This is a genomic window from Pseudomonas sp. GW821-FHT09C08 (assembly GCF_059418125.1).
Map to the genome: position 1 here is coordinate 1 of NZ_JBWKPG010000003.1, position 56398 is coordinate 56398.

Consider the following 56398-nt stretch of genomic DNA (forward strand, 5'->3'; position numbering starts at 1 on the left):
CAGCAGCCTCATTTGCTGTCAAGTGATTATTTTCAGAAGTTTTCGAAGATTTCTTCAACAACTTCAACCACTTGCGCTTCCGATCTCTCGTTAGCGGGAGGCGAATTCTACAGCGTTACACGCTGCTGTCAACACCTCTTTTTCTCCGCTTTCGACCGAGAAGATCGAAACGTTAATAGAGCCAAACAACACTGCTCTACCAACTCCTTCTGGGCTTCGATGAACTGAAGCAAGTCGCTGTCGAATCTCGCGTAACTCTTTGTTTACCAAGGAGTTTTCCGTTTCGACTGCGCCGGAAGTGGGGCGAATTATAGACTTCCAGAATCTGCCGTCAACCCTTAATTTTGCTTTTCTATCAATTAGTTATGATTGGTTAAAAAACCATCAATAAAGCAACACTCGGCCTCTATATAGAAGGGACGCCCCCTAGATAACGCCTGCCTCCTTCAACGCCGCGATATTCACCACCCCCAATCCCAATACATCCCTCAACACCTGCGCCGTATGCTCTCCTAATAGAGGAGGCGCGCTTCGGTACTCGACAGGCGTCTTGGATAACCGGATTGGGCTGGCAACCTGAGGCACCATCCCCGCCAAGGCATGGGGCAGGGCAATCGCCAATCCACGCGCCTGGACCTGAGGGTCGGCAAACACCTGGGCCAAATCATTGATAGGCCCACACGGCACACCTACCTGCTCTAACAATGACACCCACTCGGCCGTGGTCTTGAAGACCGTAACCTGGCGAATCAATGGAATCAGCTCTGCGCGATTAGCCACTCGCATCGTGTTAGTCGCGAAACGCGGATCGTCCGCCCACTGCGGCTGCCCCGCCACGTCCGCAAACTTACGAAACTGGCCGTCATTACCTACCGTCAGGATGAAGTCCCCATCAGCCGTAGGGAAATCCTGGTAAGGCACGATATTCGGATGAGCATTGCCAAGGCGCTTGGGCGACACACCCGTCGTCAGGTAATTCATGGCCTGGTTAGCCAGGCAAGCCACCTGCACATCCAGCAACGCCATATCGATATGCTGGCCGCCGCCGTCATGATCCCGGTGAGCCAGCGCTGCGAGGATCGCCACCGTGGAGTAGAGCCCCGTGAGAATGTCGGTCAACGCCACACCCACCTTTACCGGTCCAGCGCCTTCATCACCATCACGCCGACCCGTCAGGCTCATCAGCCCACCCAGGCCCTGGATCATGAAGTCATAACCGGCGCGAGACGCATAGGGGCCCGTCTGGCCAAAGCCCGTAATCGAGCAATAGATCAGCTCCGGATTGATCTCCTTGAGCGACGCATAGTCCAGCCCGTACGCCGCCAGCCCGCCGACCTTGAAATTCTCGATCAGGATGTCGGACTTGGCAGCCAGGTCACGCACCAGCTTCTGCCCATCCGGCTGCGTGAAGTCGATGGTCACCGACTCCTTGTTGCGATTGGCAGCCAGGTAGTACGCCGCCTCACTGGTGTTTTGACCATAGGCATCCTTAAGGAAGGGCGGCCCCCATGCGCGCGTATCGTCCCCATTACCCGGCCGCTCGACCTTGATCACCTCGGCCCCAAGGTCCGCAAGGATCTGCCCGGCCCAGGGGCCTGCCAGTACTCGTGATAAATCCAGTACCCGCAAATGCGAAAGCGCGCCCATGCCCATGCTCCTATTAATAGAAAGCCTGGAGACCGGTTTGCGCGCGCCCCAGAATCAAGGCGTGCACATCATGGGTACCTTCGTAGGTGTTCACCACCTCCAGGTTGACCAGGTGCCGCGCCACACCAAATTCATCGGAGATGCCGTTACCGCCCAACATGTCCCGCGCCATGCGGGCGATGTCCAGGGACTTGCCGCACGAATTGCGCTTCATGATCGAAGTGATCTCAACCGCCGCAGTGCCTTCATCCTTCATCCGCCCCAGCCGCAGGCACCCTTGCAGGGCCAGCGTGATTTCGGTCTGCATGTCGGCCAGCTTCTTCTGGATCAATTGCGTGGCCGCCAACGGACGGCCGAACTGCTGACGATCCAGGGTGTATTGGCGCGCGGTATGCCAGCAGAATTCGGCAGCCCCCAGCGCGCCCCACGAGATGCCATAGCGTGCAGAATTCAGGCACGTGAAAGGCCCCTTCAACCCGCGCACATCCGGGAAGATGTTCTCTTCCGGCACAAACACGTTGTCCATGACGATCTCGCCGGTGATGGATGCCCGCAGCCCGACCTTGCCGTGAATCGCAGGAGCGCTGAGACCTTTCCAGCCCTTTTCCAGGACGAACCCACGAATATCGCCGGCGTCGTCCTTGCCCCACACCACAAACACATCGGCGATCGGGCTATTGGTGATCCACATCTTGGCGCCGGTCAGGCTGTAGCCGCCGTCCACCTTGCGTGCACGGGTAATCATCGCGCCTGGGTCAGAACCGTGGTTAGGCTCTGTCAGACCAAAGCAGCCGATCCATTCGCCGGAGGCCAGCTTCGGCAGATACTTCTGTTTTTGTGCCTCGGTACCGAACTCATTGATCGGCACCATGACCAGTGAGGATTGCACACTCATCATCGAGCGATACCCGGAGTCGACCCGCTCGACTTCGCGAGCAATCAACCCGTAGCTGACGTAGTTCAAGCCACTGCCACCGTACTGCTCGGGAATCATCGCGCCCAACAGGCCGGTTTCGCCCATCTCGCGGAAGATCGCAGGGTCGGTCTTTTCATGGCGGAAGGCTTCGAGTACGCGGGGCGCCAACTTGTCCTGGGCGAATTGCTCAGCACTGTCACGCACCATGCGCTCTTCTTCGGTGAGCTGTTGATCCAGCAGCAGTGGATCGATCCAGTTGAAGCTTGCCTTACCAGCCATGAATGAGTCCTCGCAGGGAAAATCAGAAGTCGTGCATGGAGCCTAGGCCGAGCGAACGCTTAGGGCAAACGAGGTTTCTGCATAGGGTTGTGCTAATTTCTCACTCCGAAGCAGCCGAGAGGGGCGCAGACGCGCTTTATAAGTGAGGACTAGGTACATGCGCAGAAAAATACCCAGCACCACCGCACTGGTCAGCTTTGAGGCCGCAGCCCGCCACGAGAGCTTCACCAAGGCAGCGCACGAACTTTCCATTACCCAAGGCGCCATCTGCCGACAGATCGCCAGCCTTGAGGAGTTTTTAAGTGTCGAGCTGTTTCGACGCTCTCGACGCGGGGTCAAACTGACGGAGGCAGGGCTTTCGTACAGCCGCCGCGTCGCCACGCAGCTGGATGCCGTGGAACGCGACACCTTGTCCGTGATGGGCCAGCAGGGCGCCAATGTCATTGAGCTGGCCGTGGTGCCCACCTTTGGCACTCAGTGGCTGATACCGCGCCTCAAGGATTTCCAACGCCAACACCCGGAAGTCACTGTTAACCTGACCAACCGCACGCGCCCCTTTCTGTTTGCCGACACCGAATTCGACGCTGCGATCTACTTTGGAGATGCTGACTGGTCAGGTACCGAATCCCACAGACTGATGGGAGAAAACCCTGTCCCCGTGTGCAGCCCGCGCCTGATGGGCCATCGCACACATTTCAGCCCCCAGGAGATCGCAGAACTGCCATTGCTGCAGCAGACCACTAGACCCTATGCCTGGCGGCAGTGGTTCAACGCGCAACAACTGAACATACCCCGCGACATGACAGGACCGCGTTACGAGCTATTCTCGATGTTGTCGCAGGCAGCTATGCATGACATGGGTATCGCGCTGATCCCGCCTTTCCTTATCCAGCGCGAGCTGAAAGAGCAGCATCTAGTGATTGCGAGCCCTGAGGCCCTGAGTAGCTCGAAGGCTTATTACTTGATGATTCCGGAGAGAAAAGTCGAATCCGCATCGTTGCATGCATTCAGGGACTGGTTAGTCGATCAGTCACAACGCTACAGCCCAAGCCTTTAAAGGCCTAAAGCCCTTAGCTGACTTTGTAGTCAATTAATTTAAAGACCTACAGATATACGTATATGTCGCTTTTAAGCAGACTGTACGGTTCTGCCAAAAACAAGGCTCAAAGCCATGATTTTCATGGCTTGTGGCGGCTATCGCGGGCTCATACCTGACTATTCACACCGGCCATCGAAAAAGTCCCAACAAATACCTACAAGCCTTTAAACACCTGTATTTAAAGAGGTTATTCAGGCGCATTGCGACAATCAGTCACAGGGTGACTTGTAGTTAATTTTTCGTCACCCGTCATAATCCCTTGAAGGCCGTAAAGTTCGCCTGCAAAATGCCGCGCCCCGCTGTCATTTCAGCGGGATCGTGCTGATCGGCCGCCCCAGCTGCGCCACTCACGGTGCACTGGCCTTTTTACAAAAAGATCAAAAGCAAAAAGATCATGCAGGAGATTTGACGTGCACATTGGTGTTCCTCTCGAAACCCAGACCGGTGAAACGCGGGTGGCTGCCACCCCGGAAACCATCAAGAAGCTGATCGGCCAGGGCCATAAGGTCACTGTTCAAAGCGGTGCAGGCCTCAACGCCAGCATCGTCGACAGTGCCTATGAAACGGCAGGCGCAACCATTGGCAGCGCCGGCGATGCGTTTGGCGCCGAGCTGATTCTCAAGGTGGTGGCTCCCAGCGATAGCGAACTGGCGCTGATCAAAAGCGGCACCGTGTTGGTGGGCATGCTCAATCCGTTCAGCAACGAAACCATCGCCAAGCTGGCCGGGCAGGGCATCACAGCCTTTGCACTGGAAGCCGCGCCGCGTACCTCGCGGGCTCAGAGCCTCGACGTGCTGTCGTCCCAGGCCAACATTGCCGGTTACAAGGCCGTCTTGCTCGCCGCCCATCACTACCCGCGCTTCATGCCGATGCTGATGACGGCCGCCGGTACGGTAAAAGCCGCACGCGTGTTGATCCTCGGCGCTGGTGTCGCAGGCCTGCAGGCCATTGCCACGGCGAAACGCCTGGGTGCGGTGATCGAAGCATCCGACGTACGCCCGGCGGTGAAAGAGCAGATCGAATCCCTCGGTGCCAAGTTCGTCGACGTGCCTTACGAAACCGATGAAGAACGCGAATGCGCCGTCGGCGTCGGCGGTTACGCTCGCCCCATGCCCACCAGCTGGATGCAGCGCCAAGCCTTGGCCGTGCACGAGCGCGCCAAGCAGGCCGACATCGTCATTACCACCGCGCTGATCCCCGGCCGCAAAGCGCCGACCTTGCTCAGCGCCGAAACCGTCGCGCAGATGAAACCCGGCTCAGTGGTCATCGACCTCGCGGCGGCACAGGGCGGCAACTGCCCGCTGACGGTCGCCGATCAGGTCGTGGTCGAAAACGGCGTGATCATCTGTGGCCCGACCAACCTCGCCGGTGCCGTCGCCGCCGACGCGTCTGCCTTGTACGCACGCAACCTGCTGGACTTCCTGAAGCTGGTCTTCACTAAGGAAGGGCAGTTTGAAATCAACCTCGAAGACGACATCGTCGCCGCGTGCCTGATGTGCCGCGACGGCCAAGTCATCCGCAAAAACGCCTAACAGGGATTCAGACGATGGAAGAGCTTATCTCCCCCGGTATCTACAACCTGATCATCTTTGTGCTGGCGATTTATGTCGGTTACCACGTGGTCTGGAACGTCACCCCGGCCTTGCATACCCCGCTGATGGCCGTGACCAACGCGATTTCGGCGATCGTGATCGTCGGCGCCATGCTTGCTGCCGCGCTGACCGTAACCCCGCTGGGCAAGACCATGGGCACGTTGGCCGTGGCCTTGGCAGCCGTTAACGTGTTCGGCGGTTTCCTCGTGACGCGCAGGATGCTGGAGATGTTCAAGAAGAAAGCCCCGAAAGTAAAAGAAGAGGCGCCGAAGTAATGAGCATGAATCTGGTCACGACGCTCTACCTGATCGCGTCGATCTGCTTTATCCAGGCCCTCAAGGGCTTGTCACACCCAACCACCTCTCGGCGGGGCAACCTGTTCGGCATGCTCGGCATGGCGCTGGCGGTACTCACCACCGTGGGCCTCATCTATAAGCTCGGTGCCGAGCTGGCCACTGCCGGTATCGGCTACGTGATCGTTGGCCTGCTGGTCGGCGGCACCGCTGGCTCGATCATGGCCAAGCGCGTGGAAATGACCAAGATGCCGGAGCTGGTGGCGTTCATGCACAGCATGATCGGCCTGGCCGCGGTGTTTATCGCGATTGCTGCCGTGGTCGAACCGCAATCCCTGGGCATCGTCAAACACCTGGGCGACTCGATCCCGGCGGGTAACCGTCTGGAGCTGTTCCTCGGCGCAGCCATCGGTGCCATTACCTTCTCCGGTTCGGTGATTGCGTTCGGTAAGCTCTCGGGCAAGTACAAGTTCCGCCTGTTCCAGGGCGCACCGGTACAGTTTGGTGGCCAGCACAAGCTGAACCTGGTGCTCGGCCTGCTGACCCTCGGCCTGGGCCTGACGTTCATGTTCACCGGCAACCTCACGGCCTTCGCGTTGATGCTGGCCCTGGCCTTTGTGCTCGGCGTGCTGATCATCATCCCGATCGGCGGCGCGGACATGCCGGTCGTGGTGTCGATGCTCAACAGCTATTCCGGCTGGGCAGCGGCGGGGATCGGCTTCTCGCTGAACAACTCGATGCTGATCATCGCCGGCTCGCTGGTAGGTTCGTCCGGCGCGATCCTGTCGTACATCATGTGCAAGGCGATGAACCGCTCCTTCTTTAATGTACTGCTCGGTGGTTTCGGCAATGCGCCGGATGCCGGTGCTGCAGCCGGTATTAAAGAAGCGCGCCCAGTGAAATCCGGCTCGGCCGATGACGCGACTTTCCTGCTGACCAACGCCGACACGGTGATCATCGTTCCAGGCTACGGCCTGGCGGTGGCCCGGGCACAACACGCGCTCAAGGAGCTGACTGAGAAGCTCACCCACCATGGCGTGACCGTGAAGTACGCGATCCACCCGGTGGCAGGCCGCATGCCTGGCCACATGAACGTACTGCTCGCCGAGGCCGAAGTGCCTTACGACCAGGTGTTCGAAATGGAAGACATCAACTCCGAGTTCGGCCAGGCCGACGTGGTGCTGGTGCTCGGCGCGAACGACGTGGTCAACCCGGCCGCCAAGAACGATCCGAACTCGCCGATTGCTGGCATGCCGATCCTGGAAGCGTTCAAGGCCAAGACCATCATCGTCAACAAGCGCTCGATGGCCAGTGGTTACGCCGGCCTGGACAACGAGTTGTTCTATCTGGACAAGACCATGATGGTCTTTGGTGATGCCAAGAAGGTCATCGAAGACATGGTCAAAGCCGTCGAATAACACTGCGCCAGCGCAATACCCGAAACCCTGGCCTCCCGTAGGCTGGGGTTTTTTCGTTCCAATGCCCTGCGTGGGAATGCAGTCAGGGATGCTCTGCGTCCCGCTTTGCGCACTCACATGAAACCCGACCAAAGGCTCTAAATCGCCGCCTGGCATTCGACCATGGTAGCGGGCCGAAATTTTTTGAAATCACTACACTGCCCACCTTGCTTCCGTAGCCTGAGATAACAATTCATGTACCGTGATCGTATCCGCTTGCCTTCGTTGTTGAACAAGGTCATGAGCGCGGCAGACGCCGCCGCACTGATCGAGGACGGCATGACCGTCGGCATGAGCGGCTTCACCCGCGCCGGTGAAGCCAAGGCCGTCCCCCACGCCCTGGCCGAACGCGCCAAGACTTCGCCGCTGAAAATCACCCTGATGACCGGCGCCAGCCTGGGCAATGACCTGGACAAGCAACTGACCGAGGCCGGCGTGCTGTCGCGACGCATGCCGTTCCAGGTCGACAGCACCCTGCGCAAGGCGATCAACGCCGGCCAGGTGATGTTTATCGACCAGCATCTGTCAGAAACCGTCGAGCAACTGCGCAACAACCAGCTCAAGCTGCCGGACATCGCCGTGATCGAAGCCGTCGCGATCACCGAACAAGGGCATATCGTGCCCACCACGTCGGTCGGCAACTCGGCCAGCTTCGCGATTTTCGCCAAGCAAGTAATTGTCGAGATCAACCTGGCACACAACCCGAACCTGGAAGGGTTGCACGACATTTATATCCCGACGTACCGGCCTACCCGCACCCCGATTCCATTGGTCAAGGTCGACGACCGCATCGGTAGCACGGCGATCCCGATCCCGCCGGAAAAGATCGTCGCGATTGTGATCACCAACCAGGCCGACTCCGCCTCAACGGTAACGCCGCCTGATGCGGACACCCAGGGTATCGCCAATCACCTGATCAACTTCCTGAAGCAGGAAGTGGACGCCGGTCGCATGACCAACAAGCTTGGCCCGCTGCAGGCCGGGATCGGCAACATCGCCAACGCGGTGATGTGCGGCCTGATCGAGTCGCCATTCGAAGACCTGACCATGTATTCGGAAGTGTTGCAGGACTCGACGTTCGACCTGATCGACGCCGGCAAGCTGAGTTTTGCCTCGGGCAGTTCGATCACGCTGTCGGAGCGGCGCAATGCCGATGTGTTCGGCAACCTGGAACACTACAAGGACAAACTGGTGCTGCGCCCGCAGGAAATCTCCAACCACCCGGAAGTGGTACGGCGCCTGGGCATCATCGGCATCAACACGGCGCTGGAGTTCGATATCTACGGCAACGTCAACTCCACCCACGTCTGCGGCACGCGGATGATGAACGGCATTGGCGGCTCCGGGGATTTCGCGCGCAACGCGCACCTGGCGATTTTCGTCACCAAGTCGATTGCCAAGGGCGGCGCGATTTCCAGCGTGGTGCCGATGGTCAGTCACGTGGACCACACCGAGCACGACGTCGATATCCTGGTAACCGAGGTCGGGCTCGCCGACCTGCGCGGCCTCGCGCCCCGCGAGCGCGCGCGGGTGATCATCGACAATTGCGTGCACCCGGCCTATCGCGATGCGCTGAACAGTTACTTCGAATCCGCGTGCGCCATCGGTGGCCACACTCCGCACATCCTGCGCGAAGCACTGAGTTGGCACATCAACCTCGAAGAAACCGGACATATGCTCAAGGCTTGATTGATACAGATTCGAGCTGATGCAAACACAGTTTCATCAGCTCGATGAACCGACCGACCTTTTTTGAAAAAACTGTACTGCTGTACCGGTCATTTCCTACCGAAATCTCCTACGATTATCGACGAAACTGTCAATTTCGCACTATTTCAGTGCGGACAGGTACAGTTGCCCCATTTCCGTACAGTACAGCACCCTTAAACAGTTAACTGGCCCCTCACAATACAGGTGAACTGTATCTAGAGAGTCTTGCGCCGGAGGAGGATCATTGGCATCAGTTAAACCACTACCTAATCCCGCCACAAGCGGAAGGATGTCATCATGGAACGTACACTCAGTTCCGAACTGTTCTTCGAAGAAAAAGCTGTAAACACCCAGGCCTCCCTGCCTTTGCGCGTTCTCGCCAACCTGATGTTGTGGCAGCGCCGCATCTCCAGCCGCCACCAACTGGCTCGTCTGGATTCGCGTCTGCTGGCTGACGCCGGTATCAGCGAAGCTCAACGCTACGAAGAGCTGAGCAAGCCGTTCTGGCGCTGATTGGCGCCCGCTGGCCCTGACCCGACGGGTCCACTGCCAGCACTCTGATTTGTCAAAACAAAGCCCGCCCCGGGTCACCGGAGGTGGGCTTTGTTGTTTCCGGGATTCACGTTTGCGGCGCTAAAAACAGAATGCATCCGCAGTGACAGGTACAGTTTAATAATTATAACAATTAAACAGTACAATTTAGCCTGGGTGTATCTGTATCGGTCACAGCCTCTCGCCCAACATGGTGTTCCAGGACCTCATCAAAGGCACCCAATGGCTACGCGCACCTCTCTTTGTAAGCATCTATTACGCCGTACCGCCTGCGTACTGACCAAGTGGGCGCGTCACACATACGAAAGACGCCAACTGGCCCAACTCGATCCTCGTGAACTGTCCGACTCAGGCATCAGCCATGGAGACCGAATGGCCGAGCTCTCCAAGCCGTTCTGGCGTGACTAGGCAGTCAAGACGCTACCCGAACGGATAAACGGCGGCTTAATATCCGCTCACCACGTGGCGAACCCTTTAGGACGGGCGTCTGATCCCAACAGCTGTCCTGCGCCACTTTATTCGTTCATCTACAGGAGTCACCCCATGTCCCGTCTTCGCCTGCTGAGTGCTGCTGCCCTGTTGGCCCTGGCTGCCAACGCCAACGCGACCAGCTTTATCGTGACCACCGACTCCATCGTCGGTGCACTGAAAGCCACCTCGGATGCCAGCTCCGATGCCACTTCGTCCCTGCGCGACAACAAGGTCGTGCGCGCCGCCCGCGACGACGCCGCCAGCTTTGTTGCCAGTGAAGGCGCCATCCGTGGCGTGAAGCTGGAGAGCGCCCTGGCCCAGATCCGCCAACAGGCCCCGCAATTGAATTCCGCGACTGACGCACAACTGGCCCAGGCCATCCTGGCTATCTGATTAAGCTGACACAGGGAGCGCCCGCCGCTCCTTGGTGCCGCCGTACTGGCTCTCGCCCGGGCATTGCGCTAGCCTTGGCGCTCGTTTTCAGTTGTCGAGTCCCATGGCTTTTTCATACCGCCTGTTAATAGTCCCTGTGTTGTTTTCCATCGGTTGGTCGCCAATGGCCTCGGCCTTTGACCTGACCACCCAGAGCACCGTCGCGAGCGCCTACGCCACCAGCAAGGTGACCTCTGCGCCCTTCGACAGAAAAGTAGTCATGGCCGCCCAGGATGATGCAGCCGCTTTCATCGCCACTGACGGCCAATGGCGGGGGGCACGCCTGGAATCAGCGCTGAATTATCTGCGCCGCGCCCAGCCAAAACTTAACGCCAGCGACCTTGAACTGGCGCAAGCAATTCTCGTCCAATAATCATCTTTGTATTTCGGAGTCATTCCATGCGTAGCCCGCTGATCGCCGCCACCCTTGGCCTGCTGTTGTTGGCCGACGTTGCCCAGGCGCATACCTTGGTGGCCACCAGTAACATCATTGTTCGCGCCTCTGGCCGCACCATTGATTTCACGTCGGACACCACCACCTCCATCCGCGACTCCAAAGTCGTGCGTGAAGCCCACGATGACGCAGCAAGTTTCGTCGCCACCAACGGCGAGATTCGCGGCGCGCAGCTGGAAGCGGCGTTCGACACCCTGCGAACCCGCGTGCCGGAAGCCCGCGATGCCAGTGACCAGACCCTCGCCGAAGCTATCCTCGCACTGTGAGGCGACTCGCCGCCTGGCTCCTGGCCGGGGCTGTGCTGCTGTGTGCCAGCGCAGCCCAGGCCAGCCTGCAACTGCAGCTCAAGACCGATGGCTTGAGCCCAGCCGAACAGCAGGCCAGCCAGGCATTGCTCGATGAAGCGATGCGCTCCTTGCCGCCACGTTTTATCGAGCAGCTGGACCGGCGCATCGATGTCGGCTGGACCGACAAGATGCCCGAAAACGCCTACGGCCAGGCCTCCCTGGTGTCCGAGCTGGACCTCAACCGCAACCTGCTCGCCAGCCTGACCGACGGCAGCGCCGCCACCCAGAAAACCAACCGCCCCCACGGCACTGTGCGCCGGGAAATGCTCGCCACCGTGCTGCATGAACTCACCCACATCTATGACCGTGCGCGCCTGTGGTCCAAGGACGAGCGCGCGCTGATCCAGCGTTGCAGCCGCCAGAACAACATCACCGGCCTGATCGGCCTGCCGGATCAATGCCGGGGCCAGAATGACCGGCGCTTCACCCTCAGCGATGACCCGCGCCTGCTGGATCTCGCCGGCTGGCCGCAATACGTCGGCCGTCGCGGCGAACGCGAACAGCACAACCGCCAGGTCGCGCGCAGCCCGGACATCTACGAAACCACCAGCCCGCTGGAATTCGTCGCGGTCAACATGGAGTACTTCCTCCTCGACCCAAGCTACGCCTGCCGGCGCCCCGCGCTGTTCCGCTATTACAAGGAACACTTCGGCTGGGCGCCACCCGAACAGGACACCTGCGCCAAGACCTACGCATTCCTCAACGCCGGCAACGATTTTGCCAAGACCCCACTGGGCCAGGTTGATCCGGAACGGGTCTACGAAATCGACTACCTGCTGGCCGAAGCCAACCAGAACCTGGTGAGCCGTTGGGGGCACAGCATGCTGCGCCTGGTGATCTGCGCGCCCGGCCGCCCGCGTGGCCCGGATTGCCGGCTCGACCTGGACCAGCATTTGGTGCTGTCCTACCGGGCCTTCGTGGGTGACGTACAGCTGTCGAGCTGGGACGGCCTGGTGGGCAAGTATCCGTCTCGCCTGTTTGTGTTGCCGCTGGCCCAGGTGATTGACGAATACACCAAGACCGAGCTGCGTGGCCTGGCCTCCGTGCCGTTGAAACTCAGCCGCCAAGAGATCAACGACACCGTCGAGCATGCCGCTGAAATGCACTGGAGTTATGACGGCAACTACTATTTCCTGTCCAACAACTGCGCGGTCGAAAGCCTGAAACTGTTGCGCAGCGGAAGTGCCAACCCGCAGCTGACGGGACTGGACAACATCACGCCCAACGGCCTGCTGGAAGTGCTGCAGGCGCGTGGCCTGGCCGATACCAGCGTGTTGAAAGACAAACGCGAGGCCATGCGCCTTGGGTATCACTTCGACTCCTTCCGCGAACGTTACCAGGCGATGTTCGACGTGCTGCGCAAGCACCTGCCGATCAAGCAGACCCAGGTCGAAGACTGGTTGTCCCTGAGTGCCGAGGAGCGCCGCCAGTGGTTTGCCCAGGCTGACCTGCGTACCAGCGCCGCCCTGTTGCTGCTGGAGCAAGCGAGCTTTCGCAAACAATTGATGCTGGCCCAGGACGAAGTCAAACAACGTTATCTCGGCGCCCGCGAACTCAAGAATGGCGGCATGGAGAAAGCCAACGCCACGCTGCAACAGATTCTCGCCAACAGTGGCTTCCTCAGCCGCCCGGCAGAACTGCTCGGCAGCGGCGGCTACGGCCTGCCGCAACCGTCGGAGTCCAAGCGCCTGGAGTCGGAAAGCGCCGAGCGCCAGAAACAGCTGCAATCACTCACCGGCGAACTGGATAAAGAGGTGAGGGCGCTGCTGGAGCCTTCCCGAGCAGCTGAAATTGCCGCCTGTGAAGCCAACCTCAAGCAGGTCGGCGAACATTTGCGAGCGCTGCACAAAGCAGCGGGCGGCCTGGAACTGCCCTGACAGCTTCACGGCAAACACCCTTCAAATGTGGGAGCTGGCTTGCCAGCTCCCACATTGGCGCTGTGTAAATCTGACGACCGTGTATCTACCCTCCATCAACTGTTTGCCCAGCGAAAGCTGGCTGAAAGCTTCCCCGTCTAGGATCGCCCCCACTGCCGGCAACAGACCGGCTGTTAACAACAACAATGGTGATTCCCGATGTCCGCTCGTACCCGCCTGTTCGCCCCGACTCCACCCGTAAGCCACGTGCCTTTCGTTCTGCGCTGACCCCACCCGGTTCGCCATTCCCTAGCCGCGTTACGCCTGGAGTATTCCTATGCTGACTTTCCTTGGCTTTGCCATGGTCATCACGTTCATGTTCCTGATCATGACCAAGCGCCTGTCCGCGCTGATCGCCTTGATCATCGTGCCTATCCTGTTCGCGCTGTTCGGCGGCTTTGCGCCGGAGATCGGCCCGATGATGCTTGCGGGCATCACCAAACTCGCGCCGACCGGCGTGATGCTGATGTTCGCCATCCTCTACTTTGCCCTGATGATCGACTCCGGCCTGTTCGACCCGGCCGTGCGCAAGATCCTCCAGATGGTCAAGGGCGACCCGCTGAAAGTCTCCGTGGGCACCGCCGTGCTGGCCCTGGTCGTGTCGCTGGACGGTGACGGCGCCACCACTTACATGATCTGCGTGGCCGCCATGCTGCCGCTGTACCAGCGCATCGGCATGAGCCCGCGGATCATGGCCGGCCTGATCATCCTCGCCGGTGGCGTGATGAACATGACGCCCTGGGGTGGCCCGACCGCCCGCGCCGCCAGTGCGCTGCATGTGGACCCTTCGGATATTTTCGTTCCGATGATCCCGGCCATGGCCGCCGGTGTGATCGCGATCCTGGTGATCGCCTATATGTACGGCAAGCGCGAGCGTGCACGCCTGGGCGAACTGCACCTGCAAGGGGACGAGATCGACCACAGCGAAATCAGCGTGTCGCAATACCCTGACGCCCGCCGTCCGAAGCTGATCTGGTTCAACGGCGCGCTGACTTTTGCCCTGATGTGCACCCTGATCGCCGGCCTGCTGCCATTGCCGGTCCTGTTCATGGTGGCGTTCAGTATCGCGATGATCGTCAACTACCCGTGCCTGCAAATGCAGAAAGACCGCGTCGCCGCCCACGCCGGCAGCGTATTGGCAGTGGTCGGGCTGATCTTCGCCGCGGGTATCTTCACCGGCATCCTCTCCGGCACCGGCATGGTCGATGCGATGTCCAAGAGCCTGCTGGCCGTCATCCCCGATGCCATGGGCCCTTACCTGGCGGTGATCACCGCACTGGTGAGCATGCCGTTTACCTTCTTCATGTCCAACGATGCGTTCTACTACGGCGTACTGCCGGTGCTGGCCGAAGCCGCCAGTCATTACGGCATCACCGCCGTGGAGATGGCGCGTGCCTCCATCGTTGGCCAACCCGTGCACTTGCTCAGCCCGCTCGTACCGTCGACCTACCTGTTAGTGGCATTGGCTGGTATCGAATTTGGCGATCACCAGCGCTTCACCCTCAAGTGGGCAGTACTGGTATGCCTGTGCATAATGTTCGCCGCGTTGCTGATGGGGATTTTTCCGCTGTTCAGCACTCTATAATCGTACCGACTCACCGCGCGGCGCTGCAGCTTGCGCGGTTTAACACTTGCTCAAAGGAATACACATGGAATGGCTGACCAATCCGGAAATCTGGATTGCCTTCTTCACCCTGACGGCCCTCGAGATCGTCCTGGGCATCGATAACATCATCATGATTTCGATCCTGGTCAGCCGCATGCCCAAGCATATGCAGGCGCGCACCCGGATTTTCGGCCTGGCCCTGGCCATGGTCACGCGCATCCTGTTGTTGCTGTCGATCACCTGGGTCATGCAACTTACCGCCGACCTGTTCGTGGTATTCGGCCAGGGCATTTCCGGGCGCGACCTGATCCTGTTCTTCGGTGGCCTGTTCCTGCTGTGGAAAAGCTCCCAGGAGATGTACCACGCCCTGGAAGGTGAAGACGAAACCCACGACGAGCCGAAAGGCGCGGGTGGCAAGTTCATCTACACCATCATCCAGATCGCCATCATCGACATCGTGTTCTCCCTGGACTCGGTGATCACCGCCGTGGGCATGGTCTCGCACGTGCCGGTGATGGTGGCGGCGATCGTGGTCGCGGTGCTGGTGATGATGCTGGCGGCCGGCACCATCAGCGAATTCATCGACAAGCACCCGTCGCTGAAAATGCTCGCGCTGTCGTTCCTGCTGGTAGTGGGTACCGTGCTGATCGCCGAATCCTTCGACGTGCACGTGCCAAAAGGCTACGTCTACTTCGCCATGGCGTTCTCGCTGGCGGTGGAAGCGGTGAACATCAAGATGCGCACTGCCATCGCGAAAAAGAAGAAACAGCAGGATCCTGTGAAACTGCGCAAGGACATTCCGGGTCAATAAACCTGACCCGCTGCTGAAAAGGGGCTTTCGAGCCCCTTTTTTCCCTCTGCAAAAAGCTGATTTCATGACAGTTTTATTTCAATCACGACTTTAGCTATGCGATGCTGGCGCACAGCCCATTCGCCAACTACAGCTTAAGTACAAGACGTAGAGCGGCACGCGGCAATTCTCATTTGCTCTTTTTGAGCTAACCCACACGGGGGGCCGAGCATGCTGACCTTGCTCAATCTGCTTTCCGCCGTGACCCTGCTGATCTGGGGCACGCATATCGTCCGTACCGGCATCCTGCGGGTCTACGGCTCTAACTTGCGCCAAGTCATCGGGCAGAACATGTCCAAGCGCTGGCTGGCGTTTGTCGCTGGCATCCTGGTGACCGCCATGGTGCAGAGCAGCAACGCCACCGCGATGCTGGTGACTTCTTTCGTGGGCCAGGGCCTGATGGGCTTGATGCCCGCGCTCGCGACCATGCTCGGCGCCGATGTCGGTACCGCGCTGATGGCGCGGGTGCTGACGTTTGACCTGTCTTGGCTGTCGCCGCTGCTGATCTTTCTCGGGGTGATCTTCTTCCTGTCACGCAAACAGACGCGGGCAGGGCAGTTGGGCCGTGTAGGCATTGGCCTCGGGCTGATCATCCTCGCGCTGCAGCTGATCGTTGAGGCCGCCGGGCCGATTACACACGCCCAGGGTGTGAAGGTGCTGTTCGCCTCGCTGACCGGCGACATCCTGCTCGATGCCCTGGTCGGCGCTTTGTTCGCGATGATTTCCTACTCCAGCCTCGCGGCCGTGTTGCTGACCGCGACCCTCGCCGGCGCCGGCGTGATCGGCCTGCACGTGGCCATCGGCCTGGTGATCGGCGCCAACATCGGCAGTGGTGTGCTGGCCTTCCTCAGTACCAGCATGCAGAACGCCGCCGGTCGCCAGGTGGCGCTGGGCAGCCTGTTGTACAAATTGATCGGCCTGCTGCTGATCATCCCGGTACTCGACCCGCTCGTACTGTGGATGGACGGCCTGGACTACAGCGCCCAGGGCATGGTCATCACCTTCCACCTGCTCTACAACGTCAGCCGCTGCCTGATCCTGCTGCCGAGCATCGGCCCGATGTCGCGCTTGTGCGCCTGGCTGCTGCCGGAGCGCGAGGAGGTCAATGGCACGGCCAAGCCGCGTCACCTCGACCTCGCCGCGCTCACCACCCCCAGCCTGGCACTGGCCAACGCCGCACGGGAAACCCTGCGCCTGGGCGACCTGATCGACAACATGCTCACCGCCATGCAGGAAGTGCTGCGCGGCAAGCAGACCGCCATTACCCAGGAGATGCGCAGCCACAGCGACGACGTCGAGTCACTCTACAGCGCGATCAAGCTCTACCTGGCGCAAATGCCGCGCGAGGACCTCAGTGAGCAGGACAGCCGCCGCTGGGCCGAGATCATCGAGCTGTCGATCAACCTGAAGCTGGCCGGCGACCTGATCGAACGCATGCTGCGCAAAGTCCAGCAGCAGAAAACCTCGCAACGCCGGCAGTTTTCGGAGGTCGGCCTGGAAGAACTCAGCGGCCTGCACAGCCAGTTGATCGCCAACCTGCGCCTGGGCCTGTCGGTGTTCCTCAGCGCCGACCCGGAAAGCGCCCGCCAACTGCTGCGCGAAAAGCGCCGTTTCCGCGCCCAGGAACGGCGCCTGGCCCACGCCCATGTCAGCCGCCTGCAACGCAAAGTCGTACAAAGCCTGGAGACCAGTTCCCTGCACCTGGAGCTGATTGCCGACATGAAGCGTCTGAACTCGTTGTTTTGCAGCAGTGCTTATGTAGTGTTGGAAACGTCCGACACCGGCGCGCTCTCCGCCGAAGATATTGCCGACATCACGCATTCACCCTGAACGGATGATGGCGCGTGAAGTCAGTTAAAACTGACCTCACACGCCAGGAAGCTTGTTATGCGTCGCCTGTTATTCGCTTGCCTGCTCATGGGTTCCGCCCATGCCTTTGCCTTTGACCGCCTGCAAGTCGAGGGCTACACCTTGCCCAATGGCCTGCAATTGCTGCTCAAGCCGGGCACCGAGCGCGGGCACGTGGCGATCCGACTGGTGGTCGGTGTAGGCCTGGATGACTTCAGTTGCGAAGAAAAGGAGCTGCCGCACCTGCTCGAACACTTGCTGTTCAGCGGCCTCGACGGCGGCGGCGAAGGCGAACTGGAAGACCGCATGCAGGCCCTGGGTGGCGAGTGGAACGCCTACACCAGCAATGCCGACACCACCTTCGTGATCGAAGCCCCCGCGCAAAACCAGCGCAAGGTACTCGACCTGCTGCTGGCGATCATCACCCGCACCGAACTGACCGACGCCAACATCCAGGCAGCCAAGCAGGTGGTGGAGCGCGAGGACGGTGGTCATTACTCACACCTGCAACGCCTGCTCGACCGCCAGGACCTGGGCCACACCGCCAGCAATCAACTGGCCGTCGAACTGGGGCTCAAATGTGCCGAACGCGCCGAGGTCAATCAGCTGACTCGCGACCAGTTGGAGAACCTGCGCAAAAACTGGTACGCGCCCAACAACATGACGCTGATCATCGTCGGCGACCTCGACAAACTGCTGCCCGCCTACCTGGAGCGCACTTACGGCCAACTTGAGCCGGTGGAGCCCAGCGAGCATTTGGCGCTGCCGGACATCCAGCACGCCGCCGCCAGCCATCGCGAGCTGATCCACGGTTGGGTCGGCGACAGCGCCAAGCTGCACTGGCTGTTCCCCGAGCCGGTGCTGGATGACCAGCATGATGAAACCTACGACCTGCTCAAGGACTACCTCGACTGGGCGCTGTACCGCCAACTACGGCTCAAGCACGCCTTGTCCTACGGCCCATGGAGCGAGCGCGAAGTGCTCGGCGGCGTCGGTTTCCTCAGCCTGAATGCCGACCTCGAGCGAGAAAATCTCCCCGAAGCCGAACACGTGCTGCAAGCGCTCAAGGCGCAACTGCTCAAGGACGGCCTCGACCCCGCCGTGTTCAGTCGCCTCCAGCAGGCCGCCGTCGCCCGCCAGGCCTGGGCCGTGCAGGGCAACAGCGCCTTGGCCGATTATTACTGGAGCGCCTCGGGCGATTACCACAATGGGCACTTCAGCGACCCGGTCAAACGGATCAAGGCCGTGAGCCTGGACCAGACCAACCAGGCCATGCGCGAGGTCTTCAAGCAACCGGGCTACTGGCGCATCGAGAAGCCGCTGCTGAGCTACGACATGCTCAGCTGGATCGGTGCCGGCCTGCTCGGGCTGATCGCCATTGTGTTGATCGGCGTGCGGGTTTATCGCAAACGAGTCGCGTAATGAGGCACCGAACCCAGGGCTAAGACGTTATTCTGTCTGGGATTTTTTCCTACAAAGACTGCGAACTGCCGAATGCCAAACCTGACCCGTCTTATCCAGCGCGTCCTCGAACTGATGAAGCGCTACCCAGGGGTGATTGCACTCGGCGGGTTTATCTCGGGTGTGTGCAGCTTCATCCTGGTGGATCGCCAGCAGGGCATGGCCAGCTGGATCGCAGTGATCATGCTGGTGAGCTGGCTGTGGCTGATGCTCGAAAACAGCTTTACCCAGCTGTTCACCAAAGTCTTCAAGCGCGAAATCCCCGAACCCTTGCTGCGCTACGCGACCCAGATGATCCACCAGGAAAGTCTGTTTTTTGTGCTGCCGTTCTTTTTCGTCACCACCGCCTGGAACAGCGGACAGTCGGTGTTCACTGGCCTGCTCGGCGCTGCAGCGCTGGTGTCGATCACCGACCCGCTCTACTACAAGTGGCTGGCGCCCAAGCGCTCGCTGTTCCTGGCATTGCACACCCTGACCTTGTTCGCCGCGCTGCTCACCGCGCTGCCGATCATCCTGCACCTGACCACCGCCGAAAGTTACAAGCTCGCCCTCGGCGTGGCCATGGCGTTGTCGATTCCAAGCCTGGCGGTAAGCCTGCCGCTGCGTAGCCTCAAGGGCTGGGCGATGCTGCTGGGGGTCACCGCCGCTATCGGCTGCGCCGGTTGGTTCCTGCGCAGTTGGGTGCCGCCGGCCACCCTGTGGATGACCGAAGTGGCCATCAGCACACAATTGCAAGACCGCACGCCGGGTGACGATCTCAAAGAAGTCACCGCCGCCCAGCTGCGCAGCGGCGGGCTGTACGCCTACACGGCGATCAATGCGCCACGTGGGCTGGATGAGCGCATTTACCATGTGTGGAAATTCAATGGCAAAGAAGTCGACCGCATCGCCCTGGATATCCACGGCGGGCGCAAGGAAGGCTATCGCGCCTGGACCCACAAGCAGAATTTCCCGGCCGACGCGGTGGGCCGCTGGCAAGTACAGGTGCTGACCGAGGACGGGCAAGTGATCGGCGTCCTGCGCTTCAAAGTGGCGGACGCAGCACAAACGGACAACCCAAAGTAGGCCGGATCGTGCTATTACGTAGCAATTGTGGATAGCCAGACAAGCTCGGAGCTTATGACCAGCAGCACAACGGCCGGCGCCGCCCATCTCGATACGTCTACCGCCCCTCCGTTACTCAGGATTACGGGGGACTGGACGCTTGCCCACTACGCCAGCCTGAAAAAGCTTTCCGACAAACTCGACGGCCAATACGACGCCGGCGCGCGCATCGACCTCAACGGCCTCGGCGCCCTGGATACTGCCGGTGCCTCGCTGCTGGTGGAGCTGCTGGGGCCCGACCGCATCGAGCAATCCGCCGAACAGACCGACTGCAGCCTCAGCGCTGCCGACCGCGCGCTGCTCAAGACCGTCTACCGCTCCCTCAATGACTTTTGTGTGCCAGACAAAGCCCCGGAAGAAACCGCCGGCATCCAGGTGCTGGCGCGTATCGGGCGCGCGGTGGACACCGTCTGGCAGGACAGCAAGAAACTGCTGGGCTTCATCGGCCTGATCCTCGAAACCTTCGCCCGCGGCATTTTCCGGCCCAAGCGCTGGCGCCTGACGCCGATGGTTGCGCACCTCGAACAGGTCGGCCTCGACGCCGCCCCCATCGTCGCCTTGCTCACCTTTCTGGTCGGCGCCGTGGTGGCGTTCCTTGGGGCCACGGTCCTCAAGAGTTTTGGCGCGACGATTTTCACCGTGGACCTGGTGGCGTTCTCGTTCCTGCGCGAATTCGGCGTGCTGCTCACCGCGATCCTGATTGCCGGCCGCACCGCCAGTGCCTTTACCGCACAAATCGGCTCGATGAAGGCCAACGAGGAAATCGATGCGATCCGCACCCTCGGCCTCGACCCAATGGAGCTGCTGGTGTTGCCACGGGTACTGGCGCTGCTGGTGGCGCTGCCGATGCTGACGTTCCTGGCAATGCTCTCGGGCATCGTCGGCGGCGGCGTGGTGTGCGCGGTGGCCCTGGATATTTCGCCGGCGATGTTCCTCTCGCTGCTGCAATCGGACATTGGCGTGCAGCACTTCCTGGTGGGTATGGTCAAGGCGCCGATCTTCGCCTTCCTGATTGCCGCCATCGGTTGCCTGGAAGGCTTCAAGGTCAGCGGCAGCGCCGAATCGGTCGGCGCCCACACCACCTCCAGCGTGGTGCAATCGATCTTTGTGGTGATCGTGCTGGATGCGGTCGCCGCGCTGTTCTTCATGGAGATGGGCTGGTGAGTCGTCTACACCGTGCGCCCGCCGAGGCGGTGATTGAGGTGCGTGGCCTGTGCAATCGCTTTGGCAAACAGAGCGTGCACGAGAACCTCGACCTGGATTTGTACAAGGGCGAGATCCTCGCGGTGGTCGGCGGCTCCGGCAGCGGCAAGTCGGTGCTCTTGCGCAGCATCGTCGGCCTGCGGCGCCCCAGCGCTGGCGAGGTGCGGGTATTCGGCAAGAACCTGCCGAGCTTGTCGGAACACGAGCGCTCGCAGGTGGAACGGCGCTTCGGTGTGCTGTTCCAGAAGGGCGCGCTGTTTTCCTCGCTGACCGTGACCGAGAACGTCGCGCTGCCGTTGATCGAACACGCCGGCCTCAGCCGCGCCGACGCCGAGCACCTGGCTGCCGTCAAGCTGGCCCTGGCCGGGCTGCCGCTGTCGGCGGCCGACAAATACCCGGCGTCGCTGTCCGGCGGCATGATCAAGCGCGCCGCCCTGGCCCGCGCGCTGGCGCTGGACCCGGACATCCTGTTTCTCGACGAACCCACCGCCGGCCTCGATCCGATCGGCGCGGCGCAATTCGACCAACTGATCCTGACCCTGCGCGATGCGCTGGGCCTGAGCGTGTTCCTGGTCACCCATGACCTCGACACGCTGTACACCATCACCGACCGCGTGGCGGTGCTGGCGCAGAAGAAAGTGCTGGTGGCCGATGCCATCGATGTCGTCTCGGAAACGGACGACGCCTGGATTCACGAATACTTCCACGGCCCCCGGGGCCGCGCGGCATTGGATGCCGCTCAACCGCTCAACGAGGTATGACATGGAAACCCGAGCCCATCATGTGATGATCGGTCTGTTCAGCGTGATCGTGGTGGTCGGCGCGATGCTGTTCGGCCTGTGGCTGGCAAAGTCCAGCGTCGATACGGCCTTCCAGGATTACGAAGTGATCTTCAACGAGGCGGTCAGCGGCCTGTCCCAGGGCAGTTCGGTGCAATACAGCGGGATCAAGGTCGGCGATGTGATCAGCCTGCGCCTGGACCCCAACGACCCGCGCCGGGTGCTGGCGCGCATCCGCCTGGCCGGCCAGACACCGATCAAGGAAGACACACAGGCCAAGCTCGCCCTGACCGGCATCACCGGCACCTCGATCATCCAGCTCAGCGGGGGCACGCCACAAAGTCCGGAACTCAAGGGCAAGGACGGTAACCTGCCGGAGATTATCGCTTCGCCATCGCCGATTGCCCGCCTGCTGAATAACAGCAACGACCTGATGACCAGCATCAACCTGCTGCTGCACAACGCCAACCACATGTTCTCGCGGGAAAACGTCGAACGCCTGAGCAACACCCTGGACAATCTGCAGCAAACCACCGGCGCCATCGCCGACCAGCGCGGCGATATCAAGGTGGTGATGCAGCAACTGATGCAGGTGAGCAAGCAGGCCAGCGCCGCGCTCGAGCAAACCACCACGCTGATGCGCAACGCCAACGGCCTGCTCAACGACCAAGGCAAACAGGCCTTCGGCAGCGCCGAGCAGGCGATGAAATCCCTGGAGCAAAGCACCGCGACCATCAACACCTTGCTGACCAACAACAAGGACTCGGTGAACAGCGGCATGCAGGGCCTCAACGAACTGGCGCCGGCCGTGCGCGAACTGCGTGAGACCCTCGGCTCGCTGCGTGCCATTTCTCGCCGCCTGGAAGCCAACCCCAGCGGCTACCTGCTGGGCAGCGACAAGAACAAGGAGTTCACGCCATGAAGCGTGCTTACCAACTGATCATTCCCGTGGCCCTGGCGCTGGTCAGCGCATGCTCGATATTGCCCAAGGCCGACCCTTCGGACGTGTACCGCCTGGCCTCGAGCCAGACCGCGAGCCAGGGCACCCCGGTGAGCTGGTCGCTGCGCGTGAACAAGCCGCAGACCAGCGAATTCCTCGACAGCCCGCGCATTGCCGTGGTGCCCAATGGTGACCTGATCAGCAGCTACGCCAACTCACGCTGGAGCGATCCGTCGCCGGTGCTGCTGCGCAATCGCTTCATGGATGGTTTCCAGCGTGATGGCCGAGTGACGCTGCTGAGTACCGACGACACCAACTTGCAGTCCGACTATGAGTTGGGCGGGCAATTGCTGGCGTTCCAGAGTGAATATCACGGCAGTGCGGTGGAGGTGGTGATACGCCTCGACGCACGCCTGGTACGCGGCAGTGACCAGCGCATTATTGCCAGCCGCCGCTTTGAGATTCACCAGCCGGTGAGCGACACCAAGGTGTCGGCAGTGGTGGCCGGGTTTGGGCAGGCGGGGGATCAGTTGAACAAGCAGGTGGTGGATTGGGTAGTGCAGCAGGGCAATGCAGCCCCTAAACGCTGAGAGCCTCTTCGCGGGCAAGCCCGCTCCCACATTTGAACGGTGAATACATTCGAAGTGGGAGCCGGCCTGCGATAGCGGTATCAGCCAAAGAACCAGTAGCACACCGCAATCGCCGCCACCACGCCGGCCAACTCCGCCAGCAACGCACACCCCACCGCATGCCGCGCGCGCTGGATGCCGACCGAGCCGAAGTACACCGCCAACACATAGAAGGTGGTCTCGGTACTGCCCTGAATCGTCGCCGCCACCAACGCCGGGAAGCTGTCCACGCCCTGTGTCTGCATGGTCTCGATCAGCATCGCCCGTGCGGCGCTGCCTGAGAACGGCTTGACCATCGCCGTCGGCAACGCGTCGATAAAGCGTGTGTCCATACCGGTCCAGGCGACCAGATGGCGAATGCCTTCCAGGCCGAAATCCAACGCCCCGGAAGCGCGCAGCACGCCCACGGCGCACAGCATCGCCACCAAATACGGCAGCAGGTTCTTGGCGACGTCGAAGCCTTCTTTGGCGCCTTCGACAAACGCCTCGTACACCTTGACCTTGCGCAACGCGCCGATCACCAGGAACAGCATGATCAGGCCGAACAACGTGAGGTTACCGAGGATCGACGACAACCCCGCCAACGCGGTGGCAGACAACGTCGCCAGCAGCGCCATGAAACCGCCCAGCACCAGCGCGCCCGGAATCAGGTACGCCAGCACCACCGGGTCCCACAGCCGCAGCCGCTGCATCACCGCCACCGACAGCAGGCCCACCAGGGTCGACGCGCTGGTCGCCAGCAGGATCGGCAGGAACACCAGCGTCGGGTCCGCGGCGCCTTGCTGGGCGCGGTACATGAAGATCGTCACCGGCAACAGCGTCAGCGAGGACGCGTTGAGCACCAGGAACAGGATCTGCGCGTTGCTCGCGGTGTTGGGGATGGGGTTGAGTTCCTGCAGCGCCTTCATGGCCTTGAGGCCGATGGGCGTCGCAGCGTTGTCCAGGCCCAGGCCATTGGCGGCGAAGTTGAGCGTGATCAGGCCGATGGCAGGGTGACCGGCGGGCACCTCCGGCATCAGGCGACGAAACAGTGGGCCGAGGGCCTTGGCCAGCCAGTCGACGATCCCGGCTTTTTCGGCGATGCGCAGAAAGCCCAGCCACAACGTGAGCGTGCCGAACAGCAGCACCATCACTTCCACCGACAATTTGGCCATGGCGAAAATACTTTCCACCATCGCGGCAAAAATCCCGGCGTTACCGCCGACCAGCCATTGCGCCAGTGCTGACACCATTGCCACGACAAAGAAGCCAAGCCACAGGCCATTGAGCATCAGTTGAATCCCCCGAAAGATGGGGCGAATGATAGCGGGGCTGGCAGAAACGACAAACCCCGGATTTCCCGGGGTTTGTTCAGATCACGCCAGCATCAGCCGCGGCTGGTCTCGCCGGCCGGCAGCGCCTGCTTGCTGCGCCAGTGCGGCAGGGAGTTCCAGTAGCGCTCGCCCTTGGCGTCGTCGTACATGCCTTCCCAACGCGAGATCACCAGCACGGCCAGGGCGTTGCCGATCACGTTGAGCGCGGTGCGCGCCATGTCCATGATGCGGTCGACACCGGCGATGAACGCCAAGCCTTCCAGCGGAATACCCACGCTGCCCAGTGTGGCCAGCAGGACCACGAAGGACACGCCCGGCACGCCGGCGATGCCTTTGGAGGTGACCATCAGGGTCAGCACCAGCATCAATTGCTGGCCGATCGACAGGTCGATGCCATACAGCTGGGCGATAAAGATCGCCGCGATGCTCTGGTACAGGGTCGAGCCATCCAGGTTGAACGAGTAGCCGGTCGGTACTACGAAGCTGCAGATAGCCTTCGGCGCGCCGTAGGCTTCCATCTTCTCGATCACCCGTGGCAGCACGGTTTCGGAACTGGCGGTGGAGTAGGCCAGCACCAGCTCATCCTTGAAGATACGCATCAGCTTGAGGATCGAGAAGCCGAACAGGCGTGCGATCAAGCCCAGCACCGCGAAGGCGAAGAACAGGATGGCCACGTAAACCAGGATCACCAGCTTGGCCAGCGGCAGCAGGGAGGCGAAGCCGAAGTTGGCGACAGTCACCGCGATCAGCGCGAATACACCGATAGGAGCGTATTTCATGATCATGTGGGTGACTTTGAACATGCTCTCGGACACGCCCTGGAACATGGTCACCAGGGGCTCGCGCAGCTCCGGCTTGAGGCTCGACAAACCGAGGCCGAACAGCACGGAGAAGAAGATGATCGGCAGCATTTCGCCACGGGCGACGGCGGCGAAGATGTTCGACGGGATCAGGTTGAGGATGGTCTGGATAAACGCATGCTCATGCTGCACTTCGGCAGCGGTGGCGGTGTACTTGGAGATATCGACGGTGCCCAGGGTACTCATGTCGATACCGGCACCGGGGTGGAACAGGTTGGCCAGCAACAGGCCGACCACGATGGCGATGGTGGTGACCACTTCAAAGTAAAGGATGGTTTTGACACCGATACGCCCGAGCTTTTTCGCGTCACCGACCCCGGCAATGCCGACGATCAGCGAAGAAATCACAATCGGGATCACGATCATCTTGATCAGGCGGATAAAGATATCGCCCGCTGGCTGCAACACATTGCTGATCCACCAGGCCTTTTCAGCACTGAAATGGTTGAGCACTGCACCGATTGCAATCCCCAGCACCAAACCGATGAGGATCTGCCAGGCGAGGCTTAGCTTTGCCTTCTTCATGTCATTACCCTTACTTCAAGTGGACTTAAGGCAAATGCGCCAGCTGGAACGCTCGAGAGCGAAAAAGTGTGTGCATCTGCCTCCATGGAAGGTCACCGCAGCGTGGCCGAAATGGCTTACTGGCAGGCGAAAAAAGGCGCAACTATTCCGATGCAAGGGGGCGACGTCTAATGCCGTAAACGCCTACCCTATGCCGAATCGGCATGGCTTTTTTTCATAATAACTGTCTGATCGGTCAGTTCAAATGCGACATTTTGGCAGGTGAACATGCCGTGAACCGGCCAATTCAGGCTCGCTCAGAGATTCAGGACGACTTTAGGCCATTGGCAAAAATGCCTGGAAATTCATAGGCGTCGTGTCAGAAATGTCCTATAGCGAGGGCAAAACTTTCTCGATAGATGGTCGCTCGTACACACCAAGTAATGGTTAAGTGCAGGCAGAAAGGAAATTCTCGGCTAAGAGCGGTATGAGGAGGGAAGTCAGCAGCGTAAGCCCGCCGCAAGTTCAGCAAGCTTGAGGACTTGTGAACCTGCGTCGCAGCTTTTCGCCTGACCCGGCCCTTGCGCAGGCACTCCCTGTACCCGTAGGTCACGCCGATCTCGATTGATCAGAGCAACCCGGCCCCCTGGTCATGCCTCACCCGTGGCGAGTGAGGCAGACAGAAAGAAGCGAGGGGCTTCTTTCTATGGACGCTGATCCCGCAGACGACAAGCGCGTCAGACGGAACCTAGTACCAATTCGGATCTTTCTTGAGCTGTTCCATCAGCAGCTTCTGCATGCCTTCATCCGGCTTACCGATAAACCGGTAATCGGCGTGCCGAGTCGGCGACTTGTCCGCCGGCAAGCCGGCAGGGACTTCGACCAACATGGCGTAGGCATCATCCTTGTCGAAGCTGAAGGCAACGATCAGGCGCTTGTTCAGGCATGTGTCTGCGGTTTCACAGAGCGGCCCGACCAAGTACTTGTCGCCATCTTCTTCCACGGCATTCATTTGTTCGGCCGTACCTGACAGGTTCATCACCCATTCAGGCAGGCGCTCTTCTTTCTTCACCACGCTTTGCCAGGTCTCACGGTATTGCGGGTCCGCGCTGAGCAGTTCGTTGGCCCGGGATTGACCGTCATTGGCGGCCATCGCCAGGCCGCTGCCGCCCAGGAGCAGGGCGGCAGCCATGGCTTTAAAGGAAGTGGTCATGTTCAGCCTCGGCCGCGACGACCAAAGAAGAACGAAGCGATGAACATCACCAGGAAGACGACAAAGAGAATCTTGGCGATACCCGTGGCGGTGCCCGCGATACCACCGAAGCCCAGGACTGCAGCCACAATGGCGATGATCAGAAATGTGATTGCCCAACTCAACATGGTGATTCTCCTTACGCTTCTTTTAGAGGTAACAGCGGTAGTGCGGTACGGACGCTCAAAACGAGCCCCCGACGTTCTTGCCTAGAACACCCAACGCTCTTGGGTTGGCAGCTCGCCCAGGGTTGAATCCTGGTCGGCTACGCGCAATTGCGGGGCTGTCACATCGGCAGTCACGCTACCGACGGATCGAAAATGCGTCTGGGTCATCACCGGACGTTCGAATTGCGGGGTCTGCTGCTGACTCTGCTGCCAATGCTGAAACTGCTGGCCTGCAATCAGCGTGACCATCAAGGCCAGGCTGGCAAACAGACCTTGTTGCAAGCGCAGTGGCGATACACGCAGTTGGTTGAGGCTTTGGCGAGTCATGCTGCATTTCTCCCGCATTCTGATTATTCGTTGGGATAGCTATTGCAGAGCGCATGCCAGTTTTTTTGCAAAATAAAACTCAATAAAATCAATAGGTTAAATATATGCGTTAGGGCAATCGCCTAGCATCCTGCACGATGCCCCCCTGTACGCCGTGCGAAATGCACGATGGTCAGTGGTCGGGTCGAGGGATAGAAAGCAGAGGGAGTGTTGCCGAAGGGGCAAGACGGCATGAAAACGCCATCAGGCAAGGCTTTGTAGGACACCGCGCAGATAGCTGCACGATGCTGCCTATTATCGATCAGAATAGACCATGCAACTTGCCCGATTATTCCGGGACTAAACACCATCATTCATAGTTAAGGAGCGCGGGACAGATGGAATCAGCCAAGGAACTTCAAGGCCGCATTCTTTTAGTGGATGACGAATCCGCGATCCTCCGCACCTTCCGTTATTGCCTGGAAGATGAAGGCTACACCGTGGCCACCGCCAACAGCGCCGCCCAAGCCGACACCTTGATGCAGCGCCAGGTATTCGACCTGTGCTTCCTCGACCTGCGCCTGGGCGAAGACAACGGCCTGGATGTGCTGGCCCAAATGCGCATACAAGCACCGTGGATGCGCGTGGTCATCGTGACCGCCCATTCGGCAGTGGATACCGCCGTGGACGCGATCCAGGCGGGTGCGGCCGATTACCTGGTCAAGCCCTGCAGCCCCGACCAATTGCGCCTGGCCACCGCCAAGCAACTGGAAGTGCGCCAACTCTCTGCACGCCTGGAAGCATTGGAAGGCGCAGTGCGCCAGCCCAAAGACGGCCTCGATTCCCACAGCCCCTCGATGATGGTGGTACTGGAAACCGCGCGCCAAGTGGCCGGCACAGATGCCAACATTCTGATTCTCGGCGAGTCGGGTACCGGTAAAGGCGAGCTGGCCCGGGCCATTCACGGCTGGAGCAAGCGGTCGAAGAAGTCCTGCGTGACCATCAACTGCCCTTCGCTGACGGCAGAGTTGATGGAGAGCGAGCTGTTCGGCCATAGCCGGGGTGCGTTTACCGGTGCCAGTGAAAGCACCTTGGGCCGCGTCAACCAGGCAGACGGCGGCACGCTGTTTCTCGACGAGATCGGCGATTTCCCCCTCACCTTGCAACCCAAGTTGCTGCGTTTTATCCAGGACAAGGAATACGAGCGCGTGGGCGACCCGGTCACCCGCCGTGCTGACGTGCGGATCCTGGCGGCCACCAACCTGAACCTGGAAGACATGGTGCGCGACGGCCGCTTCCGTGAAGACTTGCTCTACCGCCTCAATGTGATCACCTTGCACCTGCCGCCGCTGCGCGAACGCAGCGAGGACATCCTGACCCTGGCCGACCGGTTCCTGGCCCGCTTCGTCAAGGAATACGCACGGCCGGCGCGCGGTTTCAGCGATGAAGCGCGTGAGGCGCTGTTGAACTATCGCTGGCCAGGCAATATCCGTGAGCTGCGCAACGTGGTCGAGCGCGCCAGCATTATCTGCCCACAGGAAAAAGTCGAAATCAGCCACCTCGGCATGGCCGAGCAGCCGACCAACAATGCGCCGCGTATCGGCGCGGCACTGAGCCTGGACGAGCTGGAGAAGGCCCACATCGGCGCCGTCCTCGCCACCAGCGACACCCTGGACCAGGCCGCGCGCACCCTGGGTATCGACGCCTCGACCCTGTACCGCAAACGCAAACAGTACAACCTGTGAGCACTCTATGAAGCTAGCGATGAAACTGCGCACTCGTTTGTTCCTGAGTATTTCTGCGCTGATTACCGTCGCCCTGCTGGGTTTGATCCTGGGTCTGGTGAGCGTCATGCAAATGGCCAAGACCCAGGAGTCGTTGATTCGCAGCAATTTCATCACCCTGGACCTGGGCCTCAAGCTGCGCCAGAGCCTGGGCGACCAGTTGATCATGATGCTCGAAGAGCCGCCGGACCCGGAGGCCCTGCAAGCCTCCAAACAGCGCTATTTCGACTTGCTGGACCAAGGTATCGCCCATGAACAGCGCGACGGCCACGGGACCGGATTCAGCCAGGCGCGAGGCCAGTACCAGGCATTGCTGGAGGCATTTGACCAATCCCAGCAAGCAGAACCACCGCCGGGTACCAAGGAAAAGCTCACCGAAACCTTCAATGTGCTGCGCAACGGGCTGATCAACGAGCACAAGCAAGCGCTGGAAAACATCAGCAACAGCGAGCACAAGTCTCGCGAGCGGGCGCTATTGATCGCAGGTTTACTGGGGCTGGTGGGGCTTGCGGTATTGATCATCGGATTTGTGACCGCGCATGGCATTGCCCGGCGATTTGGCGGGCCGATCGAAGCGCTGGCCAAGGCGGCGGACAAGATCGGGCAGGGCGATTTCGAAGTGACGCTGCCGATCTCATCGGCGGCAGAGATGAACCAGCTGACCCGTCGCTTCGGCATCATGGCCGAAGCCCTGCGCCAACATCAGGCAACCAACGTCGATGAACTGCTGGCCGGCCAGCAACGCCTGCAAGCCGTGCTCGACAGCATCGACGATGGCCTGCTGATGATCGATCGCCAGGGCCGCCTGGAGCACCTCAACCCCGTCGCCCAGCGCCAATTGGGCTGGGATGAAGAACGCCTCGGCCAAGGCCTGGGTGAAGCACTGGTGCGCCCGGAACTGGATGAACAACTGCAATTGGTGCTGCGCGGCGGCAACCTGGAGCGCGCTCCGGACGACCTGGAAGTGGAAGTCGAAGGCGAGCTGCGCCTGCTGACCTATAGCCTGACGCCCGTCAGCCATACTCAGGGGCATATCCTCGGTGCCGTGATGGTGTTGCATGACGTCACCGAACAACGCGCCTTCGAACGCGTGCGCAGCGAGTTCGTGCTGCGCGCCTCCCATGAGCTGCGCACGCCGGTGACCGGCATGCACATGGCGTTCGGCCTGTTCCGCGAGCGCGCGAAATTTCCGGCGGATTCGCGCGAAGCGGACCTGCTGGATACGGTCAATGAAGAAATGCAGCGCCTGATGCAGCTGATCAACGACTTGCTCAACTTTTCGCGCTACCAGAACGGCCTGCAAAAACTCACACTGGGCGCGTGCGATGTCACCGACTTGCTTGAACATGCGCGTGCGCGCTTCGTCGAACCGGCCAACGCGCAACGCATCGAACTGCTGGTAGAAGCCCAGTCCGACCTGCCGCGCTTGTATGCCGACCAGGCACAACTGGAGCGCGTACTCGACAACCTGCTCGGCAACGCCCTGCGCCACACCGCCGAAGGCGGGCAGATCCGCCTGCAGGCACGTCGCCACGGTGAGCGGGTAATAATCAGTGTCGAGGACAACGGCGAAGGCATCGCCTACGGGCAGCAAGGGCGGATCTTCGAACCGTTCGTACAGGTGGGCCGCAAGAAAGGCGGCGCCGGCCTGGGGTTGGCGCTGTGCAAAGAAATCGTGCAACTGCACGGTGGCCGCATGGGCGTGTACTCGCGACCAGGGCAGGGCACACAGTTCTACATGGCGTTGCCGCTGTAACCTGGCCGGTCACGGCAAAAAAAGTGGGAGCGGGCTTGCCCGCGAAGGCGGTGGATCAGTCCATGCATTTGATGACTGACACACTGCCTTCGCGAACAAGCCCGCTCCCACTTTTTTGAATCGGTTAACACCTTAACTGCGGTTCAAGGCCCGCAGGATCGCAGCACTTTCGGCGTCCGGTGTGCCATCAAACAGCGATGGCCGGAAGTGCATCTGGAATGCCGCGATCACATGCCGCGTGGCGACATCCAGCTCGCCGGTCTGCGGTGTCTGGTAGCCCAGGCGCGCCAGCTCTTCCTGGAACCACGTGATACTTGGTAGATCCGCGGCGTACTGCACCTGGAATCGGGCAACAGCCTGCGCGTCCGGCCAGACCCCCAACCCTTCAGCGGCGAGTCGCTTCCACGGGAACAGCGGACCCGGATCCAGCTTGCGCAGCGGCGCGATGTCGCTGTGGCCAATGATGTTCTTGGGGTCGATGCCATTGCGCTTGCTGATGTCCTTGAGCAACACCACCAGCGATTTCACCTGGGCTTCGGAGTAGGGGTACCACAGGCGACCGGTCGGTGTGTCCTTGTAGCCAGGGTTCACGATTTCAATACCGATTGAACTGGAATTGAGCCAGGTCCGGCCCATCCACTCGCTTTCCCCGGCATGCCAGGCGCGCTGGCTCTCGTCGACCAGCTTGTAGATGGTGGCAGAGGCGTCGTCGCCGATCAGGTAATGGCTGCTGACCTGGCCGTGGGTGAGCAGTGCCAGGGAGCGTTCAAGGTTGGTCGAGGTGTAGTGGACAACCACGAACTGCACGCGGTTATCGTGGTTCACCGAGGGGTGAGTGGTGTCCAGGCGCGGGCCACTGGCGCAGCCCGCGAGTAAAAGGAACAACAAGGCGAAGTACAGGGATTTCATGGCAGAAGGCATTACGCTGAAGACGATAATGCAACAGTGTAACGTACCGTTTGTGGCTCGGCGGTCAAATTACAAAATGGAACATCTTTTACGCCGCCTGCACCTGGTTGCGTCCCGCAGCCTTGGCCCGGTACAACGCCGCATCCGCACGCTTGAGGGCCAGGTCACTGCGCTCGCCCGCCTGGAACTGCGCGACGCCCATGGACACGGTGATCGTCACCGGCTCGCCCTTGAAGTGAAACGGGCACGCCTCAATCGCTGCGCGCAACGCATCGCCTGCCGCCATGGCCTCTGCCAATGAGGAGTCCGGCATCAGCAACACAAACTCTTCTCCGCCAAAGCGTGCGATAAAATCGTTCGGCCGCAGGCGCTTGCGCAGCACGTTGGCGATGATCTTCAGCACCTTGTCGCCGGCCAGATGGCCGTAGCCATCGTTGATGCGCTTGAAGTGATCCAGGTCGAGCATCGCCAACGAAAGGCTATTGCCGCGCTGGTGCCAGAGGTTGACCTCCAGATCGAGGCGCTCGCTCCAGGCTGCGCGGTTAGGCAGGCCGGTGAGTGGATCGATCAAGGCCTTCTGGCGTTGCACCTCCAGGTGCTCGCGATAACCCTGGGCCTCCTGCTCCATATTGGCGACCCGCTCGGCCAGCCCTTTCAAGCGCGCGGCCACTTCCTGCTCCCGCTGGTCACGTTGCTGCTGGTGCTCGTCCATGGTGCCGAGCAAGCCTTCGAGGTGGCTTTCCAGCACGTGCTTGAGGCTGTCGAGGTCGGCGGCGTCCTGCACACTGCTTTGCAAGCCGTCGACCTGTTCGCGAATCTGCGTGTCCAGCTCGCGGGCAGCGGATCGGCTGTCTGCATGCCCGTCGCTGGCGACCTGCAAATGCCCCTGGAAGGCTTCGAGACGCTCGTTGAGCTGCTTGAGGTACGCCTCGAACTCATGCTGGCCGCTGTCGGTGATCGCCAGCATCAGCACGGCCAGATCATCGAGAATCGGTAGCAGTTCGTACCAGTTCAGGCCGTGGGCCAGGCGCTCACGCATGGCTTCGGCCTGGGGCCTGTGGCGCTCGGGCAAGGACAGGTCTTCGAGCAGGCCGAGCAGGGTGTCTTCAATATGTTTGGCGACAGAGCTGTAGGACGGCTCCGGCGAGTCCGGCAGGGAATAGGTGGCATCCGCTTGCAACTCGTCGGGATCAGGCTCGTCGGGCTCCAGCACAGGCGGCAGCGACAGGCTGCCGATAGTGGTTTCGTCCGGCGCCTCGACCTCATCCGATGGCACGTCGATAAAAGCCGCGAGGGCGCTTTCGGGAGCGGGTTCGTCGCTCTGCGACTCGGGCTCCCTGGGTACTGCGGGCACGTCAACGGGCGCCGCAGGCGGGGCCTCGAAGGCAAACGTCTCACTGGGCGCCTCGACAACGCTGGCCGGCGCGACGGGTTCAGGGGGCGGGGTAACCGCCTCTTGCGGCTGTGGCGCAAAGGCCCGCAAGGCCTGGGTGAGTTCCTCGGATTGCTCGGGCTCCTGAGCCACGGCGACCGGCTTGGTTGCAACTGGCGGCGCGGCCGGCTCGCTGGCCACCGCTTCGTTGGCCGTCTCCTTCGCGCCGAACAGACGCTGCAACAACCCGGGACCTGGGCGCGTGGTCTCGCCGTCCGGTTCCAGATTATCCAGCGCCTGCCCTTGCAAGTTGCTCAGCTCGCTGAGCAGCAAGGGGATCTCACGGGCCTGGCTGACACGCCCGTCCAACTGCTTGGCGAAGGTCTTCAGCGGGCGTGCGACCTCACGCGGCAGTGGCAGCTTTTGCAACTGCGCGACCAGGGAAGTCAGCGCAGTGCTCATCTGGTCCACCCGGGTTTCGCGGCGCTGCTCCGAATCCAGCACGGCTTTTTCCAGGCGCGGCAGCAAGGCCGCGAGTGCCGCGTCCATATCATCGCTACGGACAACGTCGCGCATTTCCTTCATGCATTGATCGACCGCACGGTCGGTGCCTTCAGCGGCCAGCGTGCTGCGCACCAGCCCACGGCGCAACAGGTCGAGGCGCGCAGCCCAGCGGCGTTCGAGCTTTTCTTGTTGCTCGATACTCTTCAGGTATTTTTCTTTCCAGCGCTGGGCGTCGTCGCTCATGCAAGGGGTCCGCGAGGGCCGGGGCTCAACGCGGGCAATGCATCAGCCGTGAGCGAACCCGGCAGACGAATCTCTACCGCGACCGGCAGGTGATCGGAGATGGGCTGCGCCAGCACCTTCACGCTTTCCAGCGTGAGGGTCGGGCTGAGCAGGATATGGTCAAGACAGCGTTGCGGGCGCCAGCTGGGGAACGTGGCTTCGGCTTGCGGTGCCAGTAGCCCAAGGTCGCGCAACGGAGAATTCTGCAGCAGGTCGTTGGCATGGGTGTTCATGTCACCCATCAACACCTGGTGTTTGTAATTGCCAATCAACTCGCGGATGTAGGCCAGCTGCATCGTGCGGGTGCGTGCACCCAACGCCAGGTGCATCATCACCACCACCAGAGCCTCAGGTCCTTCGCCAAAACGCACGAGAATCGCCCCGCGCCCCTTGGGGCCCGGCAGCGGATGATCTTCGATGGCGGATGGTTTCAAGCGACTGAGCACGCCATTGCTGTGCTGCGCCAGGCGCCCCAGGTTGCGGTTGAGTTGCTGATACCAGTAGGGGAAGGCACCGAGCTGGGCCAGGTGCTCGACCTGGTTGATGTAGCCGGAGCGCATGCTGCCACCGTCGGCTTCCTGCAGGGCAACCAGGTCGAAGTCATGCAACAGGTTGCCGATCTTCTGCAGGTTGCCGGCACGCCCATTGTGCGGCAGCAGGTGCTGCCAGCCACGGGTCAGGTAGTGCCGGTATTTCTCGGTACTGATCCCCACCTGGATATTGAAGCTGAGCAGGCGCAAGCGGCTGTCTGCCGGCAGGCCTGTGGATTCCAGGTGATGTTCGTTGACCTGCGGGTCATGCAGGCCAACAACGCGTTCGGTACCCCAGCGGCGCATGGCGGGCCCCTTACTTGGCTGCGCGCTCTTTGGCGATCAGCTGGTCGGCAACGTTGAGGGTCTGTTCAGGACCACCGGTAGTGCCCAGGTCGAAGCGGTATTTGCCGTTGACGATCATGGTCGGTACGCCTTGCACACCATACTTCTGCGCGAGTTCCTTGGCCTGCTTGATCTGGCCCTGGATGGCGAAGGAGTTGAAGGTGGCGAGGAACTTGTCCTTGTCGACACCCTGGGTGGCAACGAAGTCAGCCATTTCGTCCGGCTTGGTCAGGCGCTTGCCTTGTTTCTGGATCGCGTCGAATACCGCGTTATGCACCTTGTGCTCGACACCCATGGCTTCCAGGGTCAGGAACAGTTGGCCGTGGGCATCCCATGGGCCGCCGAACATGGCGGGGATACGCTTGAAGTTCACGTCCTTAGGCAACTTCTCAACCCATGGGTTGATGGTCGGTTCAAACGCGTAGCAATGCGGGCAGCCGTACCAGAACAGCTCCACCACTTCGATCTTGCCGGGTACCGATACGGGTACAGGGTTGGCCAATTCAACGTAGGTTTTACCGGCTTCAAGCGGCACGTCGGCAGCTTGTGCGGTCATGCCGAAGAGGCTGGCAGTGACGAGAGCGGCGCTGAGGATCAGATTACGCATGCTTTACTCCTGGACAAATAAAGTCGCCTCACGCGACCTTTGTTGTGACAGGTCTACGCGGGCATGAGTTCGTTAGTGTAACGGCACCGGCCACAAAAAAGGGCGGCCTGGGCCACCCTTTTTATGCTTGCATCACGGGATTAATCGAGTGTTAACGTTGCCAGGCTGATCAGTGCAGACCCTGAATGTAGCTGGACAGCGCTTCGATATCTTTGTCCGAGAGCTTGGCCGCGATGTCGGTCATCATTTTGTTGCCGGCATCGCCGTCGATGTAGCGCACTTTTTCGCGGAAATCCTTCAGCTGCTTGGCCGTGTATTGAGCATGCTGGCCACTCAGGTGAGGAAAGCCTGCAGCGGCGAGGCCGCCGCCGTCCGGAATGTGGCACGCCTTGCAGGCGGGCATGCCGCCGATAGGCTGGTCTTCAGCGAGCTTGCCGCCGCGAAACAATGCTTGGCCTTTTTCGACCAATTTCGGATCGGCAGCTCCCACACTGCCTTTCTGGCTGGCAAAATACGCCGCGATGTCCGCCAGGTCCTGATCGCTGAGGTTGGTCAGCAAGCCGGTCATTTCCAGTACCGTGCGCTTGCCATCCTTGATGTCGTGCATCTGCTTGGTCAGGTAACGTTCGCCCTGGCCGGCCAGTTTGGGGAAGTTCGGAGCCGGGCTGTTACCGTCCGGTCCATGGCAGGCACCACACACGGCAGCTTTCGCTTGGCCGGCAGTGGCATCACCTTTAAGGGGGCCCTCTGCAGCAAAGGCAACACCGGTGACGCCCAAGGTCAACAGCAGACTCACGATCAGTTTGTTCATCAGCTAATCCAACTACGGCTAAGGGTTTAAGAGTTATCTACCGGGTTTACTCACCATCAACTCAATGACGGCCTGGTAATCCTCAGTACTGCAGTCCATGCACAAACCACGCGGCGGCATTGCCTTGAAACCCTGGTCTACGTGCTGCACCAGCGTGTCCATGCCCTGCGCCAGTCTTGGCGCCCAGGCTGCCTGGTCACCCCGCTTGGGGGCGTTCGGCAGCTGGCCGGCATGGCAAGCCACGCAAACTCGGTTGTACACCGCTTCCGGATCCTGTGTAGCCTGAGCGCCGAAAAGCGGAATCAGGACACCGAAAGCGAGCAACCATCTGGTCATACATCGACCTTTTCAGGGTTTGAGAGCGTTTTGCGTTCTAATGCGCAATGAAGGTCTTTCGCTCCCGTGAACTTCATCCTTCGCTGGGACAAAGCACACACAAAATCTGCGGCATTATATACTGGCGCTACTGAAACGGAAACGACACCGCTTGCCGCACCCTTTCTCGGCACCGCCCACATCGGAAATCTCATGCAACTCAAGAACCCCATCCTCGGCCTGTGCCAACAGTCCACCTTCATGCTCAGCGCCGCCAAAGTTGACCAATGCCCCGATGACGAAGGTTTTGAAGTCGCCTTTGCCGGTCGTTCCAACGCCGGCAAATCCAGCGCCCTGAACACCCTGACCCATGCCAGCCTGGCGCGCACCTCGAAAACCCCGGGCCGCACGCAGCTGCTCAATTTCTTCAAGCTAGACGATGATCGGCGTCTGGTCGACCTGCCGGGCTACGGTTACGCAAAAGTACCTATCCCGCTGAAGCTGCACTGGCAGCGTCACCTGGAGGCTTACCTGGGTGGCCGGGAGAGTTTGAAAGGCTTGATCCTGATGATGGACATCCGTCATCCAATGACTGACTTCGACTTGCTGATGCTCGATTGGGCCGTCGCCAGCGGCATGCCGATGCACATTCTGCTGACCAAGGCCGACAAGCTTACCTATGGCGCAGCCAAGAACACGCTGCTCAAGGTGCAGTCCGAAATCCGTAAGGGTTGGGGCGATGCGATCACCATCCAGCTGTTCTCGGCGCCCAAGCGCATGGGCCTCGAAGAGGCTTACACCGTGCTGGCGGGCTGGATGGAATTGGCTGACAAGGGCGCGGAACTCGCGGAATAACTTTTCTGCGGGCAAAAAAAACCCCGGACTTCGTATGGGGAGGGGAAGTTCGGGGTTCAAGTTCCGGACCGCTAGGGCGGGGTCCAGATATCTGCCAACACTTAACACAACATAGGAGCATTGAAGGGCTTCACCACCCATTCAGTAACTCTGAGTTGCATTTCATGGGTTAAGTTCCGGCACGTTCAAAAAACTATTGGTAATAAGCCACGGCGTTTTCTGGACTAAAGCACTCTGCCACCACCTAGGGTGGCGGCAAAGGCCCGGAATCAGTGGGCCTCGTCCCAGTTGTCGCCCACGCCTACGTCCACGACCAACGGCACATCCAATTGCGCCGCCGCGCTCATGTACTCGCGGATCTTCTCGCTGACGGCTGCTACCAGGTCCTCACGCACCTCCAGCACCAATTCATCGTGCACCTGCAGGATGACCTTGGCATCCAGGCCCGATTCGGTCAGCCAGTTGTCCACCAGCACCATGGCCTTCTTGATGATGTCTGCCGCCGTGCCCTGCATCGGCGCGTTGATCGCCGTGCGTTCGGCGGCCGCGCGCTCCTGGGGCTTGTTGGAATTGATATCCGGCAGGTACAGCCGGCGACCGAAGAAGGTTTCCACGTAGCCCTGGTCGGCAGCCTGGGCACGCGTGCGCTCCATGTACTCGCGCACGCCCGGATAGCGGGCAAAGTACACATCGATATAGGCCTTGGCGGTCTTGGTGTCGACGCCGATGTCCTTGCCGAGCTTCTGCGCGCCCATGCCATAGATCAGGCCGAAGTTGATCGCCTTGGCACTGCGACGCTGGTTGGACGTGACCTGTGCCAATTCAACCTTGAACACTTCAGCCGCCGTCGCAGTGTGCACGTCCAGGTCGTTGCGGAACGCATTCATCAGCCCCTCGTCCTTGGACAGGTGCGCCATGATCCGCAGCTCGATCTGCGAATAGTCCGCCGCCAGCAGTTTGTAGCCCTTGGGCGCGATAAACGCCTGGCGAATCCGCCGTCCTTCGGCGGTGCGTACGGGGATGTTCTGCAGGTTCGGGTCGCTGGACGACAAGCGCCCGGTCGCGGCCACGGCCTGATGATAAGACGTGTGAATGCGCCCGGTACGCGGGTTGATCTGCTCTGGCAGACGATCGGTGTAGGTGCTTTTCAGCTTGCTCATGCTGCGGTACTGCATCAGGACCTTGGGCAACAGGAAGTCATCTTCGGCCAACTTGGCCAACACTTCTTCAGCCGTGGACGCCTGGCCCTTGCCGGTCTTCTTCAGCACCGGCAGGCCGAGTTTCTCGTAGAGAATCGCGCCGAGCTGCTTGGGCGACCCCAGGTTGAACGCCTCACCGGCAATCTCGAACGCCTGGCGTTCCAGCTCGACCATCTTGTCGCCCAGCTCAATGCTCTGGATGCCCAGCAGATCCTTGTCCACCAGCGCGCCCTGGCGCTCGATACGCGCCAGCACCGGCACCAACGGGATTTCGATATCCGTCAGCACACTGGCCAGGCTCGGGATGGCCGCCAGTTGCGCGTGCAGGGCCTGATGCAAGCGCAGCGTCACGTCGGCGTCTTCGGCGGCATAAGGGCCCGCCTGCTCCAGCGGGATCTGGTCGAAGGTCAACTGCTTGGCGCCCTTGCCGGCGATGTCCTGAAAGCTGACGGTGTTGTAGTCCAGGTACTTCTTCGCCAGGCTGTCCATGTCGTGCCGGGTAGCAGTGGAGTTCAGCACGTAGGACTCAAGCATGGTGTCGAAGGCAATACCTCGCACGGTAATGCCCTGGGCGGGGTCGCCGCCGATGGCGCAGTTGGCCAGGATGTTCATGTCGAACTTGGCGTGCTGGCCGACCTTGAGCTTGGTCGGGTCCTCCAGCAGTGGCTTCAACGCCAGCAACACGGTGTCGCGGTCCAGCTGCTGCGGCGCACCGATGTAGGAATGCGTCAGCGGGATGTAGGCAGCTTCGTGAGGCTCTACAGCGAAGGACACCCCGACCAGCTGCGCTTGCTGGGCATCGATCCCGGTGGTCTCGGTGTCGAACGCGAACAATTTTGCAGCATTGAGCTTCTTCAGCCAGGTGTCGAAGGTCGCCTGGTCGAGGATCGTGGTGTAGTTCGTTTCGACGGGCGCCGCAGGCATCGCTTCGAGAAGATCAGCGGCGGCAGGCACCACGTCGGCGGAAGCCTTGAGCTCCACGCGCTTGGCATCGCGCTGAATCTCGTCGATCCAGCTCTTGAACTCCAGCAGGGTGTACAACTCCAGCAGTTTTTCGCGATCCGGCTCGATCAGGTGCAAATCATCCAGGCCCACGTCCAGCGGCACATCGACCTTGATCGTTGCCAGTTGATAGGACAGGAACGCCATCTCGCGGTGCTCCTCGAGCTTGGCCGGCAACGTCTTGGCGCCACGGATCGGCAGGGTCGGCACGATATCCAGCTGCTCATACAGCTCTTTGAGGCCGCCATTCACGCCGACCAACAGGCCGGAAGCGGTCTTCGGACCAATGCCCGGGACGCCCGGAATGTTGTCGGACGAATCGCCCATCAACGCCAGATAGTCGATGATCTGCTCCGGAGCGACGCCGAATTTCTCCTTTACGCCCTCGATGTCCATCGAACTACCGGTCATGGTGTTGACCAAGGTAATGTGCCCGTCCACCAGCTGGGCCATGTCCTTGTCACCGGTAGAAATCACCACCGGGCGGCTGGCGGCCGCGCTGCTGCGGGCCAACGTGCCGATCACGTCATCGGCCTCGACGCCTTCGACGCACAGCAACGGGAAGCCCAGCGCGATCACGCTCTGGTGCAGAGGCTCGATTTGCAGGCGCATGTCATCGGGCATGCTCGGGCGGTTGGCCTTGTATTCGGCGTACATCTCATCGCGAAAGGTCCCACCCTTGGCGTCGAACACCACCGCGAACGGGCTGTCCGGGTACTGCTTGCGCAGGCTTTTGAGCATGTTCAACACGCCCTTGACCGCACCGGTCGGCAGGCCTTTGGAGGTGGTCAGCGGTGGCAGCGCGTGGAAGGCGCGGTACAGATAAGAAGAACCGTCCACCAGGACGAGGGGGGCTTGGCTCATGAGCAGGATCAACCTTTTCGGCGGGTCAGGCGCTAGAATAGCCGGACCAATGACGACAAAGGGACAAGGTTATCATGCGTACATTCAATCGCCTGCTGTTGACTGGCTTGATTGCACTCGCTCCGATGGCTGCCATGGCGGCAGACAGCGCCCCTTCGGGGGATCCGGACGTTACCATTCGCACGGAAGGCGACCGGACTATCCAGGAGTACCGCCAAAACGGTTTCCTGTACGCAATCAAGGTGACCGTAAAGGGGGCACCACCGTACTTCCTGGTACGCGCGGACGGAACCGACGCGAACTTCATCCGCTCTGACCAGCCGGATATGCTGATCCCGTCATGGAAGATCTTCGAATGGAAATGATTTCTTAACTTAAATTGGCGCCGCGCACTGCGGCGCCCGTACTGGCAGTTTTAACCATGTCTGTGTTCACCCCCCTGGCTCGGCCCGAGCTGGAAACCTTTCTCGCCCCTTACGGGCTCGGCCGCCTGCTTGACTTCCAGGGGATTGCCGCTGGTAGCGAAAACACCAATTTCTTTATCAGCCTGGAACAGGGCGAATTCGTCCTGACCCTGGTTGAGCGCGGCCCCGTCGCAGAAATGCCATTCTTCATCGAGCTGCTCGACGTGCTTCACGACGCCGACCTGCCGGTGCCTTACGCCTTGCGCACCACCGACGGCGTCGCGTTGCGCGAGCTGAAAGGCAAACCGGCGCTGTTACAACCGCGCCTGGCCGGCAAGCACATCAAGGACGCCAATGCGCAGCACTGCGCCCAGGTCGGTGACCTGCTGGGCCACCTGCACCTGGCGACGCAGGGCGAGAAGGTGCTGGAGCGCAAGACCGATCGCGGGCTGGACTGGATGCTCAGCGAAGGTGCGCAGCTGATTTCGCACTTGAACGACGCACAACAGCAGCTGCTGCAAGCGGCATTGACCGAGATCGAAGCCCACAAGGCCGACATCCTTGCCCTGCCGCGCGCCAACGTTCACGCCGACCTGTTCCGCGACAATGCGATGTTCGAAGGCACGCACCTGACCGGCCTGATCGACTTCTACAACGCCTGCTCGGGCCCGATGCTGTACGACGTGGCGATCGCCCTGAATGACTGGTGTTCGGACACGGACGGCGTGATCGATGGGCAACGCGCGCGCGCACTGCTGGGCGCCTATGCGGGCCTGCGACCGTTCACGGCCAAGGAAGCGGAGCTGTGGCCGACCATGCTGCGGGTAGCGTGTGTACGCTTCTGGCTGTCTCGCCTGATCGCCGCTGAGTCGTTCGCAGGCCAGGATGTGCTGATCCATGACCCGGCGGAGTTCGAGCACCGGCTGGAGCAGCGTCAGCAGGTCACCGTTCACCTGCCGTTCGCGCTTTAAAGACCGACTCGGTCACTGTGGGAGCAAGCCAGCTCCCACAGGAGATCGGTGTCAGCAGTCAGAGCGACTCCAGGCACCCCGCCAAGTCATTCCCCAACTTCTCCAGCACCTGCTCGTAACCCTGGGCGGTAGCCGGCGTGTAACCACCCAGCGCATCCAACTCCGCCAGCTTCACTGGCAGGCCGGCCACCAGCGTTTCAGCCAGCCGCGGACGCAACGGCGGCTCACTGAACACGCACGTCTTGCCCACTTCCTGCAGGCGCGTGCGCATCGCCGCCACATGCTGGGCACCCGGCTGAACCTCGGCGGCCACGCTGAACACGCCGGCATGCTTGAGACCGTAGGCCTCTTCGAAATAATCAAAGGCTTCGTGGAACACGAAGTAAGGCTTGTTGCCGATTGGCGCCAGGCGGGCTTTCAAGCGCGCGTCCAGGGCGTCCAGGCGCTCGTCGAAGGCCTTCACGTTGCTCTGGTAACGCGCGGCATTTTCCGGATCGGCGGCGCTGAGGTCAGTCGCCATGCGCGCGGCGATCACCCGTGCGTTGACCGTCGACAGCCACAGGTGGGCATCCAGGCTGCCTGGACGGTGATCGTGGTCATGTTCGTCGGCATCGTCGGCGTGCGAATGGCTATCTTCGGCGAAACGGCGCAGTTTCATGCCCGGCAGGTCTTGGACCGCGACCGTCGGCGCCGTACGACCTTTAATCACGCGGGGCAGGAAACTCTCCATATCCGGACCAATCCAGTAGAGCAGGTCCACCGACTGCACGCGCCGTACGTCGGATGGGCGCAAGGCATAGTTATGCGGCGAGGCACCCGGCGGCAGCAGCACCTCCGGAATCGCCACGCCGTCCTGCACAGCCGCGGCAATCAACTGCAACGGCTTGATGCTGGTCAGCACCTTGACCTCGGCCTGAGCGGTAACGGTAATGAACAAACTGGTGACAAATACGACAAAAACGGGAAAAAGTCGGGACACGATGACCACTCAATGGCGTAGGAACGGGTAACATAATAACGTCTCTATCAAATATCTGTCGCCGCTCATGCCTAAAACACCGCTTGCCAGCCGTCCCCACGACCACTCTCACTGCGTGCATACCGCGCTGTCGGAGGCCGATACCCTGTGCACACAGAAGGGCCTGCGCCTGACTGCCTTGCGTCGCCGGGTGCTGGAGCTGGTGTGGCAAAGCCACAAGCCGCTGGGTGCCTACGACATCCTTGGCGTGCTCAGCGAGCAGGACGGTCGCCGCGCGGCGCCGCCTACCGTGTACCGCGCGCTGGATTTCCTGCTGGAAAACGGCCTGGTGCACCGCATCGCCTCGCTCAACGCCTTTGTTGGCTGCAATCACCCGGAACACGCGCATCAGGGCCAATTCCTGATCTGCCGCGAGTGCCACGCCGCCATCGAACTTGAACAAAAAAGCATCAGCGACGCCATCATCAAGAGCTCCGCCGACGTCGGCTTCCAGGTCGAAGGGCAGACGGTCGAAGTGGTCGGTCTCTGCTCGGGCTGCCAGGGGGCTTGATGAGCAACGCGTTAATCCGCCTGGAGCAGGTTGGGGTCACGTTCGCCGGGCAAAACGTGCTGGATAACATCGCGCTGAGTGTGGAACCAGGACAGATCGTCACGCTGATCGGCCCGAATGGCGCCGGCAAGACCACCCTGGTGCGCGCCGTGCTCGGCCTGCTCAAGCCCGACACCGGCAGCGTGTGGCGCAAGCCCAAGCTGCGCGTCGGCTACATGCCGCAAAAACTGCACGTGGACCCGACCTTGCCGCTGTCGGTCCTGCGCTTTCTGCGCCTGGTACCCGGCGTGGATCGCACTCGCGCCCAGGCAGCGCTCAAGGAAGTCGGCGCCGAACAAGTCATCGACAGCCCCGTGCAGAGCATCTCCGGGGGCGAGATGCAGCGCGTGCTGCTGGCCCGCGCCCTGCTGCGCGAGCCGGAACTGCTGGTACTCGATGAGCCCGTGCAAGGCGTCGACGTGGCCGGCCAGGCCGAGCTGTACAGCCTCATCACCCGTCTGCGCGACCGCCATGGCTGCGGCGTGCTGATGGTCTCCCACGACCTGCACCTGGTAATGAGCACCACCGACCAGGTGGTGTGCCTGAATCGCCACGTCTGCTGCTCAGGTCACCCGGAACAGGTCAGCGGCGACCCGGCGTTCGTCGAGTTGTTCGGCAAGAATGCCCAGAGCCTGGCGATCTACCACCACCATCACGACCACGCCCATGACCGGCATGGCGCCGTGGTCGACGACCCCACCGCACCTCACACCCACGTTCACGGAGATAGCTGCAAGCATGGCTGATTTTCTGCTCTACGCCCTGCTGGCAGGCTTGGCTTTGGCGCTGGTGGCGGGCCCGCTGGGCTCGTTCGTGGTCTGGCGACGCATGGCCTATTTCGGCGATACCCTGTCCCACGCCGCGCTGCTGGGCGTGGCCATGGGCTTTTTGCTGGATGTGAGCCCGACCATCGCCGTGACCGTAGGCTGCCTGCTGCTGGCGGTGCTGCTGGTGACCCTGCAGCAGCGCCAGCCGCTGGCCTCCGACACGCTGCTGGGCATCCTGGCGCCCAGCACCCTGTCGCTGGGGCTGGTGGTGCTCAGCTTCATGCACGAAGTGCGCATCGACCTGATGGCCTACCTGTTCGGTGATCTGCTGGCGATCAGCCCGACCGACCTTGCCTGGATCCTCGGCGGCAGCGCCGTCGTGCTGGTGTTGCTGGTCGCCCTGTGGCGTCCGCTGCTGGCGATCACCGTGCATGAAGAGCTGGCCACGGTGGAAGGGCTGCCCGTGCCGACCCTGCGCATGGCGCTGATGTTGTTGATCGCCGTGGTGATTGCTGTCGCGATGAAGATTGTCGGCGTATTGTTGATCACATCGCTGCTGATCATCCCAGCCGCCGCCGCCCAGCGCCACGCCCGCTCACCCGAGCAGATGGCCATCGGCGCCAGCCTGCTGGGGATGCTCGCCGTGTGTGGGGGCCTGGCGTTGTCCTGGTTCAAGGACACGCCGGCCGGGCCGTCAATTGTGGTCACGGCCGCCGCCCTGTTTCTGCTGAGTTTTGTCCTGCCCCGTCGAGGGGTGTAGACTTGCTCGCTTTTTGCGCAAATAGAGAGTCGCAGGAATGAAGCTGTTCACCTCCCGTTATCTGCTCCTTGCCGCATTTTCCCTGCTGCTGGGCGCCTGTCAAAGCACACCGCCCGCCGCCCCAGAGGCCCCGGACGCGCGCGCTGCGGCCATCGCACAGCTGGAGCAAAACCTGGCCAGCAGTGAGCTGGCCACCGCCGAAGACCAATTGGCCGCGTTGCAGGCCCAGTCGCCCAACGACCCGGCCCTGGAGACTTACCAACGTCAGCTGGCCGAGGCCTACCTGCAGCGCAGCCAGATCGTGCTGCAAAAAGGTGACGTCAACGCCGCCGCCACTGCCTTGAGCCGTGCCCGTGCGCTGATGCCCAAGGCGCCGGCCCTGACCGGCGGCGTCAACAGCGCCATCACCCATGCGCGCAAAGCCGAGCTGGACAAAGCCGAGGCCGCCCTCAAGGCCGCCGAAGCCAAGCCTGCCGCCAAGGTCATCGACCCGGCCGCGCAAAGCACCACCGTCGCGTTGAACCTCACCGACATTGAAGCGCTGCGCCATCAACTCGATGCCATCGCTACCGACGTGGTGAATTACCAGTGCGACGTGAGCATCCAGGCGCCGCGCACGCAGGATTACCCGTGGTTGGCCACGTTGCTGACCAAACGGGTGAAGCGAATTGATTCGGGGTATGACCTGAAGATCCACCGGCAGATTCTGAAGAATATTCCGGCGCAGGTTGTGCTGATTCCGCGCAAGGCGCAATAAAAGCATCGCAGGCAAGCCAGACCCCACATTTGAATGTATTCACAATTCAAAATGTGGGAGCTGGCTTGCCTGCGATGGCAGTCTAACGGCCTACCAAGAATTTAAGCCGGAATCGCCTTGGCCTTCGGCTCGCGATCCCAAACCCGGTGCTGCGCAATCGCCGCAAAGAAGGCCTTGAACGCTTTCGCATCCGACCCCACGATCAAGCCCGCATCCACCTCCAGTTTCAGCAGATCCAGCAATGGCTTGGCGTCATTGGCGACCGTGATCGCCTTCAGGTGCTTGTACGCCTCCAACAGGAAGTGCAACGCCACACCGTCGCCGCTCAATGCCTGCACCGACTTGGCCCCCCCTGGCACAAATACCGCGTCAAACGCGATGGACGGCATGCCTTCCATCGACGCATCGACCTTCAAGCTCTTGCCATCGGCGGTTGTCACCGGCGCCGAGGTCGGCCCCAGCAACTTGGCGTGGGCACCCTCGGCTTCCAACGCCTTCTTCAACGCGGCAATCGCCACGCCATCCACGCCGTTGGCGGCCAGAATCGCGACTTTGCGCGTCTTGATATCGCCCGACAGCAGGTTCACCTGGCTCAACGCCGGCGACTCCTTCAACGACGACTTGCGTGGCGGCACGGTGCCTTTGGTCGGCGCCGGCAAGCCCAGGTTCTGCGCAACGCGCCTGGCCAGTTCCAGATCGATGTTGGCCAGGATCTCGTTCACCTGACGGGCACGGATAAACTCGCGCTCAACCTTGCCCAATTCGAAGCTGTAGGCCGCAATGATGTGCTCTTTCTCGTGGTGGCTCATGCTGTGGAAAAACAGCGTGGCCTGGGAGAAGTGATCGCCGAACGACTCACTGCGCTCACGCACTTTGTTGGCATCGACGCGCTCGTAATAGGTCTCGAACCCACCATCCTGGGCGGCAGGAGGGGTTTCCTTCGGCCAACCGCCGTCAATGGAGTTGGGCTCGTAGGCCGCGCGCCCCTTGTCGATCACCGTGCGGTGCTGGGCGTCGCGCTGACCGTTGTGGAAAGGCACCACCGGCCGATTGATCGGCAACTCATGAAAGTTCGGGCCACCGAGACGGCTGATCTGCGTATCCGTGTAGGAAAACAGACGACCTTGCAGCAACGGGTCGTTGGTGAAGTCGATACCCGGCACGATATGGCCCGGGCAGAACGCCACCTGCTCGACTTCGGCGAAGAAGTTGTCGGGGTTGCGGTTAAGCACCATCTTGCCCAACGGCGTAATCGGCACCAGCTCTTCGGGGATGATCTTGGTCGGATCGAGCAGGTCGAAGTCGAACTTGTGCTCATCCTCCTCGGCGACGATCTGCACGCCCAATTCCCACTCAGGGTAGTCGCCGCTTTCAATCGCTTCCCAGAGGTCGCGACGGTGGTAATCGGTATCTTTACCGGCAAGCTTTTGCGCTTCGTCCCACACCAGGGAGCAAGTGCCGACTTTTGGATGCCAGTGGAATTTCACGAAACTCGACTTACCTTCGGTGTTGATCAGCCGGAAGGTGTGAATGCCGAACCCCTGCATTGCGCGCAGGCTTTTCGGAATGGCGCGGTCGGACATTGCCCACAGCACCATATGCGCCGATTCCGGCTGCAGAGAGACGAAGTCCCAGAACGTATCGTGGGCCGAGCCGCCGGTAGGAATTTCATTGTGCGGCTCAGGTTTTACCGCGTGGACGAAGTCGGGAAACTTGATCGCGTCCTGAATGAAAAAGACCGGCATGTTGTTGCCCACCAGGTCGAAGTTGCCTTCGTCGGTGAAGAACTTCACTGCAAAACCGCGCACGTCGCGCACCGTATCGCCGGAACCACGCGGGCCCTGCACGGTGGAGAAGCGCACAAACACCGGGGTTTTATGCTCGGGGTTACGCAGGAAGCCGGCCTTGCTCAGCGCCGAATGGTTTTCATAGGTCTGGAAATAACCATGCGCGCCAGTACCGCGGGCATGCACGATGCGCTCCGGGATGCGTTCATGGTCAAAGTGCGTGATTTTTTCACGCATGATGAAGTCTTCCAGCAGCGACGGGCCACGGGAGCCGACTTTCAGGGTGTTCTGGTTGTCGGAAATCTTCACGCCTTGGTTGGTACGCAGGGCCTGGCCGGTCGCATCGGAGCGGAATTCCTCCAGGGCCTGCAGCTTGGCGTTGGTGTTGCCACGGTCCAGGGTATCGGTGCCGGCAAGTTCACTCTTCGGCGGGGTGGCTGGCTTCTTGGTACTCATCAGACAAAACTCCTTATTCAAAGTGGCCAGAGCGGTCCCCGGCTCGTTTGAGCAAAACCCCAGGCACGGCACCTGGGAAATCGAGTTGCTTAAGTAGTGACTGACACGGTTTTGTACCGTTCCTTTTTTATGACCTTTGATCGCGTTATTGCCAAATCACTGGTTGAATGCGAAATAAATGCTAAGAAACGCTATACGGACAGGCTAAAATGCGCGCCCGGCTAACCGCTGATCCCTTTTCCATGCGCCCCACAAGGTTCGCTACGTGATCGAGTTTCATAACGTCCATAAAACCTACCGCGTCGCCGGTAAGGAAATCCCCGCCCTGCACCCCACCAGCCTGCGCGTCGAAAACGGCCAGGTGTTTGGCCTGATTGGTCACTCGGGTGCGGGAAAAAGTACTTTGCTGCGTCTGATCAATCGCCTGGAACAGCCCAGCGGCGGTCAGATCAATGTCGACGGTGAAGAAGTCACTGCACTGGACGCCAACGGCCTGCGCCGTTTCCGTCAGCAGGTCGGGATGATTTTCCAGCACTTCAACCTGCTGGCGTCCAAGACCGTTGCCGACAACGTGGCGCTGCCGCTGACCCTGGCCGGCGAATTGTCGCGCAAGGAAATCGACCAGCGCGTGGCCGAACTCCTCGCCCGCGTCGGCCTGTCGGATCACGCCAAGAAGTACCCGGCGCAGTTGTCCGGCGGCCAGAAGCAACGCGTCGGCATCGCCCGCGCCCTGGCGACCAAACCCAAGATCCTGCTGTGCGACGAAGCCACCAGCGCCCTCGACCCGCAAACCACCGCCTCGGTGCTGCAATTGCTGGCCGAGATCAACCGCGAACTGAAGCTGACCATCGTGCTGATCACCCACGAAATGGATGTGATCCGCCGCGTATGCGACCAGGTCGCCGTGATGGACGCTGGCGTGATCGTCGAGCAGGGCTCGGTCGCCGATGTGTTCCTGCACCCCAAGCACCCGACCACCAAGCGTTTCGTGCAGGAGTCCGAGCAGGTCGACGAAGGCGAGCAGCGTGATGACTTCGCTCACGTGCCAGGGCGCATCGTGCGCCTGACCTTCCAGGGCGAAGCGACCTACGCGCCGCTGCTGGGTACCGTCGCCCGCGAAACGGGTGTGGACTACAGCATCCTCGCCGGGCGTATCGACCGCATCAAAGACATCCCCTACGGGCAACTGACTCTCGCCGTCACGGGTGGCGATATGGAAGCCGCGTTTGCGCGCTTCACCGCCGCTGACGTCCACATGGAGGTCCTGCGCTAATGGAAGTCCTGTTGAGTTTCTTCGCCAATATCGACTGGTCCGAAATCTGGCTGGCCACCGGCGACACCATGACCATGCTGTTCGGTTCGCTGTTCTTTACCGTCGTGCTGGGCCTGCCGCTGGGCGTGCTGTTGTTCCTGACCAGTCCGCGCCAACTGTTCGAGCAGAAAGGACTGTACGCACTGCTGTCGCTGATCGTGAACATTCTGCGTTCGCTGCCGTTCATCATCCTGCTGATCGTGATGATCCCGTTCACCGTGCTGATCACCGGGACTTCGCTGGGCGTGGCCGGCGCCATTCCGCCATTGGTGGTGGGCGCGACGCCGTTCTTTGCGCGCCTGGTGGAAACCGCCTTGCGTGAAGTGGACCGCGGCATCATCGAAGCCACTCAGTCCATGGGCGCCAGCACCCGCCAGATCATCACCAACGCCCTGTTGCCTGAAGCCCGCCCGGGTATTTTCGCGGCGATCACGGTGACGGCGATTACACTGGTTTCCTACACGGCGATGGCCGGCGTAGTCGGTGCCGGCGGCCTGGGCGACCTGGCGATCCGCTTCGGTTACCAGCGTTTCCAGACCGATGTGATGGTGGTCACCGTGGTGATGCTGTTGGTGCTGGTGCAAATTCTGCAAACCGTCGGCGACAAGCTGGTGGTGCACTTTTCTCGAAAATAACGGCCATTGCCGGCCAACTGCCGGCAGATGTCCGAACAAGGAGCTTGTTGGATGAAAAAACTACTGGTTGCTTTCGCCGCCGTTGCCGCGTTTTCCGCCCACGCCGCCGAGACCATCACGGTCGCCGCGTCGCCGGTGCCGCACGCGGAAATCCTCGAATTCGTGAAGCCTGCCCTCGCCAAAGAAGGCGTGGACCTGCAGGTCAAAGTCTTCACCGACTACGTGCAGCCCAACGTACAGGTGGCCGAGAAGCGCCTGGATGCCAACTTCTTCCAACACCAGCCGTACCTGGATGAGTTCAACAAGGCCAAGGGCACTCACCTGGTGAGCGTCGGCGCGGTGCACCTGGAGCCCCTGGGCGCCTACTCGAGCAAGTACAAGAAGCTGGAAGACCTGCCAAGCGGCGCCAACGTCGTGATCCCGAACGACGCCACCAATGGTGGCCGTGCGCTGTTGCTGCTGGCCAAGCACAACCTGATCACCCTGAAGGACCCGACCAACATCCTGTCGACCATCAAGGACATCACCGCCAACCCGAAAAACCTGAAATTCCGCGAACTGGAAGCCGCCACCCTGCCGCGCGTGCTGACCCAGGTCGACCTGGCGCTGATCAACACCAACTACGCGCTGGAAGCCAAGCTGGATCCGTCCAAGGATGCGCTGGTGATCGAAGGCAATGACTCGCCTTACGTGAACATCCTGGTGACCCGCGAAGACAACAAAGACTCGGACGCCGTGAAGAAGCTGGTTGCAGCCCTGCACACGCCTGAAGTGAAAGCCTTCATCCTCGAGAAGTACAAAGGCGCGATCCTGCCGGCGTTCTGATTCGAAGCACCGAAGAGCAAAAAATGTGGGAGCGGGCTTGCTCGCGAAAGTGCAGTGTCAGTCGACTTATCAGTGACTGTACCGATGCTTTCGCGGGCAAGCCCGCTCCCACATTTGTTTTGGGTTGCCCGTAGATCAGGGCTCCCACAAGGCCGTGGGGTAGAGGCGCCGGACTTATGGACGCTTCAACAATCCCGGCAATTGCGCCACCAGCTTCTGGTTGTTCAACGGTGCGCGGATGAATCCACGCTGTGTGCCGTCAGGACCGATCAGCGCGAGGTTGCCGCTGTGGTCGACGGTGTAGTTGGGCTTGCTGGTATCGGCCGGGATAAACGGGATGCTCACGGCATTCGAGACCTTCTGCACATCGTCCACATTCGCGCCGGTCAGGCCTTCGAACTGCGGATCGAAGTAACCCAGGTACTGCTTGAGCTGGGCCGGGGTATCGCGGTTCGGGTCGACGCTGACCAGGATCACCTGCAGCTTATCCACCGCCTCCTTGGGCAGCTCGCTCTTGATCTGGCGCAGCTGGGCGAGGGTGGTAGGGCAGATGTCCGGACAGAAGGTGTAGCCGAAGAACAGCAGGCTCCACTTGCCCTTCAACTCATTGACCACCACCGGCTGGCCGTCCTGGTTGGTCATGCTCACCGGCGGCAGCTGACGGCTCTGCGGCAGCAGGATGATGCCGGCATCGATCAGTGCGGTCGGGTCGCCCTGGCCTTTGCCCGAGAGCACTTTGTTGACGGTCAGGCCCATGATCAACGCGACGATGGCCACCAGGATAAACACGGTTTTTTGAGTTCGAGTCATAGGTTCAACAGTAAGTAGTGGTCTACGAGCAGGGCGATAAACAGAAGGAACAAGTACGCGATAGAGTACTTGAACGTGTTGATCGCCGCGTGCGGCTGAGCGCCACGGTACAGCACCCAGGCCCATTGCAGAAAGCGTCCGCCCAAAACCAATGCACAGGCCAGGTACAGCAGGCCGCTCATGTGGATGACGTAGGGCATCAGGCTCACCGCCAGCAGGACGAAGGTGTAGAGCAGGATATGCACCTTGGTGTAGTGCTCGCCGTGGGTGACCGGCAGCATCGGAATATCGGCCTTGGCATATTCCTCCTTGCGGTGGATGGCCAGGGCCCAGAAATGCGGCGGGGTCCAGGCGAAGATGATCAACACCAGCAGGAGGGGTTCGGCGCTGATATGGCCGGTGACGGCGACCCAACCCAGCAACGGCGGCGCGGCCCCCGCCAAACCGCCGATGACGATATTCTGCGGCGTCGCGCGCTTGAGAAAGCCGGTGTAGATCACCGCATAGCCGAGCAGGGAAGCCAGCGTCAGCCAGGCGGCCAGCGGGTTGGTGAACGCCAGCAGCAAGGCCAGGCCCGCAACCGCCAGAAAGCCTGCAAAAGCCAGCGCCGCCACCGGCGATACCCGCCCTTCGGCCATCGGCCGTTTGTGCGTGCGCGCCATCACCGCATCAATGCGCCGATCCACTACATGGTTGACCGCCGCCGCGCCGCCGGCACACAGGGCAATGCCCAGGTTGCCGAAGACCAGCACCGCCCACGGCACGCCGGCGCGGGTAGCGAGGAACATCCCCACCAGCGAGGTGATAAGCATCAACACCACCACTTTCGGCTTGGTCAGCTCCAGGTAGTCACGCCAGATCGCCTGGCCGTGACGCGCGCCGATCAAGGTCGCCATGGCATCTCTCCTTTAAGGGTGATCAGGCCTGACACCTGTTTGCGCGGGATAAACCGCCAGCCGAACGGCAGCTGGTTGCGCACCCGTACCAGGCTGGTACGCGCGTGGTAATTGACCAGCACCAAGGTCAACAGCAACGCCGCGCCCCCGGCGTTATGGCCGACGGCTACCGGCAGCGGCAGATGGAAATACACATTGCTCAGGCCCAGGCCGATCTGCGCCGCCAGGGCAATCAACAATAGGCCCGCGAGCCGCGTCATGCCCACCGCGCGCAGCTGCCAGGCCAGCCCCAGCAACACCAGGGTGACCAACACCGCGCCGATGCGATGGGTGAGATGGATGGCGGTTCGCGCATCGCTGTCGAGCTGGCCGCCGAGATAATTGGGGCCGATGTGCTGGGTCAGGTGGAAACCATTGGCGAAGTCCGCCGCCGGCCACCACTGGCCGTGGCAGGTAGGCAAATCGATACAGGCCACCGCCGCGTAGTTGGAACTGACCCAGCCGCCCAGGGCGATCTGGCCGATCACCAGCACCAGGCCAGCCGTCGCCCAATATTGCAGGCGCTTGGGCACGATCAACGCGGGCAGCACTCCCGACAGGCGCAGCGTCAGCAGGAACAACAGGCTCAAGGTCGCGAAACCGCCCAGCAAATGCCCCGTGACCACCTGCGGCCACAGCTTCAACGTCACCGTCCACATGCCAAAGGCCGCCTGCGCGAACACCACCGCCAATACAAATAACGGCAGCTTCACCGGCTGGCCCGGATCACGTCGATGACTCCACGAACGCGCCGCCAGCAGCACGATCAGCAGGCCCAAGGTGCCGGCGAAGTAGCGATGGGTCATCTCGGCCCAGCCCTTGTCCGCCTCCACCGGCGTGTCCGGGAAATGCAGCTCGGCATGCGCCAGTTGGGCCTCGGTCTTGGGCACGCTGATAAAGCCGTAGCAACCCGGCCAGTCCGGGCAACCGAGACCGGCGTGGGTCAGGCGCGTATACGCGCCGAGCAGCACCACAATCAGCGCCAGCAGAGTGGCAAACAACGCGAGGCGAAATCCAGGCTTGGCCATGACGATGCCCTTATCCGATATTCGACAGTTTCAGCAGATGGCGCAGGTCGTTGAGCAAGTCCTTGCCCTTGACCTTGGCGTCGTAGCGCAGCACCAGGTTGCCGTGCGGGTCGACGATCCACAGTTGCGCATCGCCCGGCGCGGCGGCGTCCTTGGTGAAGGTCGACAGGTCCAGCGAGTAGCGCTGCAGTTGTGGATATTCAGCCTTGAGCTTGGCCTCGTAGTCGGTGCTCACCGGCTGCGCGCTGGCCAAGGCGTGGCTGGCGCGCGATGCATCCCGGCCGAGGCTGATTTGCAGCTGGCGCGCCAGGTACACCAGTTGCTGGCAATCGGCGGCGCAGGCCGTGGGCGCCGTGACCAGCAGTTGCCAACGCTCTTCATCCGCCTGCACGCCGATATCGGCGCGGGTCTGGCCGTTGCCGATCAGTTCGCCGTGGTAACTGCGGTTGTCCGGCACCCAGAACTGCAGCTTGTACATGAAGGTGGCCAGCGCCATCGGGCCGATCACCATCATCAGGATCAGGATCAGCTGCCAGCGGCCTTTACGCCGATTGAGCGGTTCAGACATGTTGAGTGGATTCATGGCCGCTCCCATGGTGCTTCTCCTTTGTGTTGTGCCATCCGAGGTAGAGGTAAAGGGCCAGCAGCGCCAATGCCATGGCGAACCACTGCACCGCGTAGGCCAGGTGCTTTTCCGGGCCCATGGCTACGATGGGCCAGGTGATTTCGTACGTACCAGGGCCAGCTTCGGCGCGCAGCTCGTAGGCAAAACCGCTACGCCCAAGCTCAGCCCACAGCGCGTCGGGGTGCAGGGCGGTCAGCAAGCGCGGCCATTGCGCGCTCGTCGGGTCGGCGTGCAACTGGAAGGTTTCACCCGGTGCGACGTACACCCAGGCATCGAGATTCACCGGCTGTTCAGGCGTGGTGAACACCGGCGGGGTGCGCCGGTCGGGCCAGGGCAGCCAGCCACGATTGAGCAATAACCACAGGCCGCTGGCCTGGTCGTGGAAAGGTTGCAGCAGCTCTACGCCAGCCTTGCCATCGCGCATGCGGTTGTCCAGCAACACGCTGTGCTCGGCGTCGAATTGCCCGCGCAGACGGACCCGGCGGAAAGCCGGATCAGCCATCTCGCTCAGTTGTGTGCTGCTGACGGGATCGGCCACCCGCCGCTCGGCATAACTGTCCACCAGCAGCTGTTTTTCATGCCCCCGAGACAGTTGCCAGAACCCCAGGCCCACCATCAACGGCAGCAACACCAGCACCACCAATGTCGGTGCGAGCCCTGGGCGAAAGCGTTTCATGGCGCTGGCTATACTTGTTTTCATTGCCCGCCCATCCCATTGGAGCCAGACCATGCTCAAAGCCGTCATTGCCCTGATGCTGATCGCGACTGTCGTGAGCCTGTTCAGTGGCTTGTTCTTTCTGGTCAAGGACGAGGGCAACTCCAACCGCCTCGTCACTGCCTTGACTGTGCGTGTGGTGCTGGCCGCGATCACCGTGGGGCTGATCGCCTGGGGCTTTTTCAGCGGCCAGCTGGTATCGCATGCACCGTGGTAAGGCGCGCTACAGCACGTAGACGAAGAAAAACAGCCCGATCCACACCACATCCACAAAGTGCCAGTACCAACTGGCGGCCTCGAAACCAAACTGGTGCTCGGCATTGAAATGCCCGCGCAGGATGCGCATGAGCATCACAAACAGAATGATCGTGCCGATGGTCACGTGGGCACCGTGAAAGCCGGTGAGCATGAAGAACGTCGCGCCGTACACACCCGAACCGAGTGTCAGACCGAGCTCTTTGTAGGCATGCATGTACTCCTCGGCCTGGAAGCCCAGGAACGCCCAACCCAGCAGCACCGTGAGCGCCAGCCAGATTTTCAGCGCGCCGCGATGGCCTTTGCGCAAGGCATGGTGGGCCAGGGTGATGGTCACGCTGGAGCTGACCAGCAAGATCGTGTTGACCAGCGGCAGGCCCCACGGGCTGATGGTGCCCTCCGGTGCGGGGTACATTTTCGGGTCAGGGTTGTTGAGCAGCGGCCAGGTGAACTCGAAGTTCGGCCACAGCATGTGCGCGATGCCCTTGTGCCCTTCGCCGCCCAACCAGGGGCCGGACATGTGCCGCACGTAAAACAGCGCCCCGAAGAACGCGACAAAGAACATCACCTCGGAAAAGATGAACCAGGTCATGCCCCATCGAAACGAGCGGTCCATCTGCGGGCTGTACAAACCGGCGCGACTTTCCTTGATCACCGCGCCGAACC

At 61.1% G+C, this 56398-nt stretch carries 55 protein-coding genes (1 of these 55 cut by a window edge); 33 read left to right on the top strand and 22 right to left on the bottom strand.

Annotated elements, in window-relative coordinates; translation table 11 throughout:
• Positions 1-426 precede the first annotated feature (426 nt).
• Together AC07OJ_RS11020 and AC07OJ_RS11025 are read right to left on the bottom strand one after the other, a co-directional pair.
• On the bottom strand, positions 427-1647 hold the full coding sequence (locus AC07OJ_RS11020) for a CaiB/BaiF CoA transferase family protein (protein WP_106805520.1): 1221 nt from the start codon (positions 1645-1647) through the stop codon (positions 427-429).
• A 13-nt stretch (positions 1648-1660) separates the two neighbouring features.
• Complete coding sequence (locus tag AC07OJ_RS11025) at positions 1661-2842, bottom strand: acyl-CoA dehydrogenase (protein WP_003187423.1); 1182 nt, start codon at positions 2840-2842, stop codon at positions 1661-1663.
• Positions 2843-2999: 157 nt separating this feature from the next.
• Between AC07OJ_RS11025 and AC07OJ_RS11030 the strand changes: the two genes are divergently transcribed.
• The 20 genes from AC07OJ_RS11030 (at position 3000) to AC07OJ_RS11125 (ending at position 23546) form a co-directional block, all read left to right on the top strand.
• Positions 3000-3899: a LysR family transcriptional regulator gene (locus AC07OJ_RS11030; RefSeq protein WP_065902881.1), complete on the top strand. Its 900-nt coding sequence runs from the start codon at positions 3000-3002 to the stop codon at positions 3897-3899.
• Positions 3900-4351: 452 nt separating this feature from the next.
• Entirely contained in the window at positions 4352-5473 is a 1122-nt protein-coding gene (locus tag AC07OJ_RS11035) for a Re/Si-specific NAD(P)(+) transhydrogenase subunit alpha (RefSeq protein ID WP_065902877.1), read from the top strand.
• 14 nt (positions 5474-5487) lie between these two features.
• Entirely contained in the window at positions 5488-5808 is a 321-nt protein-coding gene (locus tag AC07OJ_RS11040; protein WP_003187417.1) for an NAD(P) transhydrogenase subunit alpha part 2, read from the top strand.
• Positions 5808-7244 carry an NAD(P)(+) transhydrogenase (Re/Si-specific) subunit beta gene (locus tag AC07OJ_RS11045; RefSeq protein WP_495094536.1) on the top strand — a complete coding sequence of 479 codons (1437 nt, stop codon included), beginning with the start codon at positions 5808-5810 and terminating at the stop codon, positions 7242-7244. Before AC07OJ_RS11040 ends, AC07OJ_RS11045 begins: the two co-directional genes overlap by 1 nt.
• Before the next feature lie 234 nt (positions 7245-7478).
• Positions 7479-8972 carry a succinyl-CoA:acetate CoA-transferase ScpC gene (scpC, locus tag AC07OJ_RS11050; RefSeq protein ID WP_065902871.1) on the top strand — a complete coding sequence of 498 codons (1494 nt, stop codon included), beginning with the start codon at positions 7479-7481 and terminating at the stop codon, positions 8970-8972.
• Positions 8973-9290: 318 nt separating this feature from the next.
• Complete coding sequence (locus AC07OJ_RS11055; RefSeq protein WP_003187413.1) at positions 9291-9506, top strand: DUF1127 domain-containing protein; 216 nt, start codon at positions 9291-9293, stop codon at positions 9504-9506.
• Between the two features lie 261 nt (positions 9507-9767).
• On the top strand, positions 9768-9953 hold the full coding sequence (locus AC07OJ_RS11060; RefSeq protein ID WP_495094537.1) for a DUF1127 domain-containing protein: 186 nt from the start codon (positions 9768-9770) through the stop codon (positions 9951-9953).
• Between the two features lie 135 nt (positions 9954-10088).
• Complete coding sequence (locus AC07OJ_RS11065; RefSeq protein ID WP_213551954.1) at positions 10089-10409, top strand: DUF2388 domain-containing protein; 321 nt, start codon at positions 10089-10091, stop codon at positions 10407-10409.
• Positions 10410-10512: 103 nt separating this feature from the next.
• Positions 10513-10821, top strand: a complete 309-nt coding sequence (locus AC07OJ_RS11070; RefSeq protein WP_065902868.1) for a DUF2388 domain-containing protein — start codon at positions 10513-10515, stop codon at positions 10819-10821.
• Positions 10822-10847: 26 nt separating this feature from the next.
• The gene (locus AC07OJ_RS11075; protein ID WP_065902866.1) at positions 10848-11168 is read left to right on the top strand and encodes a DUF2388 domain-containing protein; all 321 of its coding nucleotides are present in this window, start codon (positions 10848-10850) and stop codon (positions 11166-11168) included.
• Positions 11165-13126, top strand: coding sequence for a DUF7844 domain-containing protein (locus AC07OJ_RS11080; RefSeq protein ID WP_495094538.1), 1962 nt, complete (start codon positions 11165-11167; stop codon positions 13124-13126). Before AC07OJ_RS11075 ends, AC07OJ_RS11080 begins: the two co-directional genes overlap by 4 nt.
• A 316-nt stretch (positions 13127-13442) precedes the next feature.
• On the top strand, positions 13443-14750 hold the full coding sequence (locus tag AC07OJ_RS11085; RefSeq protein ID WP_065902853.1) for a CitMHS family transporter: 1308 nt from the start codon (positions 13443-13445) through the stop codon (positions 14748-14750).
• Between the two features lie 64 nt (positions 14751-14814).
• Positions 14815-15582, top strand: coding sequence for a TerC family protein (locus AC07OJ_RS11090; protein WP_014716354.1), 768 nt, complete (start codon positions 14815-14817; stop codon positions 15580-15582).
• Positions 15583-15792: 210 nt separating this feature from the next.
• Positions 15793-17451 (top strand): Na/Pi cotransporter family protein, encoded by a 1659-nt coding sequence (locus AC07OJ_RS11095; RefSeq protein WP_495094539.1) that lies wholly within the window; start codon positions 15793-15795, stop codon positions 17449-17451.
• 57 nt (positions 17452-17508) lie between these two features.
• Positions 17509-18891 (top strand): M16 family metallopeptidase, encoded by a 1383-nt coding sequence (locus AC07OJ_RS11100; RefSeq protein WP_495094540.1) that lies wholly within the window; start codon positions 17509-17511, stop codon positions 18889-18891.
• 72 nt (positions 18892-18963) lie between these two features.
• Positions 18964-19995 carry a DUF5924 family protein gene (locus AC07OJ_RS11105; RefSeq protein ID WP_065902848.1) on the top strand — a complete coding sequence of 344 codons (1032 nt, stop codon included), beginning with the start codon at positions 18964-18966 and terminating at the stop codon, positions 19993-19995.
• A 54-nt stretch (positions 19996-20049) separates the two neighbouring features.
• Entirely contained in the window at positions 20050-21198 is a 1149-nt protein-coding gene (locus tag AC07OJ_RS11110; RefSeq protein WP_065902846.1) for an ABC transporter permease, read from the top strand.
• Positions 21195-21998 carry an ABC transporter ATP-binding protein gene (locus AC07OJ_RS11115; RefSeq protein ID WP_065902844.1) on the top strand — a complete coding sequence of 268 codons (804 nt, stop codon included), beginning with the start codon at positions 21195-21197 and terminating at the stop codon, positions 21996-21998. Before AC07OJ_RS11110 ends, AC07OJ_RS11115 begins: the two co-directional genes overlap by 4 nt.
• A gap of 1 nt (position 21999) precedes the next feature.
• Complete coding sequence (locus AC07OJ_RS11120; RefSeq protein WP_065902843.1) at positions 22000-22938, top strand: MlaD family protein; 939 nt, start codon at positions 22000-22002, stop codon at positions 22936-22938.
• A complete protein-coding gene (locus AC07OJ_RS11125; RefSeq protein WP_495094541.1) occupies positions 22935-23546 on the top strand; it encodes an ABC-type transport auxiliary lipoprotein family protein in 612 nt (203 codons plus the stop codon). Before AC07OJ_RS11120 ends, AC07OJ_RS11125 begins: the two co-directional genes overlap by 4 nt.
• A gap of 80 nt (positions 23547-23626) precedes the next feature.
• Here AC07OJ_RS11125 and AC07OJ_RS11130 read toward each other — a convergent pair whose 3' ends face one another.
• From AC07OJ_RS11130 to AC07OJ_RS11150, 5 genes are all read right to left on the bottom strand, one after another.
• Positions 23627-24856: a nucleoside recognition domain-containing protein gene (locus AC07OJ_RS11130; protein ID WP_495094542.1), complete on the bottom strand. Its 1230-nt coding sequence runs from the start codon at positions 24854-24856 to the stop codon at positions 23627-23629.
• Between the two features lie 95 nt (positions 24857-24951).
• The gene (gene gltP, locus AC07OJ_RS11135) at positions 24952-26283 is read right to left on the bottom strand and encodes a glutamate/aspartate:proton symporter GltP (protein WP_065902840.1); all 1332 of its coding nucleotides are present in this window, start codon (positions 26281-26283) and stop codon (positions 24952-24954) included.
• A gap of 727 nt (positions 26284-27010) precedes the next feature.
• A complete protein-coding gene (locus AC07OJ_RS11140; RefSeq protein WP_282395631.1) occupies positions 27011-27475 on the bottom strand; it encodes an inhibitor of vertebrate lysozyme family protein in 465 nt (154 codons plus the stop codon).
• A gap of 2 nt (positions 27476-27477) precedes the next feature.
• The gene (locus AC07OJ_RS11145) at positions 27478-27642 is read right to left on the bottom strand and encodes a DUF1328 domain-containing protein (protein ID WP_003170804.1); all 165 of its coding nucleotides are present in this window, start codon (positions 27640-27642) and stop codon (positions 27478-27480) included.
• 81 nt (positions 27643-27723) lie between these two features.
• Positions 27724-28008: a hypothetical protein gene (locus tag AC07OJ_RS11150; RefSeq protein WP_065902836.1), complete on the bottom strand. Its 285-nt coding sequence runs from the start codon at positions 28006-28008 to the stop codon at positions 27724-27726.
• Positions 28009-28385: 377 nt separating this feature from the next.
• On the opposite strand from AC07OJ_RS11150, the gene algB reads away from it, so the two are divergent.
• Together algB and AC07OJ_RS11160 are read left to right on the top strand one after the other, a co-directional pair.
• Positions 28386-29732, top strand: a complete 1347-nt coding sequence (gene algB / locus AC07OJ_RS11155) for a sigma-54-dependent response regulator transcription factor AlgB (RefSeq protein WP_064053131.1) — start codon at positions 28386-28388, stop codon at positions 29730-29732.
• A 7-nt stretch (positions 29733-29739) separates the two neighbouring features.
• Positions 29740-31527, top strand: coding sequence for a KinB sensor domain-containing domain (locus tag AC07OJ_RS11160; RefSeq protein WP_065902832.1), 1788 nt, complete (start codon positions 29740-29742; stop codon positions 31525-31527).
• Positions 31528-31659: 132 nt separating this feature from the next.
• Here the strand turns inward: AC07OJ_RS11160 and AC07OJ_RS11165 are convergent, their stop codons facing one another.
• The 6 genes from AC07OJ_RS11165 to AC07OJ_RS11190 all read right to left on the bottom strand — a co-directional run bounded on the left by AC07OJ_RS11165 (position 31660) and on the right by AC07OJ_RS11190 (position 37223).
• Positions 31660-32436, bottom strand: a complete 777-nt coding sequence (locus tag AC07OJ_RS11165) for an N-acetylmuramoyl-L-alanine amidase (RefSeq protein WP_495094543.1) — start codon at positions 32434-32436, stop codon at positions 31660-31662.
• Between the two features lie 88 nt (positions 32437-32524).
• Positions 32525-34555 (bottom strand): GGDEF domain-containing protein, encoded by a 2031-nt coding sequence (locus AC07OJ_RS11170; RefSeq protein WP_495094544.1) that lies wholly within the window; start codon positions 34553-34555, stop codon positions 32525-32527.
• Positions 34552-35430, bottom strand: coding sequence for an endonuclease/exonuclease/phosphatase family protein (locus tag AC07OJ_RS11175; protein ID WP_065902826.1), 879 nt, complete (start codon positions 35428-35430; stop codon positions 34552-34554). Before AC07OJ_RS11175 ends, AC07OJ_RS11170 begins: the two co-directional genes overlap by 4 nt.
• A gap of 10 nt (positions 35431-35440) precedes the next feature.
• Positions 35441-36076, bottom strand: coding sequence for a thiol:disulfide interchange protein DsbA (gene dsbA, locus AC07OJ_RS11180; RefSeq protein WP_078826720.1), 636 nt, complete (start codon positions 36074-36076; stop codon positions 35441-35443).
• Between the two features lie 169 nt (positions 36077-36245).
• Positions 36246-36887, bottom strand: a complete 642-nt coding sequence (locus AC07OJ_RS11185) for a c-type cytochrome (protein WP_065902821.1) — start codon at positions 36885-36887, stop codon at positions 36246-36248.
• 33 nt (positions 36888-36920) lie between these two features.
• Complete coding sequence (locus AC07OJ_RS11190) at positions 36921-37223, bottom strand: c-type cytochrome (protein ID WP_065902820.1); 303 nt, start codon at positions 37221-37223, stop codon at positions 36921-36923.
• A 192-nt stretch (positions 37224-37415) separates the two neighbouring features.
• On the opposite strand from AC07OJ_RS11190, the gene yihA reads away from it, so the two are divergent.
• Positions 37416-38057: a ribosome biogenesis GTP-binding protein YihA/YsxC gene (gene yihA, locus AC07OJ_RS11195; RefSeq protein ID WP_010207832.1), complete on the top strand. Its 642-nt coding sequence runs from the start codon at positions 37416-37418 to the stop codon at positions 38055-38057.
• Positions 38058-38326: 269 nt separating this feature from the next.
• Here the strand turns inward: yihA and polA are convergent, their stop codons facing one another.
• The gene (polA, locus tag AC07OJ_RS11200) at positions 38327-41122 is read right to left on the bottom strand and encodes a DNA polymerase I (protein WP_495094545.1); all 2796 of its coding nucleotides are present in this window, start codon (positions 41120-41122) and stop codon (positions 38327-38329) included.
• Positions 41123-41196: 74 nt separating this feature from the next.
• On the opposite strand from polA, the gene AC07OJ_RS11205 reads away from it, so the two are divergent.
• Both AC07OJ_RS11205 and AC07OJ_RS11210 read left to right on the top strand, forming a co-directional pair.
• Positions 41197-41487, top strand: coding sequence for a DUF2782 domain-containing protein (locus AC07OJ_RS11205; protein ID WP_065902818.1), 291 nt, complete (start codon positions 41197-41199; stop codon positions 41485-41487).
• A gap of 56 nt (positions 41488-41543) precedes the next feature.
• Positions 41544-42497: a homoserine kinase gene (locus AC07OJ_RS11210; RefSeq protein ID WP_495094546.1), complete on the top strand. Its 954-nt coding sequence runs from the start codon at positions 41544-41546 to the stop codon at positions 42495-42497.
• A gap of 58 nt (positions 42498-42555) precedes the next feature.
• Here the strand turns inward: AC07OJ_RS11210 and AC07OJ_RS11215 are convergent, their stop codons facing one another.
• Positions 42556-43485 carry a zinc ABC transporter substrate-binding protein gene (locus tag AC07OJ_RS11215; RefSeq protein WP_495094547.1) on the bottom strand — a complete coding sequence of 310 codons (930 nt, stop codon included), beginning with the start codon at positions 43483-43485 and terminating at the stop codon, positions 42556-42558.
• Between the two features lie 58 nt (positions 43486-43543).
• On the opposite strand from AC07OJ_RS11215, the gene AC07OJ_RS11220 reads away from it, so the two are divergent.
• From AC07OJ_RS11220 to AC07OJ_RS11235, 4 genes are read left to right on the top strand one after another with little or no spacing between them, the layout of a single operon-like run.
• A complete protein-coding gene (locus AC07OJ_RS11220) occupies positions 43544-44026 on the top strand; it encodes a Fur family transcriptional regulator (protein WP_065902812.1) in 483 nt (160 codons plus the stop codon).
• The gene (znuC, locus tag AC07OJ_RS11225; RefSeq protein WP_495094548.1) at positions 44026-44811 is read left to right on the top strand and encodes a zinc ABC transporter ATP-binding protein ZnuC; all 786 of its coding nucleotides are present in this window, start codon (positions 44026-44028) and stop codon (positions 44809-44811) included. Before AC07OJ_RS11220 ends, znuC begins: the two co-directional genes overlap by 1 nt.
• Positions 44804-45592, top strand: a complete 789-nt coding sequence (gene znuB / locus AC07OJ_RS11230) for a zinc ABC transporter permease subunit ZnuB (RefSeq protein WP_065902807.1) — start codon at positions 44804-44806, stop codon at positions 45590-45592. Before znuC ends, znuB begins: the two co-directional genes overlap by 8 nt.
• Before the next feature lie 37 nt (positions 45593-45629).
• The gene (locus tag AC07OJ_RS11235; RefSeq protein ID WP_065902805.1) at positions 45630-46349 is read left to right on the top strand and encodes a PA5502 family lipoprotein; all 720 of its coding nucleotides are present in this window, start codon (positions 45630-45632) and stop codon (positions 46347-46349) included.
• A gap of 101 nt (positions 46350-46450) precedes the next feature.
• Here the strand turns inward: AC07OJ_RS11235 and katE are convergent, their stop codons facing one another.
• Complete coding sequence (gene katE, locus AC07OJ_RS11240) at positions 46451-48613, bottom strand: catalase HPII (protein ID WP_495094549.1); 2163 nt, start codon at positions 48611-48613, stop codon at positions 46451-46453.
• 244 nt (positions 48614-48857) lie between these two features.
• Here katE and AC07OJ_RS11245 point away from each other — a divergent pair, with 244 nt between their 5' ends.
• The 3 genes from AC07OJ_RS11245 to AC07OJ_RS11255 are packed head-to-tail and all read left to right on the top strand — an operon-like array spanning position 48858 to position 51364.
• On the top strand, positions 48858-49865 hold the full coding sequence (locus tag AC07OJ_RS11245; protein WP_106805536.1) for a methionine ABC transporter ATP-binding protein: 1008 nt from the start codon (positions 48858-48860) through the stop codon (positions 49863-49865).
• Complete coding sequence (locus AC07OJ_RS11250) at positions 49865-50539, top strand: methionine ABC transporter permease (RefSeq protein WP_065902799.1); 675 nt, start codon at positions 49865-49867, stop codon at positions 50537-50539. The genes AC07OJ_RS11245 and AC07OJ_RS11250 overlap by 1 nt, the downstream gene beginning before the upstream one ends.
• Before the next feature lie 51 nt (positions 50540-50590).
• Positions 50591-51364 carry a MetQ/NlpA family ABC transporter substrate-binding protein gene (locus AC07OJ_RS11255; RefSeq protein WP_065902797.1) on the top strand — a complete coding sequence of 258 codons (774 nt, stop codon included), beginning with the start codon at positions 50591-50593 and terminating at the stop codon, positions 51362-51364.
• A 174-nt stretch (positions 51365-51538) separates the two neighbouring features.
• Here the strand turns inward: AC07OJ_RS11255 and AC07OJ_RS11260 are convergent, their stop codons facing one another.
• From AC07OJ_RS11260 to AC07OJ_RS11280, 5 genes are read right to left on the bottom strand one after another with little or no spacing between them, the layout of a single operon-like run.
• On the bottom strand, positions 51539-52174 hold the full coding sequence (locus tag AC07OJ_RS11260) for an SCO family protein (RefSeq protein WP_065902795.1): 636 nt from the start codon (positions 52172-52174) through the stop codon (positions 51539-51541).
• Positions 52171-53070 (bottom strand): heme o synthase, encoded by a 900-nt coding sequence (gene cyoE, locus AC07OJ_RS11265; protein WP_213551935.1) that lies wholly within the window; start codon positions 53068-53070, stop codon positions 52171-52173. The genes AC07OJ_RS11260 and cyoE overlap by 4 nt, the downstream gene beginning before the upstream one ends.
• Positions 53058-54137: a COX15/CtaA family protein gene (locus AC07OJ_RS11270; protein WP_065902791.1), complete on the bottom strand. Its 1080-nt coding sequence runs from the start codon at positions 54135-54137 to the stop codon at positions 53058-53060. Before AC07OJ_RS11270 ends, cyoE begins: the two co-directional genes overlap by 13 nt.
• Positions 54138-54147: 10 nt before the next feature.
• A complete protein-coding gene (locus AC07OJ_RS11275) occupies positions 54148-54732 on the bottom strand; it encodes a PA_0111/PP_0108 family redox-active disulfide protein (protein ID WP_065902789.1) in 585 nt (194 codons plus the stop codon).
• The gene (locus AC07OJ_RS11280; RefSeq protein ID WP_495094550.1) at positions 54698-55462 is read right to left on the bottom strand and encodes an SURF1 family protein; all 765 of its coding nucleotides are present in this window, start codon (positions 55460-55462) and stop codon (positions 54698-54700) included. The genes AC07OJ_RS11275 and AC07OJ_RS11280 overlap by 35 nt, the downstream gene beginning before the upstream one ends.
• Positions 55463-55490: 28 nt before the next feature.
• On the opposite strand from AC07OJ_RS11280, the gene AC07OJ_RS11285 reads away from it, so the two are divergent.
• Positions 55491-55694 (top strand): twin transmembrane helix small protein, encoded by a 204-nt coding sequence (locus AC07OJ_RS11285; RefSeq protein ID WP_065902787.1) that lies wholly within the window; start codon positions 55491-55493, stop codon positions 55692-55694.
• 6 nt (positions 55695-55700) lie between these two features.
• On the opposite strand, the gene AC07OJ_RS11290 is transcribed toward AC07OJ_RS11285, so the two are convergent.
• A protein-coding gene (locus tag AC07OJ_RS11290; protein WP_065902785.1) for a cytochrome c oxidase subunit 3 crosses the window boundary here: on the bottom strand, positions 55701-56398 show its 3' portion. The gene runs 190 nt beyond the window's last position; only the last 698 of its 888 coding nucleotides appear in the window; its start codon lies off the right edge, out of view; it ends in the stop codon at positions 55701-55703.

Coding starts and splice junctions, on each gene's coding strand:
- AC07OJ_RS11020 (WP_106805520.1), bottom strand. CDS start 1,647: ATGGGCGCGCTTTCGCATTTGCGGGTACTGGATTTATCACGAGTACTG.
- AC07OJ_RS11025 (WP_003187423.1), bottom strand. CDS start 2,842: ATGGCTGGTAAGGCAAGCTTCAACTGGATCGATCCACTGCTGCTGGAT.
- AC07OJ_RS11030 (WP_065902881.1), top strand. CDS start 3,000: ATGCGCAGAAAAATACCCAGCACCACCGCACTGGTCAGCTTTGAGGCC.
- AC07OJ_RS11040 (WP_003187417.1), top strand. CDS start 5,488: ATGGAAGAGCTTATCTCCCCCGGTATCTACAACCTGATCATCTTTGTG.
- AC07OJ_RS11045 (WP_495094536.1), top strand. CDS start 5,808: ATGAGCATGAATCTGGTCACGACGCTCTACCTGATCGCGTCGATCTGC.
- scpC (WP_065902871.1), top strand. CDS start 7,479: ATGTACCGTGATCGTATCCGCTTGCCTTCGTTGTTGAACAAGGTCATG.
- AC07OJ_RS11055 (WP_003187413.1), top strand. CDS start 9,291: ATGGAACGTACACTCAGTTCCGAACTGTTCTTCGAAGAAAAAGCTGTA.
- AC07OJ_RS11060 (WP_495094537.1), top strand. CDS start 9,768: ATGGCTACGCGCACCTCTCTTTGTAAGCATCTATTACGCCGTACCGCC.
- AC07OJ_RS11065 (WP_213551954.1), top strand. CDS start 10,089: ATGTCCCGTCTTCGCCTGCTGAGTGCTGCTGCCCTGTTGGCCCTGGCT.
- AC07OJ_RS11070 (WP_065902868.1), top strand. CDS start 10,513: ATGGCTTTTTCATACCGCCTGTTAATAGTCCCTGTGTTGTTTTCCATC.
- AC07OJ_RS11075 (WP_065902866.1), top strand. CDS start 10,848: ATGCGTAGCCCGCTGATCGCCGCCACCCTTGGCCTGCTGTTGTTGGCC.
- AC07OJ_RS11085 (WP_065902853.1), top strand. CDS start 13,443: ATGCTGACTTTCCTTGGCTTTGCCATGGTCATCACGTTCATGTTCCTG.
- AC07OJ_RS11090 (WP_014716354.1), top strand. CDS start 14,815: ATGGAATGGCTGACCAATCCGGAAATCTGGATTGCCTTCTTCACCCTG.
- AC07OJ_RS11095 (WP_495094539.1), top strand. CDS start 15,793: ATGCTGACCTTGCTCAATCTGCTTTCCGCCGTGACCCTGCTGATCTGG.
- AC07OJ_RS11100 (WP_495094540.1), top strand. CDS start 17,509: ATGCGTCGCCTGTTATTCGCTTGCCTGCTCATGGGTTCCGCCCATGCC.
- AC07OJ_RS11105 (WP_065902848.1), top strand. CDS start 18,964: ATGCCAAACCTGACCCGTCTTATCCAGCGCGTCCTCGAACTGATGAAG.
- AC07OJ_RS11110 (WP_065902846.1), top strand. CDS start 20,050: ATGACCAGCAGCACAACGGCCGGCGCCGCCCATCTCGATACGTCTACC.
- AC07OJ_RS11120 (WP_065902843.1), top strand. CDS start 22,000: ATGGAAACCCGAGCCCATCATGTGATGATCGGTCTGTTCAGCGTGATC.
- AC07OJ_RS11125 (WP_495094541.1), top strand. CDS start 22,935: ATGAAGCGTGCTTACCAACTGATCATTCCCGTGGCCCTGGCGCTGGTC.
- AC07OJ_RS11130 (WP_495094542.1), bottom strand. CDS start 24,856: ATGCTCAATGGCCTGTGGCTTGGCTTCTTTGTCGTGGCAATGGTGTCA.
- gltP (WP_065902840.1), bottom strand. CDS start 26,283: ATGAAGAAGGCAAAGCTAAGCCTCGCCTGGCAGATCCTCATCGGTTTG.
- AC07OJ_RS11140 (WP_282395631.1), bottom strand. CDS start 27,475: ATGACCACTTCCTTTAAAGCCATGGCTGCCGCCCTGCTCCTGGGCGGC.
- AC07OJ_RS11145 (WP_003170804.1), bottom strand. CDS start 27,642: ATGTTGAGTTGGGCAATCACATTTCTGATCATCGCCATTGTGGCTGCA.
- AC07OJ_RS11150 (WP_065902836.1), bottom strand. CDS start 28,008: ATGACTCGCCAAAGCCTCAACCAACTGCGTGTATCGCCACTGCGCTTG.
- algB (WP_064053131.1), top strand. CDS start 28,386: ATGGAATCAGCCAAGGAACTTCAAGGCCGCATTCTTTTAGTGGATGAC.
- AC07OJ_RS11160 (WP_065902832.1), top strand. CDS start 29,740: ATGAAGCTAGCGATGAAACTGCGCACTCGTTTGTTCCTGAGTATTTCT.
- AC07OJ_RS11165 (WP_495094543.1), bottom strand. CDS start 32,436: ATGAAATCCCTGTACTTCGCCTTGTTGTTCCTTTTACTCGCGGGCTGC.
- AC07OJ_RS11170 (WP_495094544.1), bottom strand. CDS start 34,555: ATGAGCGACGACGCCCAGCGCTGGAAAGAAAAATACCTGAAGAGTATC.
- AC07OJ_RS11175 (WP_065902826.1), bottom strand. CDS start 35,430: ATGCGCCGCTGGGGTACCGAACGCGTTGTTGGCCTGCATGACCCGCAG.
- dsbA (WP_078826720.1), bottom strand. CDS start 36,076: ATGCGTAATCTGATCCTCAGCGCCGCTCTCGTCACTGCCAGCCTCTTC.
- AC07OJ_RS11185 (WP_065902821.1), bottom strand. CDS start 36,887: ATGAACAAACTGATCGTGAGTCTGCTGTTGACCTTGGGCGTCACCGGT.
- AC07OJ_RS11190 (WP_065902820.1), bottom strand. CDS start 37,223: ATGACCAGATGGTTGCTCGCTTTCGGTGTCCTGATTCCGCTTTTCGGC.
- yihA (WP_010207832.1), top strand. CDS start 37,416: ATGCAACTCAAGAACCCCATCCTCGGCCTGTGCCAACAGTCCACCTTC.
- polA (WP_495094545.1), bottom strand. CDS start 41,122: ATGAGCCAAGCCCCCCTCGTCCTGGTGGACGGTTCTTCTTATCTGTAC.
- AC07OJ_RS11205 (WP_065902818.1), top strand. CDS start 41,197: ATGCGTACATTCAATCGCCTGCTGTTGACTGGCTTGATTGCACTCGCT.
- AC07OJ_RS11210 (WP_495094546.1), top strand. CDS start 41,544: ATGTCTGTGTTCACCCCCCTGGCTCGGCCCGAGCTGGAAACCTTTCTC.
- AC07OJ_RS11220 (WP_065902812.1), top strand. CDS start 43,544: ATGCCTAAAACACCGCTTGCCAGCCGTCCCCACGACCACTCTCACTGC.
- znuC (WP_495094548.1), top strand. CDS start 44,026: ATGAGCAACGCGTTAATCCGCCTGGAGCAGGTTGGGGTCACGTTCGCC.
- znuB (WP_065902807.1), top strand. CDS start 44,804: ATGGCTGATTTTCTGCTCTACGCCCTGCTGGCAGGCTTGGCTTTGGCG.
- AC07OJ_RS11235 (WP_065902805.1), top strand. CDS start 45,630: ATGAAGCTGTTCACCTCCCGTTATCTGCTCCTTGCCGCATTTTCCCTG.
- AC07OJ_RS11250 (WP_065902799.1), top strand. CDS start 49,865: ATGGAAGTCCTGTTGAGTTTCTTCGCCAATATCGACTGGTCCGAAATC.
- AC07OJ_RS11255 (WP_065902797.1), top strand. CDS start 50,591: ATGAAAAAACTACTGGTTGCTTTCGCCGCCGTTGCCGCGTTTTCCGCC.
- AC07OJ_RS11260 (WP_065902795.1), bottom strand. CDS start 52,174: ATGACTCGAACTCAAAAAACCGTGTTTATCCTGGTGGCCATCGTCGCG.
- cyoE (WP_213551935.1), bottom strand. CDS start 53,070: ATGGCGACCTTGATCGGCGCGCGTCACGGCCAGGCGATCTGGCGTGAC.
- AC07OJ_RS11270 (WP_065902791.1), bottom strand. CDS start 54,137: ATGGCCAAGCCTGGATTTCGCCTCGCGTTGTTTGCCACTCTGCTGGCG.
- AC07OJ_RS11275 (WP_065902789.1), bottom strand. CDS start 54,732: ATGGGAGCGGCCATGAATCCACTCAACATGTCTGAACCGCTCAATCGG.
- AC07OJ_RS11280 (WP_495094550.1), bottom strand. CDS start 55,462: ATGAAAACAAGTATAGCCAGCGCCATGAAACGCTTTCGCCCAGGGCTC.
- AC07OJ_RS11285 (WP_065902787.1), top strand. CDS start 55,491: ATGCTCAAAGCCGTCATTGCCCTGATGCTGATCGCGACTGTCGTGAGC.